The sequence below is a fragment of the Pseudomonas sp. BF-B-30 genome (genome assembly GCF_019956305.1).
Taxonomy (GTDB): domain Bacteria; phylum Pseudomonadota; class Gammaproteobacteria; order Pseudomonadales; family Pseudomonadaceae; genus Aquipseudomonas; species Aquipseudomonas jessenii.
Window position 1 is genome coordinate 169,744 of sequence record NZ_JAHBDG010000077.1, and the last position, 42,777, is coordinate 212,520.

At 59.8% G+C, this 42,777-nt stretch carries 39 protein-coding genes (1 of these 39 only partly in view); 25 read left to right on the forward strand and 14 right to left on the reverse strand.

Annotated elements, in window-relative coordinates; translation table 11 throughout:
* From KGB29_RS26700 to KGB29_RS26730, 7 genes are all read left to right on the forward strand, one after another.
* Nucleotides 1-695, forward strand: partial view of an amino acid ABC transporter permease gene (locus KGB29_RS26700; protein WP_057713401.1) — the 3' portion only. Its footprint begins 403 nt before the window's first position; only the last 695 of its 1,098 coding nucleotides appear in the window; its start codon lies beyond the left edge, outside the window; the stop codon is at nucleotides 693-695.
* 28 nt (nucleotides 696-723) lie between these two features.
* Nucleotides 724-1,488: an amino acid ABC transporter ATP-binding protein gene (locus tag KGB29_RS26705; RefSeq protein ID WP_007989979.1), complete on the forward strand. Its 765-nt coding sequence runs from the start codon at nucleotides 724-726 to the stop codon at nucleotides 1,486-1,488.
* 255 nt (nucleotides 1,489-1,743) lie between these two features.
* Nucleotides 1,744-2,403: a FadR/GntR family transcriptional regulator gene (locus KGB29_RS26710; protein ID WP_150814307.1), complete on the forward strand. Its 660-nt coding sequence runs from the start codon at nucleotides 1,744-1,746 to the stop codon at nucleotides 2,401-2,403.
* Nucleotides 2,393-3,697 carry a CynX/NimT family MFS transporter gene (locus KGB29_RS26715; RefSeq protein ID WP_150814308.1) on the forward strand — a complete coding sequence of 435 codons (1,305 nt, stop codon included), beginning with the start codon at nucleotides 2,393-2,395 and terminating at the stop codon, nucleotides 3,695-3,697. The genes KGB29_RS26710 and KGB29_RS26715 overlap by 11 nt, the downstream gene beginning before the upstream one ends.
* Before the next feature lie 111 nt (nucleotides 3,698-3,808).
* Nucleotides 3,809-4,279, forward strand: coding sequence for a nuclear transport factor 2 family protein (locus tag KGB29_RS26720; RefSeq protein WP_057713404.1), 471 nt, complete (start codon nucleotides 3,809-3,811; stop codon nucleotides 4,277-4,279).
* 40 nt (nucleotides 4,280-4,319) lie between these two features.
* Nucleotides 4,320-4,631, forward strand: coding sequence for a GIY-YIG nuclease family protein (locus KGB29_RS26725; RefSeq protein WP_150814309.1), 312 nt, complete (start codon nucleotides 4,320-4,322; stop codon nucleotides 4,629-4,631).
* Between the two features lie 88 nt (nucleotides 4,632-4,719).
* Nucleotides 4,720-5,655 carry a glutathione S-transferase family protein gene (locus tag KGB29_RS26730; protein ID WP_150814310.1) on the forward strand — a complete coding sequence of 312 codons (936 nt, stop codon included), beginning with the start codon at nucleotides 4,720-4,722 and terminating at the stop codon, nucleotides 5,653-5,655.
* 99 nt (nucleotides 5,656-5,754) lie between these two features.
* Here KGB29_RS26730 and KGB29_RS26735 read toward each other — a convergent pair whose 3' ends face one another.
* Nucleotides 5,755-6,105 (reverse strand): glutaredoxin family protein, encoded by a 351-nt coding sequence (locus KGB29_RS26735; protein WP_057713407.1) that lies wholly within the window; start codon nucleotides 6,103-6,105, stop codon nucleotides 5,755-5,757.
* On the reverse strand, nucleotides 6,105-7,109 hold the full coding sequence (gene yejK, locus KGB29_RS26740) for a nucleoid-associated protein YejK (protein ID WP_008018580.1): 1,005 nt from the start codon (nucleotides 7,107-7,109) through the stop codon (nucleotides 6,105-6,107). Before yejK ends, KGB29_RS26735 begins: the two co-directional genes overlap by 1 nt.
* Nucleotides 7,110-7,505: 396 nt before the next feature.
* Between yejK and KGB29_RS26745 the strand changes: the two genes are divergently transcribed.
* Together KGB29_RS26745 and KGB29_RS26750 are read left to right on the forward strand one after the other, a co-directional pair.
* On the forward strand, nucleotides 7,506-7,787 hold the full coding sequence (locus KGB29_RS26745) for an HU family DNA-binding protein (protein ID WP_007905514.1): 282 nt from the start codon (nucleotides 7,506-7,508) through the stop codon (nucleotides 7,785-7,787).
* Between the two features lie 303 nt (nucleotides 7,788-8,090).
* Nucleotides 8,091-8,525: a DUF3757 domain-containing protein gene (locus KGB29_RS26750; RefSeq protein WP_150814313.1), complete on the forward strand. Its 435-nt coding sequence runs from the start codon at nucleotides 8,091-8,093 to the stop codon at nucleotides 8,523-8,525.
* 154 nt (nucleotides 8,526-8,679) lie between these two features.
* Here KGB29_RS26750 and rlmF read toward each other — a convergent pair whose 3' ends face one another.
* The 5 genes from rlmF to KGB29_RS26775 all read right to left on the reverse strand — a co-directional run bounded on the left by rlmF (nucleotide 8,680) and on the right by KGB29_RS26775 (nucleotide 16,842).
* Nucleotides 8,680-9,711, reverse strand: a complete 1,032-nt coding sequence (rlmF, locus tag KGB29_RS26755) for a 23S rRNA (adenine(1618)-N(6))-methyltransferase RlmF (protein ID WP_150814311.1) — start codon at nucleotides 9,709-9,711, stop codon at nucleotides 8,680-8,682.
* A 246-nt stretch (nucleotides 9,712-9,957) separates the two neighbouring features.
* Nucleotides 9,958-12,804 (reverse strand): valine--tRNA ligase, encoded by a 2,847-nt coding sequence (locus tag KGB29_RS26760; protein WP_150814312.1) that lies wholly within the window; start codon nucleotides 12,802-12,804, stop codon nucleotides 9,958-9,960.
* Nucleotides 12,805-13,058: 254 nt separating this feature from the next.
* Nucleotides 13,059-14,375, reverse strand: coding sequence for an MFS transporter (locus tag KGB29_RS26765; RefSeq protein WP_150814687.1), 1,317 nt, complete (start codon nucleotides 14,373-14,375; stop codon nucleotides 13,059-13,061).
* A 409-nt stretch (nucleotides 14,376-14,784) separates the two neighbouring features.
* Nucleotides 14,785-16,017: a transporter associated domain-containing protein gene (locus KGB29_RS26770; protein ID WP_150814686.1), complete on the reverse strand. Its 1,233-nt coding sequence runs from the start codon at nucleotides 16,015-16,017 to the stop codon at nucleotides 14,785-14,787.
* Between the two features lie 12 nt (nucleotides 16,018-16,029).
* On the reverse strand, nucleotides 16,030-16,842 hold the full coding sequence (locus tag KGB29_RS26775) for an inner membrane protein YpjD (protein WP_090457561.1): 813 nt from the start codon (nucleotides 16,840-16,842) through the stop codon (nucleotides 16,030-16,032).
* 210 nt (nucleotides 16,843-17,052) lie between these two features.
* On the opposite strand from KGB29_RS26775, the gene ffh reads away from it, so the two are divergent.
* From ffh to rplS, 5 genes are all read left to right on the forward strand, one after another.
* Nucleotides 17,053-18,429 (forward strand): signal recognition particle protein, encoded by a 1,377-nt coding sequence (gene ffh / locus KGB29_RS26780; RefSeq protein WP_046041990.1) that lies wholly within the window; start codon nucleotides 17,053-17,055, stop codon nucleotides 18,427-18,429.
* 409 nt (nucleotides 18,430-18,838) lie between these two features.
* Nucleotides 18,839-19,090: a 30S ribosomal protein S16 gene (rpsP, locus tag KGB29_RS26785; protein ID WP_007972721.1), complete on the forward strand. Its 252-nt coding sequence runs from the start codon at nucleotides 18,839-18,841 to the stop codon at nucleotides 19,088-19,090.
* Between the two features lie 5 nt (nucleotides 19,091-19,095).
* Nucleotides 19,096-19,632, forward strand: a complete 537-nt coding sequence (gene rimM, locus KGB29_RS26790; RefSeq protein ID WP_057713414.1) for a ribosome maturation factor RimM — start codon at nucleotides 19,096-19,098, stop codon at nucleotides 19,630-19,632.
* A 2-nt stretch (nucleotides 19,633-19,634) separates the two neighbouring features.
* Nucleotides 19,635-20,387, forward strand: coding sequence for a tRNA (guanosine(37)-N1)-methyltransferase TrmD (trmD, locus tag KGB29_RS26795; RefSeq protein WP_007897583.1), 753 nt, complete (start codon nucleotides 19,635-19,637; stop codon nucleotides 20,385-20,387).
* 45 nt (nucleotides 20,388-20,432) lie between these two features.
* Nucleotides 20,433-20,783, forward strand: coding sequence for a 50S ribosomal protein L19 (rplS, locus tag KGB29_RS26800; RefSeq protein WP_003175895.1), 351 nt, complete (start codon nucleotides 20,433-20,435; stop codon nucleotides 20,781-20,783).
* A gap of 203 nt (nucleotides 20,784-20,986) precedes the next feature.
* On the opposite strand, the gene KGB29_RS26805 is transcribed toward rplS, so the two are convergent.
* A complete protein-coding gene (locus tag KGB29_RS26805; RefSeq protein ID WP_150814685.1) occupies nucleotides 20,987-22,798 on the reverse strand; it encodes a cation:proton antiporter in 1,812 nt (603 codons plus the stop codon).
* A gap of 107 nt (nucleotides 22,799-22,905) precedes the next feature.
* Here KGB29_RS26805 and xerD point away from each other — a divergent pair, with 107 nt between their 5' ends.
* From xerD to KGB29_RS26835, 6 genes are all read left to right on the forward strand, one after another.
* Nucleotides 22,906-23,802 carry a site-specific tyrosine recombinase XerD gene (xerD, locus tag KGB29_RS26810; RefSeq protein ID WP_056853624.1) on the forward strand — a complete coding sequence of 299 codons (897 nt, stop codon included), beginning with the start codon at nucleotides 22,906-22,908 and terminating at the stop codon, nucleotides 23,800-23,802.
* A gap of 266 nt (nucleotides 23,803-24,068) precedes the next feature.
* Nucleotides 24,069-24,800 carry a bifunctional protein-disulfide isomerase/oxidoreductase DsbC gene (gene dsbC / locus KGB29_RS26815; protein WP_057713416.1) on the forward strand — a complete coding sequence of 244 codons (732 nt, stop codon included), beginning with the start codon at nucleotides 24,069-24,071 and terminating at the stop codon, nucleotides 24,798-24,800.
* Between the two features lie 133 nt (nucleotides 24,801-24,933).
* On the forward strand, nucleotides 24,934-26,238 hold the full coding sequence (locus tag KGB29_RS26820) for a homoserine dehydrogenase (protein ID WP_057713417.1): 1,305 nt from the start codon (nucleotides 24,934-24,936) through the stop codon (nucleotides 26,236-26,238).
* A gap of 66 nt (nucleotides 26,239-26,304) precedes the next feature.
* Entirely contained in the window at nucleotides 26,305-27,714 is a 1,410-nt protein-coding gene (gene thrC, locus KGB29_RS26825; protein WP_150814684.1) for a threonine synthase, read from the forward strand.
* A 119-nt stretch (nucleotides 27,715-27,833) separates the two neighbouring features.
* Nucleotides 27,834-29,189, forward strand: coding sequence for a transporter substrate-binding domain-containing protein (locus KGB29_RS26830; protein ID WP_150814683.1), 1,356 nt, complete (start codon nucleotides 27,834-27,836; stop codon nucleotides 29,187-29,189).
* 161 nt (nucleotides 29,190-29,350) lie between these two features.
* The gene (locus tag KGB29_RS26835) at nucleotides 29,351-29,638 is read left to right on the forward strand and encodes a DUF3509 domain-containing protein (RefSeq protein ID WP_150814682.1); all 288 of its coding nucleotides are present in this window, start codon (nucleotides 29,351-29,353) and stop codon (nucleotides 29,636-29,638) included.
* A gap of 169 nt (nucleotides 29,639-29,807) precedes the next feature.
* Here KGB29_RS26835 and KGB29_RS26840 read toward each other — a convergent pair whose 3' ends face one another.
* Nucleotides 29,808-30,776 (reverse strand): TIGR02285 family protein, encoded by a 969-nt coding sequence (locus KGB29_RS26840; protein WP_150814681.1) that lies wholly within the window; start codon nucleotides 30,774-30,776, stop codon nucleotides 29,808-29,810.
* Nucleotides 30,730-31,929 carry a CaiB/BaiF CoA transferase family protein gene (locus KGB29_RS26845; RefSeq protein WP_150814680.1) on the reverse strand — a complete coding sequence of 400 codons (1,200 nt, stop codon included), beginning with the start codon at nucleotides 31,927-31,929 and terminating at the stop codon, nucleotides 30,730-30,732. The genes KGB29_RS26840 and KGB29_RS26845 overlap by 47 nt, the downstream gene beginning before the upstream one ends.
* Nucleotides 31,930-32,076: 147 nt before the next feature.
* Here KGB29_RS26845 and KGB29_RS26850 point away from each other — a divergent pair, with 147 nt between their 5' ends.
* From KGB29_RS26850 to KGB29_RS26860, 3 genes are all read left to right on the forward strand, one after another.
* Entirely contained in the window at nucleotides 32,077-32,619 is a 543-nt protein-coding gene (locus KGB29_RS26850) for a YaeQ family protein (RefSeq protein WP_007971297.1), read from the forward strand.
* A 66-nt stretch (nucleotides 32,620-32,685) separates the two neighbouring features.
* The gene (recJ, locus tag KGB29_RS26855) at nucleotides 32,686-34,395 is read left to right on the forward strand and encodes a single-stranded-DNA-specific exonuclease RecJ (protein WP_090457550.1); all 1,710 of its coding nucleotides are present in this window, start codon (nucleotides 32,686-32,688) and stop codon (nucleotides 34,393-34,395) included.
* Between the two features lie 280 nt (nucleotides 34,396-34,675).
* Complete coding sequence (locus tag KGB29_RS26860) at nucleotides 34,676-35,782, forward strand: NADH:flavin oxidoreductase/NADH oxidase (protein ID WP_150814679.1); 1,107 nt, start codon at nucleotides 34,676-34,678, stop codon at nucleotides 35,780-35,782.
* A 66-nt stretch (nucleotides 35,783-35,848) separates the two neighbouring features.
* Here the strand turns inward: KGB29_RS26860 and glpD are convergent, their stop codons facing one another.
* From glpD to KGB29_RS26880, 4 genes are all read right to left on the reverse strand, one after another.
* Complete coding sequence (gene glpD / locus KGB29_RS26865) at nucleotides 35,849-37,387, reverse strand: glycerol-3-phosphate dehydrogenase (protein WP_150814688.1); 1,539 nt, start codon at nucleotides 37,385-37,387, stop codon at nucleotides 35,849-35,851.
* 320 nt (nucleotides 37,388-37,707) lie between these two features.
* Complete coding sequence (locus KGB29_RS26870) at nucleotides 37,708-38,463, reverse strand: DeoR/GlpR family transcriptional regulator (protein WP_007971301.1); 756 nt, start codon at nucleotides 38,461-38,463, stop codon at nucleotides 37,708-37,710.
* 95 nt (nucleotides 38,464-38,558) lie between these two features.
* Nucleotides 38,559-40,064 carry a glycerol kinase GlpK gene (gene glpK / locus KGB29_RS26875; protein WP_150814678.1) on the reverse strand — a complete coding sequence of 502 codons (1,506 nt, stop codon included), beginning with the start codon at nucleotides 40,062-40,064 and terminating at the stop codon, nucleotides 38,559-38,561.
* Nucleotides 40,065-40,138: 74 nt separating this feature from the next.
* A complete protein-coding gene (locus tag KGB29_RS26880; protein ID WP_090457548.1) occupies nucleotides 40,139-40,990 on the reverse strand; it encodes an MIP/aquaporin family protein in 852 nt (283 codons plus the stop codon).
* A 347-nt stretch (nucleotides 40,991-41,337) separates the two neighbouring features.
* On the opposite strand from KGB29_RS26880, the gene ybaK reads away from it, so the two are divergent.
* Both ybaK and KGB29_RS26890 read left to right on the forward strand, forming a co-directional pair.
* Nucleotides 41,338-41,808 (forward strand): Cys-tRNA(Pro) deacylase, encoded by a 471-nt coding sequence (gene ybaK, locus KGB29_RS26885; RefSeq protein WP_057713427.1) that lies wholly within the window; start codon nucleotides 41,338-41,340, stop codon nucleotides 41,806-41,808.
* Between the two features lie 109 nt (nucleotides 41,809-41,917).
* Nucleotides 41,918-42,700: a PhzF family phenazine biosynthesis protein gene (locus KGB29_RS26890; RefSeq protein WP_150814677.1), complete on the forward strand. Its 783-nt coding sequence runs from the start codon at nucleotides 41,918-41,920 to the stop codon at nucleotides 42,698-42,700.
* Nucleotides 42,701-42,777 lie beyond the last annotated feature (77 nt).

Sequence of the window (42,777 nt, forward strand, 5' to 3'; positions counted from 1 at the left end):
TTGCCTGGTGTCTGCTGCATGGCGGCGTATTGGGTCTGGACGCCGTGGCGACCAGCCAGTGGGGCGGCCTGATGCTGACCCTGGTGATTGCCACCGTCGGCATCGCCGGTGCGTTGCCGCTGGGGATCGTCCTGGCGCTGGGCCGTCGTTCGAACATGCCGGCGATTCGCGTGGTCTGCGTGACCTTCATCGAGTTCTGGCGCGGCGTGCCGTTGATCACGGTGCTTTTCATGTCCTCGGTGATGCTGCCGTTGTTCCTGCCGGAAGGCATGAACTTCGACAAGCTGCTGCGGGCGCTGATCGGCGTGATCCTGTTCCAGTCGGCCTACGTGGCCGAAGTGGTGCGCGGTGGTCTGCAAGCAATTCCCAAGGGACAGTACGAAGCGGCGGCGGCGATGGGCCTGGGTTACTGGCGCAGCATGGGGCTGGTGATTCTGCCGCAGGCCCTGAAACTGGTGATCCCCGGCATCGTCAACACCTTCATTGCGCTGTTCAAGGATACGAGCCTGGTGATCATCATCGGCCTGTTCGACCTGCTCAACAGCGTCAAGCAAGCCGCCGCCGACCCGAAATGGCTGGGCATGGCCACCGAAGGCTATGTGTTCGCCGCCCTGGTGTTCTGGATTTTCTGTTTTGGTATGTCGCGCTATTCCATGCATCTGGAACGCAAGCTCGACACTGGCCACAAGCGCTAAGTCGCTACCTAATTTAGGAAGTTTTGTGATGAGCGAAGCAATCAAACAGCCTGTGAGCCCTGAAGGCATTATTCAGATGCAGGGCGTGAACAAGTGGTACGGTCAGTTTCACGTACTCAAGGACATCAACCTCAACGTCAAGCAGGGCGAGCGTATCGTGCTGTGCGGCCCGTCGGGTTCCGGAAAGTCCACCACCATTCGCTGCCTCAACCGTCTGGAAGAGCACCAGCAGGGCCGCATCGTGGTCGATGGCGTGGAGCTGACCAACGACCTCAAGCAGATCGAAGCGATCCGCCGTGAAGTCGGCATGGTGTTCCAGCACTTCAACCTGTTCCCGCACCTGACCATCTTGCAGAACTGCACCCTGGCGCCGATGTGGGTGCGCAAGATGCCCAAGCGCAAGGCCGAGGAAATTGCCATGCACTACCTGGAACGCGTACGCATTCCGGAGCAGGCGCACAAGTACCCGGGGCAACTGTCCGGCGGTCAGCAACAGCGTGTGGCGATCGCTCGCGCGCTGTGCATGAAGCCGAAGATCATGCTGTTCGACGAACCGACCTCGGCACTCGACCCGGAGATGGTGAAAGAGGTACTGGACACAATGATCGGCCTGGCCGAAGACGGCATGACCATGCTCTGCGTGACCCATGAAATGGGCTTCGCGCGTACCGTGGCCAACCGCGTGATCTTCATGGACAAGGGCGAAATCGTCGAACAGGCAGCGCCGAACGACTTCTTCGACAAGCCGCAGAACGAGCGCACCAAGCTGTTCCTGAGCCAGATCCTGCATTGATCAACCCCAGGCACTGAAATAAACCCGGACTGAGTTCCGGGTTTATTTTTGCCTGCGGAAAACTCATACCCCTGTAGGAGCGAGCTTGCTCGCGATGGACTGGAGCGCGCCGCGGGGTGCCTGCCAACCAGCGTTATCGTTGACGACCATCGCGAGCAAGCTCGCTCCTACAGGGGGAGGGCTGTTGCCGTTCTGGGATATGTTGACTAACATGTCAGAAAATTCATCCTATGATTGGATGAAAGGGCGAATTCCATGTCAGAAATTTCTCCATTAGTGAAACGATCCCTGGTCGATCAGGCCCTGGATCAGTTGCGCCTGCGCATCAACCAGGGCAACTGGGTCGTGGGCCAGCGCTTGCCCACCGAGCCTGAGTTGTCCGCCGAGCTGGGCATCAGTCGCAACACCGTGCGCGAAGCCATGCGCGTGTTGGCGTTTTCCGGGTTGATCGAAATCCGTCAGGGCGATGGCAGTTACCTGCGGGCGGTGGTCGATCCGCTCGATACTTTGAAGGCGCTGTCCCGTTGTTCTCTTGATCAGGCCCGGGAAACCCGGCACATCCTCGAAGTCGAGGCCATTGGCCTGGCGGCAGTGCGCCGAACCGATGAAGACCTGGTGGCATTGCGCGAGGCCCTGAGTGTCAGCGGCAGCCACTATCACGGCGATCTCGACACCTACATCGCCTGCGACCTGGTATTTCACCGCCGTCTGGTGGACGCCGCACACAACCCGACCCTCAGCGAGTTGTATCGCTATTTCTCCAGCGTCGTCGGCGCCCAATTGCGCCAGATCCTGAACATCGTCCCGCGCCGTCAGGAAGTGTTCGACCTGCATATCGCGTTGCTCGATGCCGTCGAGCAACGCGACCCGGAACGAGCCAAAGCCCTGTCGAGGCAGTTGATCAATGAACCTTGAAACCGAGAAGTCCATGCACCGCAGTGAGTTATCCACAGCCCCCAAACGTTCGGCCGAGCTGGAAGAGTTGCTGATCGATGCCGAGGCCGATGACGAACAGGTCCAGCAAGCTCACCCGGTTCTGCACCGGCCCTGGCTGTTGCTACTGGGCCTGATTCTGGTGGCGCTGAACCTGCGTCCGGCGCTGTCGAGCATGGCGCCGATGCTCAGCGAGGTCTCGAAGTCCCTTGGCTTGTCGGCGTCCGCGGCGGGGTTGCTGACCACGTTGCCGGTGCTTTGCCTTGGCCTGTTTGCGCCGTTGGCACCCGTGCTGGCGCGGCGATTTGGTGCGGAGCGGGTGGTGCTGGGCATTCTTCTGACCCTGGCGGGCGGGATCATCCTGCGCAGTTCGTTCGGTGAAATCGGTCTGTTTGCCGGCAGTGTGCTGGCCGGTGCCAGCATCGGCGTGATTGGCGTGTTGCTGCCGGGCATCGTCAAGCGCGACTTCCCGAAACAGGCCGGGACCATGACCGGTGTCTACACCATGGCCCTGTGCCTGGGCGCGGCGATGGCGGCGGGTGCGACCGTGCCGTTGAGTGAACACTTCGATAAGAATTGGGCGATGGGTCTCGGCTTCTGGGTTATTCCGGCATTAGCGGCGGCGCTGTTCTGGTTGCCGCAAGTCGGCCAGAAACACGGCGCGCACAACGTCGCCTACCGGGTTCGCGGATTGCTGCGCGATCCGCTGGCCTGGCAAGTGACCTTGTACATGGGCCTGCAATCGTCCCTGGCCTACATCGTGTTCGGCTGGTTGCCGTCGATCCTGATCGGGCGCGGCCTGACTCCGACCCAGGCCGGTCTGGTGCTGTCGGGTTCGGTGATCGTTCAACTGGTCAGCTCCCTCGCCGCGCCATGGCTGGCGACGCGCGGCAAGGATCAGCGCCTGGCGATTGTGATCGTGATGGCCCTGACCCTCGGCGGTCTGTTCGGTTGCCTGTACGCCCCGATTGAAGGTCTGTGGGGCTGGGCGATCGTGCTGGGGTTAGGGCAGGGCGCCACGTTCAGCCTGGCATTGACCCTGATCGTGCTGCGCTCGCGGGACTCCCACGTTGCGGCGAACCTGTCGAGCATGGCCCAGGGCTTCGGTTACACCCTGGCGTCCATGGGGCCGTTCGCGGTCGGCATCGTGCATGACTGGACCGGCGGCTGGACGGCCGTGGGCTGGATCTTCGGTGTCATCGGCCTTGGTGCGATCCTCGCCGGCCTGGGGGCCGGACGTGCGTTGTACGTGCAGGTCGAAAGCGAAAAGGTCTGATTCCCGCACACTGTCGGTATTCGTCTTGCGAATGCCGATAGTGTTCGACCCGTTTGCAGACTATCGTGCAGGCAATCTTTCGATACCCATTGCACAACAGGGAGTCTGCCCATGAGTGAAGTCCACAGCGCCTTGATCACCCGTTTCTACCAGGCCTTCCAGCGTCTCGACGGTGAGGCGATGGCTGCCTGCTACACCGATGACGTGGTGTTCAGTGACCCGGCGTTCGGCGAGCTTCGTGGTCGTGATGCTGGCGATATGTGGTGCATGCTCACCACTCGCGCCAAGGATTTCTCCCTGACCTTCGATCATGTCCGTGCCGATGATCGTATCGGTAGCGCCCATTGGGTCGCGACCTATCTGTTCAGCCAGACTGGCAATACCGTGGTCAATGACATCCAGGCACGCTTTGTCTTTCGCGATGGCAAGATCTGCGAGCATCACGACAGTTTCGACCTGTGGACATGGTCACGCCAGGCCCTGGGTTTCAAAGGTCTGCTGCTGGGCTGGACGCCACTTGTTCGCAACGCCGTTCGCTCACAGGCCCTGAAGGGGCTGAAGGCATTCCAGGCCAGTCGCTGATAAGATCGCGGCTTGTTTTCCTTCAAGCCCTGATCGTTACGTGACCACCCTCAGCGAAAGCCCTGTCGACGCCGACACCCCCGCGAGCAAAACCTGGTTCGTCTACCTCGTTCGCGCGGCCAACGGGTCGCTCTATTGTGGGATCAGCGATGATCCCGTGCGTCGCTTCGCCAAGCATCAAAGCGGCAAGGGCGCGCGATTCTTTCTTTCCAGCCCGGCCATGGCCCTGGTCTACACCGAACGCTGTCGCGACAAAAGCGATGCATTGCGTCAGGAGCGGCTGATCAAGAAACTCAAGAAGAGCGCCAAGGAATGCCTGGTGGCGAGCGCCGCCCCTGGCTTATCACTCTGACTGATCGGTTCCCATCAGGCAGATCTGTAGGCTGCCAGGTGATTGCGCGCTAAGCTGCGGACTCCTGATCCTTGCGGCGGAGCCGAGCATGTCCGAGTTGATTCTGCATCATTACCCGACGTCCCCCTTTGCCGAGAAGGCCCGCCTGTTGCTGGGCTTCAAGGGCTTGTCCTGGCGCTCGGTGAAGATCTCGCCAGTGATGCCAAAACCGGATCTCACGGCGTTGACCGGTGGCTACCGCAAGACACCGGTGTTGCAGGTCGGTGCCGATATCTATTGCGACACGGCATTGATTGCCCGGCGACTGGAGCAGGAAAAGGCCTTGCCGGCGTTCTTCCCGGAAGGTCAGGAAATGATCGTCGCGTCCTTTGCCGCCTGGGCTGATTCGGTGGTGTTCCAGCATGCGGTGAGCCTGGTGTTCCAGCCGGAATCGATTGCCGTGCGTTTCGGTAATTTACCGCAGGAAGCGATCAAGGCGTTCCTGGCCGACCGCGCCGGTTTGTTCAGTGGTGGTAGCGCGACAAAACTGTCTACCGAACAGGCGAAGCACCAGTGGCCGACGATCATGTCGCGTCTGGAGCTGCAGTTGCAGCGCGAGGAGGGTGACTACCTGTTTGGCGAGCCGTCGATTGCCGACTTCGCCCTGGCTCATTGCCTCTGGTTCCTCAAGGCCACGCCGGTGACGGCTCCGCTGGTCGAAGCTTATCCGGCAGTCAATGCATGGCATACGCGGGTGTTGGGCTTCGGTCATGGCGCATCCAGCGAGATGAGTTCCGAGGAGGCTTTGGCAGTGGCGCGCACGTCCACGCCAGCGGCTTTGCCGGATGAGCAATTCGTCGATCCCAACGGGTTCACGGTGGGTCAGCAGGTGGTCATCGCGGCCACGGACTATGGTGTTGATCCGGTCGCGGGAGAGCTGCTGTTTGCCGGCCGCGAAGAACTGATTGTACGGCGCGAGGACGAGCGCGGCGGTGTGGTGCATGTGCACTTCCCGCGGTTCGGTTTCCGGATAGAAGCCTGCTGAAAAAACTTTGTGGGAGCGAGCTTGCTCGCGATGGCGGACTGACATTCGACAAAATTGTTGGCTGTGTTGGCCTCATCGCGAGCAAGCTCGCTCCCACAGTTACTTCAACGCTGCCAGAATCGCATCCGGGTCATACCCGCGAATCAGCGTCCCGTTCACATCGATGATCGGAATGCCCCCACCGCCCAGCGCCTGATAGTCCTCGCGCGCGGCAGCATCCTTCTCGATGTCGAACTCCTTGTACGCAATGCCTTTCTGATCGAGGAAGCGTCGGGTCAGCTTGCAGTAACCACACCATTCGGTGGCGTAGAGCACAACGTTGGCCTTGGCCTGCGTCTGCGCCGACACCACTTGCGATGGATTGAACACCCGCTCGATCTTGCCCCAGTTCTGATAGGCCACGACCACCAGCAGGATCAGCAGGAATTTCTTCAGCACGCCGCCGAGCATCAGTTGCGACGCTTCAGCTGATCGGTGAGCGAAGTGGGCAGGCCCTTGATGATCAACGTGCCGGCTTCTTCGTCGTACTCGATCTTCGAGCCCAGCAGGTGTGCTTCGAAACTGATCGACAGGCCTTCGGCGCGACCAGTGAATCGGCGGAACTGGTTCAGGGTGCGTTTATCGGCCGGGATTTCCGGCGAGAGGCCGTAATCCTTGTTGCGGATGTGATCGTAGAAAGCCTTCGGGCGTTCTTCGTCGATCAGCCCCGACAACTCTTCCAGGCCCATCGGCTCACCGAGCTTGGCCTGGCTACTGGCGTAATCCACCAGGGTCTTGGTCTTCTCGCGGGCGTCGTCTTCCGGCAGGTCTTCGCTTTCGACGAAATCACTGAAGGCCTTGAGCAGGGTGCGGGTTTCACCCGGACCGTCGACGCCTTCCTGGCAGCCAATGAAGTCGCGGAAGTACTCCGAAACCTTTTTGCCGTTCTTGCCTTTGATGAACGAAATGTACTGCTTGGACTGTTTGTTGTTCTGCCACTCGGAAACGTTGATCCGCGCCGCCAGATGCAACTGGCCAAGGTCGAGGTGGCGGGATGGGGTCACGTCCAGTTCGTCGGTTACGGCCACGCCTTCACTGTGGTGCAGCAGGGCAATGGCCAGGTAGTCGGTCATGCCTTGCTGATAGTGTGCGAACAGCACGTGGCCGCCGACCGACAGGTTCGATTCCTCCATCAGTTTCTGCAGATGCTCGACCGCCACGCGGCTGAACGCAGTGAAATCCTGACCGCCCTCGAGGTACTCCTTCAGCCAGCCGCTGAACGGGAACGCGCCGGATTCCGGATGGAACAGGCCCCAGGCTTTACCCTGTTTGGCGTTATAGCTTTCGTTGAGGTCGGCGAGCATGTTCTCGATGGCCGCAGACTCAGCCAGTTCAGAGTCGCGGGCGTGGAGAACTGCAGGTGTGCCGTCGGGTTTTTTGTCGATCAGGTGGACGATGCAATGACGGATCGGCATGGGCTTCTCGGCTGAATGAAGAGAGGAGGGCGCGCTCCCCCGAAAAAGCGCCCAGTGTACCGCAACCACTGGTTTTGGCGCGGTGCGAAGGCCAATTCCCGGGCGACCGGCGGCGCTTATGCGATTTTTTCCCGATTTAGAGCAATAAAGCTGACCAAATGGGTAGCTGGAGGCGGATATTTCCCCGTCTCTGTGCTAGTTTTGCCCGGTCTTGCGCGAAGTCACTGCGTTAAGCCTGCAGTCAGCTTTTGTCAGGTCGAACCAAACCCTGATTTCGGTATCTATAACCCCGATCCCGAGGTTATTTCGCCGAGGGTGCCAGATCCAGAAGATCGGGCTCGATGGCTGACATTGCACTCTGCAATCCATATGAATTTGATAGGGAAGGAACACTACATGGCTCTTACTAAAGACCAACTGATCGCCGACATCGCTGAAGCTATCGACGCGCCGAAAACCACCGCGCGTAACGCTCTGGACCAACTGGGCCAAATCGTTGCCGATCAGCTGGAAAACGGCGGCGAAATCACTCTGCCGGGTATCGGCAAGCTGAAAGTGACTGAGCGCCCTGCCCGTACTGGCCGTAACCCTTCGACTGGCGCTGCCATCGAAATCGCTGCCAAGAAAGTGATCAAGCTGGTTGTGGCCAAAGGCCTGACCGACGCTGTTAACAAGTAAGACTTGTTAAAAAAAACCGTGCACCGGAGCGATCCGGGCACGGTTTTTTTGTGGGCGCTGTAACGGTTTACGCAAAGTAAATTATTGGAATAATCCCTTTGTTTGAAAGCAGTTGTTACCCGTGCACCTGATAGGGATAGTCGTTTTCGCTAAATAGCACATTTCTCTCTGTATAAAACGAACGTTCCTACAGAACTGATAGTTGAGTGTGCGCCTTGGGTCGGTAGTATCAATAAGGCGTAGCGCTTGGCTTTGCGTAATAAGCTAAACCAAATTTCAGTTGTTGGTTACAGGGACGTTTTTATGAAAGTTAAACAGTTGTTGATGTGCGTATCGTTTCTGGTGTCCGGCCAGGCTTTGGCAAATGTTACCGAGTACTGCCCGAGTCCTTCTGACATCAAGGAGTTGGCAGCCGGTATCTATAAAGCCCCGACAGCAAGTGGCGACGGAGAATGGTACGGCGTTTCGCAAACCGGGCGTGGGCCAATAGGCGAGTTTGAGTTGGCGATATTCGCGCCTCGCGTAGCAGCCGAGAGAGGCACTGTTGCCGGTGAGATTCTGCGTTGTGGTTACAAACTGCAAAATGGAGGCGATCTGGATATGAGGTACAAGCGAGAGGGAACTATTGTAAGTATTGATACCAGTGGACCATGGGAGCAATGGTATGGTCAGTATTACTGCGAAAGCAAAGAGGCGCGAGCTTGTGCGTTCACAGAGAATGTTCGTACAAAACGTTAAAGCGAAGATATCTAAACTTTCCTGTTATCGAAGTTGCAGGAAAGTTGTCAGGCAGTTGGTGGTTACAGATCTGAGCGTCACTGTTAATCGCTAGGTCTGTTAAAAGCCGTGTACAGGAGTCATCCGGGCACGGCTTTTTTGTGCGTCTGGCTTTTTACTCGGCTGTAGCTTTCGACCATCGTGCCTGACGCCAGGCCTGTTGCTGCGCTTTGGTCTGGAAGGTCCAGGCGACGAAGCGGCTCTGCTTTTGGCCTTGGCCCATTTCGACCACTTGGCTGTCCAAAGCACCGACCTTTTTCAAGGCGGTCTGGATCGCCGGCAGGTTCGACGCCTTCGACACCAGTGTGCTGAACCACAGCACTTGTTGCGCCACTTGTACGCTCTCGCTGACCAGTTGCGTGACGAAGCGCACCTCCCCACCTTCACACCATAATTCCGCTGCTTGCCCGCCGAAGTTTAACACCGGCAGCTTGCGCTTCGGATCGGCTTTGCCCAGGGCGCGCCATTTGCGTGTGCTGCCCCGTGTGGCCTCGTCCAGAGAGGCATGGAACGGCGGATTGCACATCGTCAGGTCAAAGCGCTCTGCGCTCTCCAGCAGGCCAGTGAGGATCTGCTTGGAGTTGTTCTGCTGACGTACCTGGATCGCTTTGTTCAGGCCATTGGATTGAATGATGGCCTTCGCCGCGGCGATGGCGGTCGCATCGATATCGGAACCGAGGAACTGCCAGCGATAGTCGCTGTAACCGATCAGCGGATACACGCAGTTGGCGCCCATGCCGATGTCCAGCACCTTCACGGCGGCGCCACGGGGGATCACACCGTCATTGCCACTGGCCAGCAGGTCGGCGAGGAAGTGCACGTAATCGGCGCGGCCGGGCACCGGTGGGCACAGGTAGTCGGCCGGAATGTCCCAGTGAGCGATGCCATAGAACGATTTGAGCAGCGCCCGGTTGAACACCCGCACGGCTTCAGGGCTGGCGAAGTCGATGCTTTCCTTGCCGTACGGATTGATGATCACGAATTTCTTCAATTCCGGAGCGCTTTTGATCAGCGTCGGAAAGTCGTAGCGACCCTGATGGCGATTGCGCGGGTGCAGGCTGGCCTTTTCCTTCGGGGCGACGGCCGTGGCCGGAGTCTTCGGGGCAGGCTTTTTGCGCGCAGGCTTGGGGGAGCGGGGGGCGGTCATGGCGGTGGTCGATTCGGGTATGGCTAAAAGTGGCGGGCATTGTCCCACATCTGTGGGGCAACACCGATCAAATGTGGGAGCGGGCTTGCTCGCGAAAGCGGACTTTCAGTCGATATTTATATCGAGTGTTATGGCCTCTTCGCGAGCAAGCCCGCTCCCACAGGGGATCTTCATTGGATGTAAGAAAGTGACAGGCATGAAAAAGGGAGGCCATTAGCGGCCTCCCTCTTTCATTGCGATCTGCCGTTACAAACTGGCAATCCGCGCATGCTGCTCGGCCAGCTTGCCCAGGGCCTGTTCGGCCTCGGCCAGTTTGGCGCGTTCTTTCTCGATGACTTCAGCCGGTGCCTTGTCAACGAAACCGGCGTTGGACAGCTTGCCGCCGACTCGTTGCACTTCACCTTGCAGACGCTGGATTTCCTTGTCCAGACGCGCCAGTTCCGCACCTTTGTCGATCAAGCCGGCCATTGGCACCAGCACTTCCATCTCGCCGACCAGCGCGGTGGCGGACAGCGGTGCTTCTTCGCCAGCAGCCAGTACGGTGATCGATTCCAGGCGCGCCAGCTTCTTCAGCAGGGCTTCGTTCTCGGTCAGGCGACGCTGATCCTCGGCGCTGACGTTCTTCAGGAACAGCGGCAGCGGTTTGCCCGGGCCGATGTTCATTTCGCCGCGGATGTTACGGGTGCCGAGCATCAGGCCCTTGAGCCATTCGATGTCATCTTCGGCCGCCTGATCGATGCGTGTTTCGTTGGCTACTGGCCAAGGTTGCAGCATGATCGTCTTGCCTTCGATGCCGGCCAGCGGCGCGATGCGCTGCCAGATTTCTTCGGTGATGAACGGCATGAACGGGTGCGCCAGACGCAGGGCGACTTCCAGCACGCGCACCAGGGTGCGACGGGTGCCGCGCTGGCGTTCGACCGGTGCGTTTTCGTCCCACAGCACAGGCTTGGAGAGTTCCAGGTACCAGTCGCAATACTGGTTCCAGATGAACTCGTACAAGGCTTGTGCTGCCAGGTCGAAACGGAACTGGTCAAGCTGGCGGGTCACTTCGGCTTCGGTGCGCTGCAGCTGCGAAATGATCCAGCGGTCAGCCAGGGACAGCTCAAAGGCTTCGCCGTTCTGGCCGCAGTCTTCGCCCTTGTCCAGTACGTAGCGCGCCGCGTTCCAGATCTTGTTGCAGAAGTTGCGATAGCCTTCGACGCGGCCCATGTCGAACTTGATGTCACGACCGGTGGACGCCAGCGAGCAGAAGGTGAAGCGCAGGGCGTCGGTGCCGTAGCTGGCGATGCCTTCGGCGAACTCGTCGCGGGTCTGCTTCTCGATCTTCTTCGCCAGTTTCGGCTGCATCATGCCGGAGGTGCGCTTCTGCACCAGGGCTTCGAGTTCGATGCCGTCGATGATGTCCAGCGGGTCCAGGACGTTGCCCTTGGACTTGGACATCTTCTGGCCCTGGCCATCGCGCACCAGGCCGTGGACGTAGACGGTCTTGAACGGAACCTGCGGAGTGCCGTCTTCGTTTTTCACCAAATGCATGGTGAGCATGATCATCCGGGCTACCCAGAAGAAAATGATGTCGAAGCCGGTTACCAAGACGTCGGTGGAGTGGAATTTCTTCAGGAACTCGGTTTTTTCCGGCCAGCCGAGGGTGGAGAACGTCCACAGGCCCGAGCTGAACCAGGTGTCGAGAACGTCATTGTCCTGTTGCAGCGCAACGTCCGGGCCGATGCTGTGCTTGGCCCGCACTTCGGCTTCGTCGCGACCGACGTAGACCTTGCCCGACTCGTCGTACCAGGCCGGAATCCGGTGGCCCCACCACAGCTGACGGCTGATGCACCAGTCCTGGATGTCGCGCATCCACGAGAAATACATGTTTTCGTACTGTTTCGGCACGAACTGGATACGGCCGTCTTCAACGGCGGCAATCGCAGGTTCGGCCAACGGCTTGGTGGACACGTACCACTGGTCGGTCAGCCAAGGCTCGATGACGGTGCCGGAGCGGTCGCCTTTCGGCACCTTCAGGGCGTGATCGTCAACGCTGACCAACAGGCCGGCGGTGTCGAACGCGGCCACGATCTGCTTGCGCGCTTCGAAGCGGTCGAGACCGGCGTATTCGGGCGGGATCTTGCCGTCGATGGTTTCGTTCAGCGTGCCGTCGAGGTTGAACACCTGGCAAGCCGGCAGGACCGATGCGTTTTTGTCGAAGATGTTCAGCAGCGGCAGGTTGTGACGCTTGCCGACTTCATAGTCGTTGAAGTCGTGGGCCGGGGTGATTTTCACGCAGCCGGTGCCGAATTCAGGGTCGCAATAATCGTCGGCGATGATCGGGATGCGGCGGCCAACCAGTGGCAGCTCGACAAATTTGCCGATCAGGGCTTTGTAGCGTTCATCGTTCGGGTTAACGGCCACGGCGGAGTCGCCGAGCATGGTTTCCGGGCGAGTGGTCGCGACGATCAGGAAGTCGTTGCCTTCAGCGGTCTTGGCGCCGTCGGCCAGCGGGTATTTCAGGTTCCACAGGAAACCTTTCTCGTCGTGGTTCTCCACTTCGAGGTCGGAAATCGCCGTGTGCAGCTTGGTGTCCCAGTTGACCAGGCGCTTGCCGCGGTAGATCAGGCCGTCTTCGTGCAGGCGGACGAAAGCCTCTTTAACGGCCTCCGAGAGGCCGTCGTCCATGGTGAAGCGCTCGCGGCTCCAATCTACGGACGAACCGAGACGACGGATCTGACGGCTGATGTTGCCACCGGACTCATCTTTCCACTCCCAGACTTTCTCGAGGAATTTCTCGCGGCCCAGGTCATGGCGGCTCTGGCCCTTGGCTTCGAGCTGACGCTCCACCAACATCTGCGTGGCGATACCGGCGTGGTCGGTGCCCGGCTGCCACAGGGTGTTGCGACCCTGCATGCGGCGGAAACGGATCAGGGCGTCCATGATCGCGTTGTTGAAGCCGTGCCCCATGTGCAGGCTGCCGGTGACGTTCGGCGGCGGGATCATGATGGTGTAGGACTCGCCCGCGCCTTGCGGGGCGAAGTAATTCTCTGACTCCCAGGTGTTGTACCAGGAAGTTTCAATGGCGTGCGGCTGGTAGGTCTTATCCATGCGCGGCGGGACCCTATTGGCATTTATTCAGGAAAAGCCGGGAAGTATAGCGGGGATGAGCCCATGCGCGTAGAGCGAGGTGACAATGGGTGGGGGAAAAGTTGTGGTTATTCGGGGAGTATTTTGTCTGCAATGACGCCATCGCGGGCAAGCCACGCTCCCACAGGATCAGTGTCGATCACAAAATAGTGGTTCGACAAAAAACCTGTGGGAGCGGCGGTGCGGCGATCCGACTTGCTCGCGAAAGCAATCTGTCAGGCGACCTGATTCAAATCGTTATGTCGCGTTTCCTTCAGGCACAGCACCGCGATCAAACTCAGCACCGCCGCCGCGGACACATAACCGCCGACATAACTCAATCCGCCCATCGCCACCAGTTTCTGGGCGAAGAACGGCGCCGCGGAAGCGCCGACGATACCGCCCAGGTTGTAGGCCGCCGAGGCGCCGGTGTAGCGCACGTGGGTGGGGAACAGCTCCGGCAGCAACGCCCCCATAGGCGCAAATGTCACACCCATCAAAAACAGTTCGATGCACAGGAACAACGCCACGCCCCAGGTCGAGCCTTGGGTCAGCAGGGGCTCCATGAGGAAGCCGGACAGGATCGCCAGCACACCGCCGATGATCAGCACCGGTTTGCGCCCATAACGGTCGCTGGCCCAGGCCGACAGCGGGGTGGCGGCAGCCATGAACAGCACCGCGAAGCACAATAGGCCGAGGAAGGTTTCGCGGCTGTAGCCGAGCGTTGCCACGCCGTAACTCAGGGAAAACACGGTGGAGATGTAAAACAGCGCGTAGCACACGACCATTGCGCCGGCTCCCAGCAATACGGGCGCCCAGTATTGGCCGAACAGCTCGAACAGCGGGATCTTCACTCGTTCCTGGCGCGCCATGGCGTTGGCGAACACCGGGGTCTCATGCAGCTTGAGACGAACGTACAGGCCGACCATCACCAGTGCGGCGCTGAGCAGGAACGGAATACGCCAGCCCCATGAGCGGAACTGTTCGTCATCCAGCACCACGGCCAGGGTCAGGAACAGGCCGTTGGCCGCCAGAAAGCCGATGGATGGACCCAGCTGCGGGAACATGCCGAACCACGCGCGCTTGCCTTTCGGCGCGTTCTCCGTGGCCAGCAATGCCGCGCCACCCCATTCGCCGCCCAATCCAAGGCCTTGGCCGAAGCGCAGGACGCAAAGCAGGATCGGTGCCCAGGCGCCAATGCTGTCGTATCCCGGCAGCACGCCGATCAGCGTGGTACACACGCCCATCAGCAGCAGCGAGGCGACCAGGGTCGATTTGCGGCCGATACGGTCGCCGAAGTGACCGAAAAGGGCCGAACCCAAGGGGCGTGCAAGGAAGGCGATGCCGAACGTGAGAAAAGCCGAAAGCATCTGGGCGGTGCCGGATGTCTGCGGAAAGAACACCGGGCCGATCACCAGCGCGGCGGCGGTGGCATAGACGTAGAAGTCGTAGAACTCGATGGCGGTACCGATGAAGCTTGCGGTGGCCACGCGGGTGGCGGAGTTCGTCGGTTGCGCAGGTGTGGAGTCGCTGTAAGTCGTGCTGGTCGTCATGCGGTTATCCCTGACAGTCATGTGCTCCAGTGGAGCGAATTATTATGGTCGAGAACCCAGGGATGTGGGCGGAGGCACGGTCGCTGTTCAAGGTAGGAACAGTCGTCGGTTTGTTGCGGACTTTGCTGGTGGACAGGCCGGATGCTGCGACGTGCGGGGTAAGCACGGGGCCGGCGAGGCTTGGGTAAGCGTTTCGATTATAGGAAGGTGGCTAACGATCGAACAAGAGGGCTTGCGAGGACATTGTGGCGAGGGGGCTTGTCGGAACGCCGCACCGCCCCGTTCGGCTGCGAAGCAGTCGTAAAGTCGGCAGCCACGGTGTACCAGATGAAAAGTAGTTGCATGGTTTAGCACTGCTTCGCAGCGCAACGGGGGCAAGCCCCCTCGCCACAAGGATTTGTGTCGGGTTTTAGATAACCACAGGCATCGAGCTGGTCTGCCAGATCAGCACCCGCGTGACACGGTTGTCCTCGGTCTCGAGAATTTCCAGGCGATACCGGCCGATCTTCAGGCACACCGCGCTATCGGGAATAGTCTCCAGGGCCTCGGTCACCAGGCCGTTCAGGGTTTTCGGGCCATCGCTGGGCAGGTGCCAGCCGAGGCTCTTGTTCAGCTCGCGAATGGACGCGGCACCGTCGACCACCAAGCGTCCGTCGGCTTGCGGATGAATGTGCGGATTGTCCAGGCTCTGCTGGCTTTCGAACTCGCCGACGATTTCTTCGAGAATGTCTTCCAGGGTGACGATGCCCAGCACTTCGCCGTATTCGTCGACCACCATGCCCAGGCGTCGCTGCTGCTTGTGAAAGTTGAGCAGTTGCAGTTGCAACGGGGTACTTTCCGGCACGAAGTACGGCTCGTGGCTGGCCGCCAGCAACGCTTCCCTGGTCAGGCTCGCATCGGGCAGCAAATGAAGGATGTGTCGGGTGTTGAGGACGGCTTCGACCTGGTTGATATCGCTGTGGAACACCGGCAGGCGCGTGCGTTTGTTGTGGCGCAATTGTTCGATGATTTCTTCGATGGAGTCATCGAGATTGATGCCGTCCACGTCGCTGCGCGGTACCAGGATGTCATTGACGGTAATGTTGTCCAGCGCGTGGATGCCTGGCAGCGGGTGAGGGCGGCTTGCGGTTTCGGAGGGCGCATGCCGCTCCGTCAGCGCTTCGTCCTCGCTTTGTTGCACCACTTTGGCTTTACGGGCGAATGGGCGCGTCAGCAACTGACTGATGCTGTTGAGCAGCCATGCCGCGGGATAGATGATTTTCAGCGGTAACCGCAGCAGGTTGTTGCCCTGGGCCAGGATCGCATCCGGATAGCGGGTGGCGAGGGCGCGTGGCAAATAGTCGGAAAACACCAGCAACATGGCGCCCGCTCCGAGGCAGGCGACCCACGGGCCGTTCTCGGCCCAGGTGAACATGGCCAGCAAGGTGCTGATGACCACCACGAGTGCACGGCACAGAGTGTTGCAAAAAATCAGGCTGGCCAGTGGGAAGCTGAGTTTCGCTACCGGTTTGTCGCTGGAACGCGTTGCGGTGCGCTGGGCCAGCAAATGCTGGTGCGCCGCTTCGATGGCGGTAAACAGCCCTGACCATAAAACCAGCAGGGTCACTACCGCGAGCATCGGCCCTATGGGCAAGTCGTCCATTAATGCCGCCCGTCAGATATGCAGGATGTATTCACGAACCAGCTTGCTGCCGAAATACGCCAGCATCAACAGGCAAAAACCGGCCAGGGTCCAGCGAATGGCTTTGTGCCCGCGCCAGCCAAGGCGATTGCGTCCCCACAGCAGCACGCTGAAAACGACCCAGGCCAGGCAGGCCAGCAGTGTTTTGTGCACCAGATGCTGGGCGAACAGGTTCTCTACGAACAGCCAGCCGGAAATCAGCGATAGCGACAACAGCGTCCAGCCGGCCCAGAGGAAACCGAACAGCAGGCTTTCCATGGTTTGCAGTGGCGGGAAGTTCTTGATCAGCCCGGATGGGTGCTTGTGCTTGAGCTGATGGTCTTGAATCAGCAGCAACAAAGACTGGAACACCGCGATGGTGAACATGCCGTAGGCCAGGATCGAAAGCAGGATGTGGGCGAGGATGCCCGGCTCCTCAACGATGACCTGTACCGTGCCGGCGGGAGCAAAATGCGCCAGCAACACGGTCAAGGCCCCAAGCGGGAGCAGCAGGACCAGCAGGTTCTCCACCGGAATCCGCGAGCAGGCCAGCAGGGTCAGTGCGATGACCGCCACGGCTATCAGGCTGGCGGCACTGAAGAAGTCCAGGGCCAGGCCGGTCGGGGTCAGCAGGTGGGTGAGCAGGCTGACGCTGTGGGCCAATACGGCGAGCACGCCGAGCATGACCAGCAGGCGTTTGTTGACCTTGGCGCCGGACGCCAGGCGAGTGCCCTGGTAAATGGTCGCAGCGGCGTACAAGCAGGCGGCGGCGAGAGTAGTTAGCAAGCTGGGTGACAAGGGGAGCATAAATCCTGTTAGGCAAGCCCGAAAGTCGCTGAGTTTGGCATAGAACCCCCGCCACACGAAAGACCGCGCAACCCGACGGCGAGGTGTCCGCCGGCCGCAGTCTTCGCTATAATCCGCGACCTGCCCACGCCGCAGGCTCGCCGAGCACACGTTTAGTCCGGTCCGGGCCGCCATTATCCCGGTCTACACAGGGCCTGAAAGGATCGCGCAATGTTTGAAAACTTAACCGACCGTCTCTCGCAGACGCTGCGCCATGTCACCGGCAAGGCCAAGCTGACTGAAGACAACATCAAAGACACCCTGCGCGAAGTGCGCATGGCGTTGCTCGAAGCCGACGTCGCCCTGCCGGTGGTCAAGGACTTCGTCAATTCGGTCAAGGAACGCGCCGTCGGCACCGAGGTGTCACGCAGCCTGACGCCGGGCCAGGCCTTCGTGAAGATCGTCCAGGCCGAACTCGAAAGCCTGATGGGCGCGGCCAACGAAGATTTGAACCTGAGCGCAGTGCCGCCAGCGGTCATCCTCATGGCAGGTTTGCAGGGCGCTGGTAAAACCACCACCGCCGGCAAGCTCGCGCGCTTCCTTAAAGAGCGCAAGAAGAAGTCGGTCATGGTCGTGTCCGCCGACGTTTATCGTCCAGCGGCGATCAAGCAGCTGGAAATGCTCGCCGGTGAAGTCGGCGTTACCTTCTTCCCGTCCGACCTGAGCCAGAAGCCGGTCGAGATCGCGCAAGCGGCTATCAAGGAAGCCAAACTCAAATTCATCGACGTGGTCATCGTCGATACCGCCGGTCGCCTGCACATCGATGAAGAGATGATGGGCGAGATCAAGGCCCTGCACGCCGCGATCAACCCGGTCGAAACCCTGTTCGTGGTCGACGCCATGACCGGCCAGGACGCCGCCAACACGGCCAAGGCCTTCGGCGATGCATTGCCGCTGACCGGTGTGATCCTGACCAAGGTCGACGGCGACGCCCGTGGCGGTGCCGCACTGTCGGTGCGCGCCATCACCGGCAAGCCGATCAAGTTCATCGGTATGGGCGAGAAGAGCGAAGCGCTCGATCCGTTCCATCCTGAGCGTATCGCCTCGCGCATCCTCGGCATGGGCGACGTGCTCAGCCTGATCGAGCAGGCGGAAGCGACCCTCGACAAGGACAAGGCCGACAAGCTGGCCAAGAAACTGAAGAAGGGCAAGGGCTTCGACCTCGAAGACTTCCGCGATCAGCTGCAACAGATGAAGAACATGGGCGGCCTCGGCGGGCTCATGGACAAGCTGCCGAACATGGGTGGCGTGAACCTGGCGCAAATGGGCAACGCCCAGGGTGCGGCAGAGAAGCAATTCAAGCAGATGGAAGCCATCATCAACTCCATGACCCCGGCCGAGCGCCGCGACCCTGAGATGATCAGTGGTTCGCGCAAGCGCCGGATCGCCATGGGTTCCGGCACCCAGGTGCAGGACATCGGCCGCTTGATCAAGCAGCACAAGCAGATGCAGAAGATGATGAAGAAGTTCTCTGCAAAAGGCGGAATGGCCAAGATGATGCGCGGCATGGGCGGAATGTTGCCCGGCGGCGGCATGCCAAAGATTTAGTGTCCAGTCACGCCAATACTGCTCAATTTTGGCGGCGCCTGTGGACCTCATGCTGCGTTGCCGCTCCTCGCCATAGCCAGCTATGACTCGTCGCGGCGCATTGCCTGAGGTCCACAGTCACTCGCCAAAATATGAGCATTATTGGCGAGACTGGACAGAAGAATCCGCGCCGGTCATCGCACCGGCGCAGACCCGCAAGGAAGCGGGATCTCCAGCAAACCCGCACTTGGCGGGAGCTGACCGGCCGTTTTCAACGACGGCTCTATAGCAAATCTGCATGGCGGCCGATAGACCGCCGGAAAAAGTCATTTGCAAAAGTCCGGATATTCCTTAGAATATGCGGCCTTTCGGGCACCCATGCCCGCTGTGCCTTTAGATTTGCAGCACCGACTACAGGAACGATGTTCACATGCTAACAATCCGTCTTGCCCTTGGCGGCTCCAAAAAGCGCCCGTTTTACCACTTGACCGTAACCGACAGCCGCAACCCGCGCGACGGTTCGCACAAGGAACAGGTTGGCTACTTCAACCCTGTTGCCCGTGGTCAGGAAGTTCGTCTGTCCGTGAACCAAGAGCGCGTAGCCTACTGGCTGAGCGTTGGTGCACAACCTTCTGAGCGCGTTGCTCAGTTGTTGAAGGAATCTGCTAAGGCTGCGGCCTGAGCAATATGAACGCGACGCCAGCCATTGCTGATGATTTGATCGTTATCGGCAAGATTTATTCTGTTCACGGCGTTCGCGGCGAAGTGAAGGTGTACTCCTTTACTGATCCGATTAAAAACCTGCTGGACTACAAAACCTGGACGCTCAAGCGTGACGGTAATGTAAAGCAGGTAGAGCTGGTCAGCGGACGCGGGAATGACAAGTTCCTGGTCGCAAAGCTCAAGGGTCTCGATGATCGCGAAGAAGCTCGTCTTCTGGCCGGTTATGAGATCTGCGTGCCGCGCAACCTGTTCCCTGAACTGACCGACGGCGAGTACTACTGGTACCAGCTGGAAGGTCTCAAGGTCATCGATACGCACGGACAACTGTTCGGAAAAATCGATCACCTGCTGGAGACCGGCTCGAACGATGTCATGGTGGTCAAGCCTTGCGCTGGCAGCCTGGATGATCGCGAACGCCTGTTGCCCTATACGGAGCAATGCGTGTTGGCCGTCGACCTGGCCGCGGGCGAGATGAAGGTGGATTGGGACGCGGATTTCTAAGCGTGGCTAACTTGCGCGTAGAAGTGATCAGTCTGTTTCCCGAGATGTTTTCCGCCATCAGCGAGTACGGCATCACCAGTCGGGCGGTGAAACAGGGGCTCTTGCAGCTCACCTGTTGGAATCCGCGAGACTACACGACGGATCGACATCACACTGTGGACGATCGCCCGTTTGGCGGTGGTCCGGGCATGGTGATGAAGATCAAGCCCCTGGAAGATGCTCTGGTTCAGGCCAAGGCAGCAGCCGGGGAGGCGGCGAAGGTGATTTACCTGTCCCCCCAAGGCCGTCAACTGACTCAGTCGGCGGTACGCGAGTTGGCGAATCTGGATGCATTGATCCTGATTGCCGGCCGCTATGAAGGCATTGACGAGCGTTTTATTGATGCTCATGTCGATGAAGAGTGGTCGATTGGCGACTATGTACTGTCTGGCGGCGAGCTGCCGGCGATGGTCCTGATCGATGCGGTTACACGACTGCTGCCTGGAGCTTTAGGGCATGCGGACTCCGCAGAGGAAGATTCCTTTACGGATGGTTTGCTGGATTGCCCGCACTACACCCGACCGGAGGTGTATGCGGATCAGCGTGTTCCCGACGTATTGCTAAGTGGCAATCACGCGCACATCCGGCGTTGGCGTTTACAGCAGTCCCTTGGTCGGACCTTTGAACGACGCGCCGATCTTCTGGAAAGCCGCTCGCTTTCTGGAGAAGAGAAGAAGCTGCTCGAGGAATACATCCGCGAGCGGGACGATAGTTAACAACGTATCGATGGTAGATCCGACGATTTACCTTAGGAGCACAGCATGACTAACAAAATCATCCTTGCACTCGAAGCAGAGCAGATGACCAAAGAGATCCCTACCTTTGCCCCGGGCGACACCATTGTCGTTCAGGTGAAAGTGAAGGAAGGCGACCGTTCGCGTCTGCAAGCGTTCGAAGGTGTTGTTATCGCCAAGCGTAACCGCGGCGTAAACAGTGCATTCACCGTTCGTAAAATCTCCAACGGTGTTGGCGTAGAGCGTACTTTCCAGACCTACTCCCCGCAAATCGACAGCATGGCTGTCAAGCGTCGCGGTGACGTACGTAAAGCCAAGCTGTACTACCTGCGCGACCTGTCGGGCAAAGCAGCTCGCATCAAGGAAAAACTGGCTTAAGTCCAGCTTCCGATGCAAAAAAAGCAGCCTGCGGGCTGCTTTTTTGTTGCCTGCGGTTTAACGAATTCTCCGGATCGCGGCCTGACGCGAGACCGGGTTGCGGCCATCGCGAGCAAGCTCGCTCCCACAGTAGATCTTCTGCGACCACAATGCCTGTGAACGCCATAGATCCCCTGTGGGAGCGAGCTTGCTCGCGATGCGATTTACGTAGCGTCGCTGGTTTCAGGCTGAATCAACGCCAACAACGTCCACCCTGCTGAAGGCTTGACCGCACTGTCCGGCGTCACCACATGCACCCAGCCACTGTCATCACGAGCAAACAGCAGAGTCGCACGCTCGCCATGCAACGCCTGATAATCCTCCCAGCCAAAGCCCTCGGTCAGGTTCGTGCTGTACAACTCAGCCCCCTGATGCAGCTGATTGGCCAGCTTGATGTAGGTTAACTCCTCATTGCCTAGCAAACGCCCGCGATGTTCATGGCTGGCGCGATGTTTGTCGGTGCGTCGGCTCTCCTGGCCGCTGGCCAGTCCGAACAGCCGTTGATGGCCGAAATCATGGCGAAAACGCATTGCGGCGAGGGTGTTCAACTCCCCGGACGGTGACAACGCCAGCAAATGCCCGAGGCCGACCAGATCCAGATGCGCATCGGCATGTTGCGAGGCCGGGTTGCCAAAATAGGTCGGCAAGCCTTCCATCCGGGCTGCGCGAATGTTTTCCCAGCTCGAATCCGTCAACAGTACGCGACTGCCCAGTTGCTGCAGGGCCTTGCCCAGCGTGCGCGCAGGTCCGTTGGCGCCGATGATCAGAAAGCCGCTCGGTGCCGGTTCCGCCACCTTCAGCAGGCGCGCCAGCGGTCGTGCCGTGGCGCTTTGCAACACCACCGTGCCGATGATCACCGCAAAGGTGAGCGGCACCAGCAGCAACGCTCCCTGGTGACCGGCCTCATGCAGGCGAATGGCGAAGATTGCCGACACCGCCGCTGCCACGATGCCCCGTGGGGCAATCCACGCCAGCAGCGCCCGTTCGCGCCAACCCAGGCTGGAGCCCGCCGTGCTCAGCAGCACATTCAAAGGGCGGGCGATGAACTGAATGACCAGCAGCAAAATCAGCACCAGAGGCCCGAGGCCGATCATGGCGTTCAGGTCCAGCCGTGCCGCCAGCAGAATGAACAGGCCGGAGATCAGCAACACGCTGAGGTTTTCCTTGAAATGCAGGATGTGCCGTACATCCACGCCTTTCATGTTGGCCAGCCACATGCCCATCAGTGTCACGGCCAGCAACCCGGATTCATGGGTGACCTCGTTGGAGGCAATGAAAATACCCAGGACTGCCGCGAGCGCCGCCAGGTTGTGCAGGTATTCCGGCAGCCACTGGCGGCGAATCAGGGTGCCGAGCAACCAGCCACCCAAAATACCGAACAGGCTCCCGCACAAAATCACGCCGCCGAAGGTCAGCAGGCTTTCCTTGAGGCCGTTACCTTCGGCACTGGCAATGATGAAGCTATAGACGACTACCGCCAGCAGGGCGCCGATGGGGTCGATGACAATGCCTTCCCAGCGCAGGATATTGGCAATCGACGCTTTCGGGCGCACGACGCGCAGCATCGGTACGATCACGGTCGGCCCTGTCACCAGGGTCAGGCTGCCGAACAGGATGGCCAGCAACCAGTCGAACCCCAGCAGCCAGTGAGTGGCGACAGCAATGACCACCCAGGTGGAGAGGGCACCAATCGTGACCAGGCGATGGACGACGCTGCCGATTTCGCGCCACTCGGACAGATGCAGGGTCAGGCTGCCTTCGAACAGGATCAGCGCCACCGCCAAGGACACCAGCGGCATCAGCAATGGCCCGAACATTTCTTGCGGGTCGAGCAAGTGCAGCACGGGGCCAGCCAGGATGCCGGTCAGCAGCAGAAAAAGAATCGCCGGCAATTTCAAGCGCCAGGCCAGCCATTGGCAAAGCAGCGCCGCCGCGCCTATCCCGCCAAATGCCAATAAAATCTGCTGCTCGCTCATTGCTGCTCCCTGTTCCTTGAAATGGCGGCCTATGAAAGACTAGCGGCCGTTTTCATGTCCAATCTTAATTTTGCGTGCAGCCTCAAGGCTGCATGATTCGAGTACCCATGCCTGCCATCGATCACCCGCTGATAGACCAATTCCTCGATGCCCTGTGGTTGGAGAAAGGTCTTTCCGACAACACCCGCGATGCCTATCGCAGTGACCTGGCGCTGTTCAACGGCTGGTTGCAGGAAAAAGGGCTGGAGCTGATCAACGCTGGCCGCGAACTGATCCTTGATCACCTGGCTTGGCGTCTGGAACAAAACTACAAGCCTCGTTCCACTGCGCGATTTCTCTCCGGTGTGCGTGGGTTCTATCGCTACTTGCTGCGGGAAAAACTCATCGCCGTCGATCCGACCCTTCGCATCGACATGCCGCAGCTGGGTAGGCCGCTGCCGAAATCCTTGTCGGAAGCCGACGTGGAGGCGCTGTTGAAAGCGCCGGACCTGAGTGAAGCCATTGGCCAGCGTGACCGGGCCATGCTTGAAGTCCTGTACGCCTGCGGCCTGCGAGTGACGGAGCTGATCAGCCTGACGCTGGAGCAGGTCAATCTACGTCAGGGCGTGCTGCGCGTGATGGGCAAGGGTAGCAAGGAGCGTCTGGTGCCGATGGGTGAAGAGGCAATTGTCTGGGTCGAGCGCTACATGCGCGATGGCCGTGGCGAACTGCTCGGCGGGCGTCCCAGCGATGTGTTGTTCCCGAGTCAGCGTGGCGAGCAGATGACGCGTCAAACCTTCTGGCACCGGATCAAGCACCAGGCCAAGGTGGCCGGGATCGGCAAGTCGCTGTCGCCGCACACCTTGCGCCATGCCTTCGCCACGCATCTGCTCAATCACGGTGCAGACCTGCGGGTGGTGCAGATGCTGCTGGGGCACAGCGATTTGTCTACGACGCAGATCTACACCCATGTTGCCCGGGCGCGCTTGCAGGATTTGCACGCCAAGCATCATCCACGCGGGTGAATCTCCCGAGATCCGCTTTTCTGTGGGAGCGGGCTTGCCCGCGAAGAGGCCGGCACATACAACATTGATGTCGCCTGATACGACGCTTTCGCGAGCAAGCCCGCTCCCACAGGAGATTGTGTCGCCACAAATGTCTTGCATCAGGTGCATTCGGCCATGTGGGCCTTATGTGATAGGCTGGGCCGGTTTGCACGATGGGCGTTTATGACCCGGTGTTTCGGCACGGGCGTTCTGATCGTCCCATTTGTCCGTCTTCAGGAGTTCTCATGCGTCTGACCCAGATTTTCGCCGCCGCAGCCATTGCGTTGGTCAGCACCTTTGCCGTCGCCGATGACGCGGCCGACAAAGCCATTCGTAAAAGCCTGGAAAACCTCCAGCTCGAAGTGCCGGTAGAGACCATCACCGCCAGCCCGTTGCCAGGCCTGTACGAAGTCAAGCTCAAGGGCAGCCGTGTGCTGTATGCCAGCGCCGACGGCCAGTACGTGGTTCAGGGCTACCTGTTCGATCTCAAGGACGGCAAGCCGGTCAACCTGACCGAGAAGACCGAGCGCCAGGGCATCTCCAAACTGATCAACGCCATTCCGGTTGCCGAAACCGTTGTCTACCCGGCCATTGGCGAAACCAAGTCGCACATCACCGTATTCACCGACACCACCTGCCCGTACTGCCACAAGCTGCACGCCGAAGTGCCTGAGCTGAACAAGCGCGGCATCGAAGTGCGTTACGTTGCGTTCCCGCGTCAGGGCCTGGGCTCGCCGGGTGACGAGCAACTGCAAGCGGTGTGGTGCTCGAAAGACAAGAAAGCGGCCATGGACAAAATGGTCGACGGCAAGGAAATCAAGGCCGCCAAGTGCGATAACCCGGTCTCCAAACAGTTCGCCCTCGGCCAGTCGATCGGCGTGAATGGCACACCGGCCATCGTTTTGGCCGACGGTCAGGTCATTCCGGGCTACCAGCCTGCGCCACAAGTCGCCAAACTGGCGCTGGGCGCGAAGTAAATTCGCATCGTCACGGCAAGCCTTGACGATCATGGTCCGGTAGCGACATTCGCCGGGCCATCAATAGAGAGCCGCGAGTCTGCGGTTGTTTTCACGGCCGGCCTCGAGTCGGCCGTTTTATGGGGAGTTCACAGTGAAACCGGTCAAAGTAGGCATCTGTGGGTTAGGAACCGTCGGTGGCGGTACCTTCAACGTACTTCAGCGCAACGCCGAGGAAATTGCTCGTCGTGCCGGGCGTGGAATCGAAGTGGCACAAATTGCCATGCGCACGCCAAAGCCTCAGTTCCAAACGACCGGTATTGCGATTACCAACGATGTCTTCGAAGTGGCCACGAACCCTGAGATCGACATCGTCATAGAGCTGATGGGCGGCTACACCGTTGCCCGCGAGCTGGTACTCAAGGCCATCGAGAATGGCAAGCATGTGGTCACCGCGAACAAGGCGCTTATCGCCGTTCACGGTAATGAAATTTTCGCCAAGGCCCGCGAGAAGGGCGTGATCGTTGCGTTCGAAGCGGCGGTGGCCGGTGGCATCCCGGTGATCAAGGCGATCCGCGAAGGCCTGTCCGCCAACCGCATCAACTGGGTAGCCGGCATCATCAACGGCACCGGCAACTTCATCCTGACGGAAATGCGCGAGAAGGGTCGCACCTTCGAAGACGTATTGGCCGAAGCCCAGGCCCTGGGTTACGCCGAAGCCGATCCGACCTTCGACGTCGAGGGTATCGACGCCGCTCACAAGCTGACGATCCTGGCATCCATCGCGTTCGGTATTCCGTTGCAGTTCGACAAGGCTTACACCGAAGGCATCACCAAGCTGACCACCGCCGACGTGAACTACGCCGAAGCGCTGGGCTACCGCATCAAGCACCTGGGCGTGGCGCGCAGCACCGCGGCCGGTATCGAATTGCGCGTGCACCCGACGCTGATCCCGGCCGATCGCCTGATCGCCAACGTCAACGGCGTGATGAACGCGGTGATGGTCAACGGCGATGCTGCCGGTTCGACCCTGTTCTACGGCGCTGGCGCCGGCATGGAGCCGACCGCTTCGTCGGTGATCGCCGACCTGGTGGACGTGGTCCGCGCCATGACTTCCGACCCGGAAAACCGAGTACCGCACCTGGCGTTCCAGCCGGATTCGCTGTCGGCTCACCCGATCCTGCCGATCGAAGCCTGCGAAAGCGCCTACTACCTGCGCATCCAGGCCAAGGACCATCCGGGCGTATTGGCTCAGGTCGCGAGCATCCTTTCGGAGCGCGGCATCAACATCGAGTCGATCATGCAGAAGGAAGCCGAGGAGCACGACGGCCTGGTGCCGATGATCCTGCTGACCCACCGTGTGGTGGAACAGCGCATCAACGACGCCATCGCTGCTTTGGAAGCCTTGGCGGGTGTGGTCGGTCCAGTTGTACGGATCCGTGTCGAGCACCTGAACTAAGCCGATATCGTTGACCGGGCTCGCTTGCGGGCCCGGCACTACGAACACTGTCCATTGGAGTCAGTCATGCGTTACATCAGTACCCGCGGCCAGGCACCGGCCCTGAATTTCGAAGACGTCCTGCTGGCTGGTCTTGCCACCGACGGCGGTCTGTACGTCCCGGAAAACCTGCCACGTTTCACCCAGGAAGAAATCGCTTCCTGGGCCGGCCTGCCGTATCACGAACTGGCCTTCCGCGTCATGCGCCCGTTCGTCACCGGCAGCATTCCGGACGCCGATTTCAAAAAGATTCTTGAAGAAACCTACGGCGTGTTCGCCCACAGTGCCGTTGCGCCGCTGCGTCAGCTGAACGGCAACGAATGGGTGCTGGAGCTGTTCCACGGCCCGACCCTGGCGTTCAAGGATTTCGCCCTGCAACTGCTCGGTCGTCTGCTCGACTACGTGCTGGAAAAGCGCGGCGAGCGCGTAGTGATTGTCGGCGCTACTTCCGGTGATACCGGCTCGGCCGCCATCGAAGGCTGCAAGCACTGCGAAAACGTCGACATCTTCATCCTGCACCCGCACAACCGTGTGTCCGAGGTGCAGCGTCGGCAGATGACCACGATTTTCGGCGAGAACATCCACAACATCGCCATCGAAGGCAACTTCGATGACTGCCAGGAAATGGTCAAGGCGAGCTTCGCCGACCAGGGCTTCCTCAAAGGCACTCGCCTGGTCGCGGTGAACTCGATCAACTGGGCGCGGATCATGGCCCAGATCGTTTACTACTTCCACGCATCCCTGCAGCTGGGCGGCCCGGCGCGTTCGGTGTCGTTCTCGGTGCCGACCGGCAACTTCGGCGACATCTTCGCCGGTTATCTGGCGCGCAACATGGGCCTGCCGATCAATCAGTTGATCGTCGCCACCAACCGCAACGACATCCTGCACCGCTTCATGAGCGGCAATCAGTACGTCAAGGACACCCTGCACGCCACGCTGTCGCCGTCGATGGACATCATGGTCTCGTCGAACTTCGAACGCCTGCTGTTCGACCTGCACGGTCGCAACGGTGCGGCCATCGCCGGGCTGATGGATTCGTTCAAGCAGGGTGGCGGTTTCAGCGTCGAGCAAGAGCGCTGGACCGAAGCCCGCAAGTTGTTCGACTCGCTGGCCGTGGATGACGCGCAAACCTGCGAAACCATTGCCGAAGTCTACGAGCAGACTGGCGAAGTGCTGGATCCACACACGGCCATCGGCGTGAAAGCTGCCCGGGAATGCCGTCGCAGCCTGGATATTCCAATGGTGATCCTGGGCACCGCCCACCCGGTCAAATTCCCGGACGCCGTGGAAAAAGCTGGTGTAGGAAAAGCGCTCGAACTGCCGGTACATCTTTCTGATTTGTTTGAGCGAGACGAACGTTGCACCGTATTGCCAAATGACCTGAAGGCCGTGCAGGCCTTTGTCAGCCAGCATGGCAACCGCGGCAAGCCGCTGTAACCGGTCAGCGCTGTTACATTTTGAAGCCCGTCTCCTGACGGGCTTTTTCATTTATGCATGCACACTTGTCGTGTTATCGCCGCGAAGGGACAGGCGAATGGATCACCAAGGACGTGGGAATGCTGTTTACAAGTGTGTTCAAGCCAGTCGCGCGCTGGCTGTTTTTATTCGGCATGCTGGGAATCGCCGAATGGGGAGGGGCAAGCCCTGCATCGATTCAGGAGCGTGGGAAGTCTGCCGCACGGTCAATGGTCGTGCTGGATGACCAGGAGTTGCAGTGGATGGCCAAGCATCCTCGGGTTGTGGTCTCGGCGCTGGAATACCCGTTGTACCTGTTCAAGGATGAACATGGCCAATGGACGGGCTTGAACAGTGACCTGCTCAAACGCATCAGTGACATGACGGGGTTGCAGTTCGTTTACCAAGAGTCTTTTTCCACCGATCAGATGCTGGCCCATCTGGAAAGCGGCGCTGCGGATTTGAGTACGACCCTGGCGATGAATGACGAACGCAAGGCGTTTCTCGATTTCAGTCATGCGTTCGGCGGTACAGGATGGGTCTTTCTCGGGCAGGCCGGAGCACCACCGGTGCAGTCGCTGGAGGATCTGGCGAAGCGGGTACTGGTGCTGCCGACCCGGCATGCACTGGAGGCGATGATCCGTCGTAATTATCCGTCCATCGAGTTGCGTTCGGTTAAAACCTACGCCGAAGCCCGTGCCTGGGTGGAAAGCGGCGAAGCCTACGCCACCATCGAAAGCGAAATCGGCGCCCAGCACATTCCGTCAGGCCGGCTTAAGATCGACGCCGTGGTGCCGGGAAAATGGGATGCGGATTATCTGGCGGTGCGTGAAGGCCAGCCGCAGTTGCTGAGTATCCTCAACAAGGCGCTTGAGGCGTTTCCTGAACAGGAGTTGCGCGGCCTTCGCCTGAAGTGGTTCGGCGGCGCTACCGTGCCACAGGCGCCTGGCCTCTGGCAGCGGCTTGACCAGTGGGTTTGCTGGGGCGTGTTGGTGGTCAGCCTGTTCGGCCTGTTGTCCCTGCTCTGGAATCGGCGGTTGGCGGTGGTGGTCAGGCAACGGATCGAGGCCCAAAGCACTCTGCGCGATCAGCTCGCCTTCCAGCATGCCCTGATGGATGCCATGCCTGACCCGATGTTTGTCCGTGATCTGCAAGGGCGCTTGATCATGTGCAACAAAAGTTATGAGGACGCCTTGTCGACGCGTTTTGACCGGATGCAGGGGCGGCAGTTGATCGAGGTCGATGCCATGCCCAGACAAACCGCGGAATTGCTGCATGCCGAGTTCATGGCGCAATTGAGTACGCGCAGGACGCGCTTTTTCGAGCGTCAATTGATGTTCAAGGACGGTGTCAGGGATATCTACCAGTGGACAGTGCCGTTTTACACGGCGGATGGCCAGCTACGGGGATTGTTGGGGGGCTGGGCCGACATCGCCCGGCGCACCCGACAGACGTGATGGTTGGGTTTTTTCCCTGTCATGTTCGCCGTGCATGCTCTCTTGACTGGGCTGCAGGTTCGCCTGCGGTCAGTACCCAGAACCTTCTTCTCGGGCCAGCGGTCATTTGTAGTAGGCATGCCCCAGGCACGTTGTTTTCGGACTATTGAGTGGTGATCGGGATGGAAAGTATCAGTCTGTTGCTCGGTGAGGCGCTAAGCCCGTATCAGGTTACGTTGACCCCGTCAGGCATTCGTGGCGAATGCCGGGTGACCCTGACGAATGCTATCGGCGCGACCGTGGTCGAGCGCGAGTTCAATCAGGCCCAGTTGAATGACAAGCGCTTGCTGACGGATGTGGTCGACGGTTTGCATCGCGACGTGCTGATCGCTGAAGGACGCCTTGAGCCTTGTGTGATCGCGGCATTACGTAATGCGGCGCAGGACAAGCTGCTGGCCAGCCGCAATTGAACGGTTTTTTGTAGGAACCTTTCCATACCCAGGTCAGTCAGACTTTGTAACAGCAGGATCAAGCATTGTGCTCCGGTGCTTGTAGCTTGCTGCTACTGGTCTCCAAGCAGGCCACGTTTGACCCCGAGTCGTCTCCCCACTTCTCGGGGTTTCTTTTGCCCGGGATTTGTCAGGGGTGCGCCAGATTGTCGAAAAACGCCTTGGTGTCTTTCAGGTAATCGCTGCGGCTTTGGGGATCCAGCCAGGCGGCGTAGGCCTCATCGAGGCGTTCACGGGGAAGGGTGCGCAACACCTGGTTGATCTCGACAATGGCCTGTCGGCCCTTTGGCGTGTCGGTGCAACCGATGTAACCGGACAGGTATTTGCCCGTGCCACGGATCGGATAGAACTGCAGCTCATCCTCGGCAATGCCTTGCAGCGAGGCCTGGTAGCGTATTTCCGGGCGATAACCCAACAGCAGGTGCAAGCGTCCCAGGCGCTGCATCTGCAGCAGGCTGCCCAAGGCGTCGTTACCGTAATGAGGGGCCAGCGCGTCGGCTGGCGCTTGTTTGAGCAGTCCGTCGAGGTATTCGCCGTAATTGCGCTCGGCAATAATTCCCAGTTTTTCGCTACCGCTGGCGAGCAGCGCTGCCAGGTCCACTTCGTCGTCCTTGATAAAGGGTGTCAGCATTTTCTGGTCGACGCGCCGCACGGCCAGGCCATTGCTCATGGCGCGGAAGACCGGAATGGAAAAGGCGATCCACTTTTCCCGTTCCTTGCTCCAGTTCAGCGCCGCGTCGCAGACGAGGGCGGGTTCGTGGAGCATTTGCAGTCCACGCGCGCGATTGACCCTCATCACGCTGTGCTGGTATTGCGGCATGCCGGCAATCAACAGTGGAAGTAATTGATCGATAACGCCCAGACCCTTTTTCGGCCCGTCGAAAATCGTCAGCGGCGGCAGGTCGCGCTTGAGCCAGATCAGGGGTTCCCCGGTTTGCGCCAGGGCTGACGGGATCGGTCCAGGGAGCAGGAACAAGATCGCCAGCATGCACAGCAGCCGCCCGCCGCGTGGCGGGCAGTGTCGAATGGGCCATGCGGGCAGGTGCCTCAGCCTAGATGGCTCCGTCTTTGCGCAACTGTGTAATCTGCGTCGCGTCATAGCCAAGTTCCTGGAGTACCTGTGCGTTGTGCTCACCCAGTTGTGGCCCGACCCATTCACATTCCCCGGGTGTCTCTGAGAGTTTCGGCACAATGCCCGGCATCTTGAAGTCTTTGCCGTCCGGCAGCTTGGCTTGCAGGAACATTTCCCGCGCCAGGTACTGGGGGTCATTGAACATGTCTTCGGCGCTGAAGATCCGGCTGGCCGGCACCTCGGCCTGATTGAGCTGCGCCAGCACCCTGTCCAGCGGCAACGAGTTGACCCAGCGATCGATGACGCCATAAATCTCGTCGCGTCGGGCATCGCGGCCATCGTTGCTGGCAAGCTGGGGGTCGTTGGCCAAGTCTTCCCGGCCAATGATCAGCATGAAGCGTTTGAAAATCGCGTCGCCATTGGCGCCGATCTGCACGTGCTTGCCATCGGCACTGGTGTGGATCGAGGACGGGGTGATGCCGGGCATGATATTGCCCGTGCGTTCGCGGATGAAACCGAACACGTCGAACTCCGGAACCATGCTTTCCATCATCGCGAAGATGGCTTCGTACAGCGCCACGTCCACCACTTGCCCCTGGCCGCCGTTGACCTCGCGATGACGCAGGGCCATCAACGCGCCAATCACGCCCCAGAGCGCGGCAATCGAGTCGCCGATGGAAATGCCGGTGCGCACCGGTGGGCGGTCTTCGAAGCCGGTGATGTAGCGCAGGCCGCCCATCGACTCACCGACTGCGCCAAAGCCGGGCTGATCCTTCATCGGGCCGGTCTGGCCGAAACCCGACAGCCGCACCATGACCAGTTTCGGGTTCAAGGCGTGCAGGACGTCCCAGCCCAGGCCGAGTTTTTCCAGGACGCCGGGACGAAAGTTTTCGATCAGTATGTCTGCCTCGCCCAGCAGCTGTTTCAGGATGGCCTGACCGTCGGGGTGCTTGAGGTTGAGGGTCAGGGACTTTTTGTTGCGGGCCTGGACGAACCACCACAACGAAGTGCCTTCATACAACTTGCGCCATTTGCGCAATGGATCACCGCCGTCCGGGGATTCGATCTTGATTACGTCGGCTCCGAATTCCGCGCAAATACGCGAGGCAAACGGGCCGGCAATCAAGGTGCCCAATTCGATGACTTTCAGACCGGAAAGCGGTTTGGCGGTGAACGGCATGCTGGATCCTGTGGGGCAAAGGTTGAGCGGATAGAGCGTTTTAACATAGCCGACTGTCAGACGCTCCAGCTTGATTGTGTTCAATTCGTGGATTGCCCGTCGCATCGGTTAGACTTGCCGACTTTCCTCGTATCAAGAAGCCCGTACATGGCCCAGCCGTCCACGACCTACAAGTTTGAACTGAACCTCACCGACCTCGACCGCAGCGTCTATGAGAGCGTGAAGCAGACCATCGCCCGTCACCCTTCGGAAACCGAAGAGCGCATGACCGTGCGCCTGCTGGCCTACGCCCTCTGGTACAACGAGCAGCTGTCTTTTGGCCGTGGTCTGTCGGAAGTGGATGAACCGGCCTTGTGGGAAAAAAGCCTGGATGACCGCGTCCTGCACTGGATCGAAGTCGGCCAGCCGGATGCCGAGCGCCTGACCTGGTGCTCGCGCCGCACTGAACGTACCAGCCTGTTGGCCTACGGCAGCCTGCGCGTGTGGGAGGGCAAAGTGGTGCCGGCGGTGAAAAACCTGAAGAACGTCAACATCGCTGCCGTGCCTCAGGAAGTCCTGGAAACCCTGGCCAAAGACATGCCCCGCGTCATCAAGTGGGACGTGATGATCAGCGAAGGGACGATCTTCGTCACCGACGACCGTGGTCAGCACGAAGTCCAGTTGCAGTGGCTGGCCGGTGAGCGCGGCTGATTTTTCGCAACTGTCCCGCGTCACCCGGTTTTATCCTACGTATTGAAGAGAAGCATCTTTCACCCCATGCGCATCGAACCTCGCCTGCTGCCCGACACCCTGCCATTCCTCGGTGATATTCCGCCGCTGTTGACCCGCCTGTACGCGGCTCGGGGCGTGCTGTCCGAGGCGGAACTGGACAAGAGCCTGGCGCGGTTGATTCCGTTCCAGCAACTCAAGGGCATCGATGCCGCGGTGGATCTGCTGGTGACTGCGCTCGAACAGCGTCAGCGCATTCTGATCGTCGGCGACTTTGATGCCGACGGCGCGACGGCGAGCACCGTGGGCACCTTGGGGTTGCGTCTGTTGGGGGCGGCACATGTCGACTACCTGGTACCCAACCGATTCGACTACGGCTATGGCCTGACACCGGAAATCGTCGCGGTGGCGCTTGAGCGTCAGCCGCATTTGCTGATCACCGTCGACAACGGCATCTCCAGCGTCGAAGGCGTGGCAGCGGCGAAAAAGGCCGGGCTCAAGGTACTCGTCACCGACCACCACTTGCCCGGTGACGAGCTGCCGTTGGCCGATGCCATAGTCAATCCGAACCAGCCCGGTTGCGAGTTTCCGAGCAAGGCGCTGGCCGGTGTCGGGGTGATTTTCTATGTGTTGATGGCCCTGCGTGCGCGGTTGCGCGAGCTGGGCTGGTACACAAGCAGGCCGCAGCCGAATATCGGCGAACTGCTCGATCTGGTGGCTCTTGGCAGCGTGGCCGACGTGGTGCCGCTGGATGCCAACAACCGGATTCTGGTTCATCAGGGCCTGGAGCGGATTCGCGCTGGACGTGCCCGGCCGGGGATCAAGGCGATCCTCGAAGTGGCCAAGCGCGATCATGCGCGTATCACCTCCACCGATCTGGGCTTCATTGTCGGCCCGCGCCTGAACGCAGCAGGGCGCCTGGACGACATGAGCCTGGGCATCGAATGTCTGCTGACCGAAGACGCAGGTCTGGCCCGTGAGATGGCGGCGCAACTGGACGGCATGAACCAGGATCGCAAATCCATCGAGCAGGGCATGCAGCGTGAAGCGCTGGCGCAGCTCAAGGATTTGCCGGTGGAGTCGATGCCGTTCGGCTTGTGCCTGTTCGATCCCGAGTGGCACCAAGGCGTCATCGGTATCCTCGCGTCACGGATGAAAGAGCGCTATTTCCGCCCGACCATCGCCTTTGCCGATGCCGGAGATGGCCTGCTCAAGGGCTCGGGGCGTTCGGTCCAGGGCTTTCACATCCGCGACGCCTTGAGTGTGGTGGCGGCGCAGCATCCGAATCTGATCACCAAATACGGTGGCCACGCGATGGCGGCCGGCCTGACGCTGCCGGAAGCGAATTTCCCCTTGTTCGCCGAAGCCTTTGACGCTGAAGTGCGCCGGCAGCTACGCGAAGAAGATCTGACTGGCCGCCTGTTGTCGGACGGCACCCTGGCGGTGGAAGAGTTCCACCTGGAGCTGGCTCGTGCCTTGCGGCATGCCGGTCCTTGGGGACAACACTTCCCGGAACCGTTGTTTCATGGGGTGTTCCAGTTGGTCGAGCAGCGCGTCGTTGGCGAGCGGCATCTTAAAGTCGTGCTCAAAAGTGAATGTGGTTCGGTGAAACTCGACGGCATTGCCTTCGGGATCGACCGCGACATCTGGCCGAATCCGACCATCAAGTGGGTGGAGCTGGCCTACAAGCTCGACCTCAACGAGTTTCGCGGGAACGAGACGGTTCAATTGATGATTGCCCACATCGAACCGCGTTGACCCGACCCTTGTAGGAGCGAGCTCGCTCGCGATGGTCGTGAACGATGGCGCTGGGGGCCTGATACCCCGCGGTGTCCTGTCGTCCATCGCGAGCGAGCTCGCTCCTACAAGGGGGCAACATCCCTCGATGTCGACTAGGCTCTAAGCACTGCTTGATTTTGGCCTTGTGACGTCTTGTCGAATTTTTTGCCCGCGGGGGCGGGTGTTGTACCTTTTTCCTGTCACTCGTCGACTATTCAAACAGAACCTGGAGCCTGCCCACTGATTCGAGAGGTGCCCCATGAGTCTGCTGCTTGAACCCTTTACCCTTCGCCAATTAACCCTGCCCAACCGCATCGCGGTATCGCCGATGTGCCAGTATTCCAGTGCCGATGGCCTGGCCAATGACTGGCATCTGGTCCACCTCGGCAGCCGTGCTATCGGCGGGGCCGGGCTGGTGTTTACCGAAGCCACGGCGGTCACCGCCGACGGGCGCATCACGGCCGAGGATCTCGGTCTGTGGAATGATGAACAGATCGAACCCCTGCAACGCATCACCCGCTTCATCAACGCCCAGGGCGCCGTTGCCGGTATTCAGCTGGCCCATGCCGGGCGCAAGGCCAGCACCCACCGGCCGTGGCTCGGCAAGCATGGCAGCGTCAAACCCGACGAGGGCGGCTGGGTGCCGGTCGGACCTTCGCCGATTGCGTTCGACCCGCAGCACACCCAACCCAAACAACTGGATGACGACGAGATCGCCAAGGTGATCCAGGCCTTTGTCGATGCGGCAAAGCGCTCACTGACGGCCGGTTTCAAAGTGGTCGAAGTGCACGCGGCCCATGGTTACCTGCTGCATCAATTTCTGTCGCCGTTGAGCAATCAGCGTCGCGATCAATATGGCGGTTCGTTCGAAAATCGTATTCGGCTGGTGCTGCAGGTCACCGAAGCGGTGCGTGCGGTGTGGCCTGAAGAGTTGCCGGTGTTTGTCCGGGTCTCGGCCACCGACTGGGTGGAAGACGGCTGGAACCCCGATGAAACCGTGGAGCTGGCCCGCCGCCTCAAAGCCTTGGGGGTCGACCTGATCGACGTCTCGTCGGGCGGGACGGCAGTCAATGCTGAAATTCCCACAGGGCCCGGTTACCAGACCCGCTTCGCCGAGCGGGTGCGCAAGGAGTCGGGCATGGCCACCGGCACAGTCGGCATGATCACCGAGCCGGCCCAGGCCGAGCACATCCTGCGCACCTGTCAGGCGGACATCATCTTCCTGGCCCGTGAGTTGTTGCGCGATCCGTACTGGGCGCTGCACGCGGACGACGACCTGGGCGGGCACAAGGCCGTGTGGCCGGCGCAATATCAGCGGGCGACTCACCGTGAGCAGCCCATTCATGAATCGGATTTGCGCGACTGAAATCCATCGATACGAAAAAGCCCCTGAATCGTGAGATTCAGGGGCTTTCGTTTATCCGGATCGTGATCAGGCCGCTTCGATCTTGTTGCGGTTTTGCTCGACCTTGTTCAGGTATTCCTTGAGTTTTTCCTGCTCCGCGGCTGTGGTGAACAAGCCGAGCTTGCTGCGCCGCCAAAGAATATCGTGTGCGGTAGTGGCCCATTCTTCACTGCACAGGTAATCGACCTCGCGGGTGTAGAGACCGCCGCCGATGTGCTCGCCCATATCGCTGATGTCCTGTACGCCTTCGAGCATGCGCCAGGTACGGCTGCCGTAGGAGGTGGCCCAACGGCGAGCGATCTCGCTTGGTAGCCAGTCGAATTTGTCGCGGATACGTGAGCTCAAGGCCTGCGGGGTGGTCATGTCTTCACCGCCCGGCAGCGTGGCGCTTGCGGTCCAGCTTGGCTGGATGTGCTTGAAGTAGGGTGCCAGTTGCGCCAGCGCCGACTCGGCCAGTTTGCGATAGGTGGTGAGCTTGCCGCCGAACACCGACAGCAACGGAGCCTCTTCGCCAGTGCCAGACAGCGCCAGGGTGTAATCGCGGGTCACGGCCGACGGGTTGTCGGATTCGTCGTTGCACAGCGGGCGCACACCGGAATAGCTGTGCAGGATGTCGTCGCGGCTGATTTGTTTTTTGAAATGGGCGTTGACCACATTCAACAGGTAATCGGTTTCGCCGTCGGTAATTGCCACCTTCGCCGGATCGCCGGTGTACTCGCGGTCGGTGGTGCCGATCAGGGTGAAGTGATTCAGGTACGGAATGGTGAACACGATACGCTGATCTTCGTTTTGCAGGATGTGCGCGTGTTCGCCTTCGTACAGTTTCGGCACGATCAGGTGGCTGCCCTGGATCAGGCGGATGCCGTAAGGCGATTCCATCTTCAGGTCATCGCGAATGAACCTGGCGACCCATGGCCCGGCCGCATTGACCAATGCCTTGGCGCGGATCGAAAACAGGCTGCCGTCGGCGCGCTCCAGGTGCAGGTGCCACAGGCCCTTGGTACGGCGCGCGCTGACGCAGCGGGTCTGGGTGTGAACGTGGGCGCCTTTTTCCCGGGCGGCCATGGCGTTCAACACCACCAGGCGGGCGTCGTCGACCCAGCAGTCGGAGTATTCGAAGCCCTTGGTGATTTCGCTTTTGAGCGCGCTGTCGGGGCCGAACTTCAGGCTTTTCGAACCTTGCAGTTGCTCGCGCTTGCCCAGGTTGTCATAGAGGAACAGACCGGCGCGAATCATCCATGCCGGGCGCAGGTGTGGGCGGTGCGGCAACACGAATCGCATTTGCTTGACGATGTGCGGCGCCTTGGCCAACAACACTTCGCGTTCAGCCAGGGCCTCACGCACCAGGCGGAACTCGTAATGTTCGAGGTAGCGCAGGCCACCGTGAATCAGCTTGCTGCTGGCCGACGATGTATGGCTGGCCAGGTCATCCTTTTCACAAAGGAACACCGAGAGACCGCGTCCGGCGGCGTCCGCTGCGATCCCCACGCCATTGATCCCGCCACCGATGACGGCGATATCGTAGACCTCGGCGAGAGGGGGCGTAGGCAAGGTGGAAGTGGGCATCGGCTCGGCCTCGGAATTCTTTGATGTTTTGTATTTGAATTCGAACATTAATGTTCATTTGCGAAAATACTAGCCCATAAAGACGCCCACAGCCAGTCAGCTTCGATTGAAAATACTCATCGAAGGGCCATTAAAGGAAAATTTACGAACATTGAAAGGTGCAGGCTGCTTTTGTGGCGAGGGGGCTTGCCCCCGTTCGACGGCGAAGCCGTCGCAGGTTGGGGCTATGAATGTGCCTGTCTGAACTCGGCTGAATGGTTTTAGGGCCGCTTCGCAGCCCAACGGGGGCAAGCCCCCTCGCCACAGGGGAAGGAGGGGGGTTAAACCACTTCCAGGCGAACCTTGTGCTGGTTCAACAACTGCGCCAGCGCCGGGGAGGGTTGCTGATCGGTGACCAGGCAATCGACCAGGCTAATCGGCCCCAGGCGAATCATGGCGTTGCGCCCGAACTTGCTGGAGTCGGCCGCGAGGATCACTTGCCTGGCATTGGCGATGATCGCCTGGGATACCCGCACTTCCTGATAGTCGAAGTCCAGCAGGCTGCCGTCTTCATCGATGCCGCTGATGCCGACCAGGGCGAAATCGACCTTGAACTGATTGATGAAGTCGACACTGGCCTGACCCACCACGCCACCATCGCGCCGCACGTTGCCGCCAGTGAGCAGGACATCGAAATCGTCCTTGGCGCTGAGCATGGAGGCGACGTGCAGGTTGTTGGTGATGATCTTCAGGTGACTGTGGTTGAGCAGTGCCCGGGCAATGGATTCGGTGGTCGTGCCGATGTTGATGAACAACGAGGCATGGTCGGGAATCTGCGCGGCAATGGCTTCGCCGATACGCTGTTTTTCATCGCGCATCTGATCGGCGCGCATGGCGTAGGCGGTGTTTTCAACGCTGGAGTCGTAAGCCGCGCCGCCGTGGTAGCGACGCAACAAATTGGCTTCCGCGAGCTGATTGATGTCGCGGCGAATGGTCTGCGGGGTAACTACGAACAGCGTGGCCATTTCCTCGATGCTGACATAGCCGCGTTCGCGGACCAGTTCGAGGATTTGCTGCTGACGGGGAGGCAGATTCATGGGGCGTCCTTTGGGCTGCCGTGCAAAATTTGCCCATGATGCCGCAGGAATCTGCTCCCGACCAGTTACATACAGATACGAGCCTGCGTCTTGGCTTATTCAGTCTCGTCTTCAGCCGCCCAATCGCGGGTACGGCTGACCGCTTTTTTCCACCCCGCGTAGAGTTTTTCCTTCGCCGTTTCATCCAGCGTCGGCTCGAACTTGCGTTCGATCACTGCCTTGCCACGCAACTCTTCCAGGCTGCCCCAGAAGCCGCAGGCTAGGCCTGCCAGGTAAGCCGCACCCAGAGCCGTGGTTTCGCGCATTTGCGGACGCTCGACCTGCGTGCCGAGGATGTCGGCCTGGAACTGCATCAGGAAATTGTTCGCCACCGCGCCGCCGTCCACGCGCAGGGCCTTGAGGCGTTCGCCGGAGTCCTGTTGCATGGCGTCGAGCACGTCGCGAGTCTGGTAGGCAATCGATTCCAGCGCTGCGCGAATGATGTGATCTACGCGTACGCCGCGGGTCAGGCCGAACAAGGCGCCACGGGCGTACGGGTCCCAGTAGGGAGCACCAAGACCGGTGAAGGCCGGCACCAGGTACACACCGTTGCTGTCTTTGACCTTGTTGGCGAAGTATTCGGTGTCGTGGGCGTCGTTGATGATCTTCAGTTCGTCACGCAGCCATTGCACGGTAGAGCCGCCGTTGAACACCGCGCCTTCCAGCGCGTAGGCCACTTCGCCACGTGGGCCGCAGGCGATGGTGGTGAGCATGCCGTGTTGGGACTTGACGGCTTTGTCGCCGGTGTTCATCAACAGGAAGCAGCCAGTGCCGTAGGTGTTTTTCGCCTGGCCTGGCTCGACGCACATCTGGCCGAACAGGGCAGCTTGTTGGTCGCCAGCGATGCCGCCGATGGCGATACCGCTTTTGGTGTGACCGTAGATTTCGGACGACGATTTGACTTCCGGGAGCATCTCACGAGGGATGTCGAGGACCTCCAGCATCTTCGCGTCCCACTCCAGCGTGTGGATGTTGAAGAGCATGGTGCGCGAAGCGTTGGTGTAGTCGGTGACATGCACCTTGCCACCGGTGAATTTCCAGATCAGCCAGCTGTCGACGGTGCCGAACAACAGCTCACCGTTGCGCGCGCGCTCGCGGCTGCCTTCGACGTTGTCGAGGATCCACTTGAGCTTGGTGCCGGAGAAGTACGGGTCGGTGACCAGGCCGGTGGTGTCGCTGATGTATTGCTCGTGGCCATCGCGCTTGAGCTGCTGGCAGATCTCGGTGCTGCGTCGGCACTGCCAGACGATGGCGTTGTAGATCGGGCGGCCGGTGTTCTTGTCCCAGACCACGGTGGTTTCGCGCTGGTTGGTGATACCGATGGCCGCCACCTGGTCGTGGTGCAGGCCGGCTTGTGCCAGGGCCTCGACCATCACGGCGCTTTGGGTCGCGAAGATTTCCATCGGATCGTGTTCGACCCAGCCGGCTTGCGGGTAATGCTGTGCGAACTCCCGTTGGGCGGTGCAGACCACGTTCGCGTCGCGGTCGAAAATGATCGCGCGGGAGCTGGTCGTACCCTGATCGAGGGCAATGATGTAGCTCTTATTCTGTGTGTCGGTCATGTCGATTGCCTTGGACGAAATAAGGGAGTGAGGTCTGGCGCGCGATCAAGGGGCAGGGGCACGCGCCAACGGTATCAAGAAGTTCTGGGTTTGCCGTCAATGGCAGCTGTTGCATCCTTTGTAGCAGGTACGGCGCTGGGCAGATGGCGGGCAATCAGCCCGCGATAGGCGGCAGCACCGAGGCAGGCACCGACAATCGGTGCAAAAACAGGAATCAGGAAATACGGGATATCGCGTCCGCCAGTGAAGGAAATTTCACCCCAGCCAGCGAAGAAAGTCATCAGTTTAGGGCCGAAGTCCCGCGCAGGGTTCATGGCAAAGCCGGTCAGTGGTCCCATCGAGCTACCGATCACCGCAATCAACAGGCCGATCAGCAGCGGTGCCAGCGGGCCTTTGGGCAGGCCATTGTTGTCATCGGTCAGGGACATGATCACGCCCATCAGGATGGCCGTGATAATCACCTCGACCAGAAATGCCTGGGCGGTGGTCAGCACCGGGTTCGGGAAGGTGGAGAACACGGAGGCCAATTCGAGGCTGGCTTGAGTGCCGCGAACCATATGGTGCGTTTGTTCGAATTCGAAGAATAGATTGCTGTAGAGCGTGTAAACCAACAGCGCTCCACAGAAGGCACCCGCCACTTGGGCGAGTATGTAGAAAGGCAATTTACGTTTTTCGAAGTCCGCGAAAATGCTCAGGGCAATGCTGACGGCAGGGTTCAGATGAGCCCCGGAAACCCCAGCGGTAAGGTAGATCGCCATGCTGACGCCGACGCCCCAGATAATGCTGATTTCCCACAAGCCAAAACTGGCACCCGCGACCTTGAGCGCGGCAACGCAACCTGTACCAAAAAAGATCAGCAGCGCCGTACCCAGAAACTCGGCCATGCATTGGCTCGAGAGCGACGGTTGTTGTAAAGCAGTTGTCATTGAAACCTCATTTTTTTTGTTGTCTGGCGCTTTTTCCATCATGGTCGGAGCGCGGTTTTCGCCGAGGCAGGATCCCCATCCTGGTCGCGGTTTACTGCTGGGTGCAGCGGTAGGACGTTTCGTACAGTTTCATAAACGAAAAAATATAGACAAGAAACGCTGCTGTCAAAGGTCGAAAGTGAACCATTGGTCACAAAGAAACTATTCGCTGTATGAATGACCGGGTTGTTGAGGAATGGGGTTGCCAGGCAATGGCGTCATGAATGCGCCGCTGTAGAGCCTTTTAATGATCAATGTCCTAGAATCGGGCGCAGTATTTTTCTTCTGCCGCCCAGTCTGGAGCTGTCATGACCCCCGCATTGGATTTGTTGAAAAAGGTTCGGGCCGAACATCGCGTACACAGTTACGAACATGACCCCAAGGCCGCCTCCTACGGGTTGGAAGCGGCGGAAAAACTCGGGCTCGATCCGGCGCAGGTGTTCAAGACCTTGCTGGCGGCCAGTGAAAAGGGCGAGTTGCTGGTGGCCGTGGTGCCGGTTGTCGGCAGCCTGGACTTGAAAGGGCTGGCCCACGCCGCGGGCGTGAAGAAGGTCGAAATGGCCGACCCGGCGGCAGCGCAGCGCTCTACCGGCTATCTGTTGGGCGGGATCAGTCCGCTGGGGCAGAAAAAGCGCTTGCGTACCTTCATTGATAATTCGGCCCAGCCCTTCGCCAGCATTTTTGTCAGTGCGGGGCGGCGTGGACTGGAAGTCGAACTGGCACCGGCGGTGCTGGCCGAGCACACCCAGGCCAGATTTGCCGATATCGGCCGTGCGTGAACATCATCGGAGTCCGCGCAGCGCTGTATGGTGAAAATCAGCCTGCTCTGTCACTGGTGCCGGCTGAGCCAGCGCGGCATGCTTTGTGGTCTGACAAAGGGAGAAGGTTATGCAACTGGAGTTTCATCAGGTCGACGCGTTCAGCAATCAGCCATTTAGCGGCAATCCGGCGATGGTCTATCGGCTCGACACCTGGCTCGCCGATGAGTTGATGCAAAAGATTGCCGCCGAACACAACCTCGCCGAAACGGCGTTTGTCGTGCGTGAAGGGCAGGGCTGGCACATCCGTTGGTTTACGCCGACCACTGAGGTGCCATTGTGCGGTCACGCGACGCTGGCTAGCGCTCATGTGCTGTTCGAGATTTATAAGGAGCCCGTCGAGCGACTGGACTTCACCTGCAAATCCGGCCCGTTGGGCGTGACCCGTGAAGGTGGGCGGCTGTGGCTGGATTTCCCGGCGATCACTGCATCGCCGGTGAACGTGATCTCGGACATCGAGCGTGCACTGGGCGTGAAGGCTGTTGAGGTACTGGCTTCAAATGAGCTGTTCGTGGTGCTGGAGTCGGAGCAAGCCGTGCTCGACTGCAAGCCGGACATGGTGGCCCTGGCGAAACTGCCATGGCTGGGTGCCATCGTGACGGCGCGGGGCGAGCAGCACGATTTCGTTTCCCGCTACTTCGCCCCGGCAATCGGCATCAATGAAGACCCGGTGACCGGGTCGACCCATTGCCTTCTGATTCCGTACTGGTCAAAGCGTTTGGCCAAGTCGAGATTGACGGCTTTTCAGTGTTCGGCGCGGGGCGGGGAATTGTTCTGCCAACTGGAAGGCGATCGGGTGAGGATCGGCGGCAATGCGACCCTGGTTGCCAGTGGCATGCTGATGCTGGGATAACGCAAGCCCATTGTGGGAGCGGGCTTGCTCGCGAAGGCGGACAGTCAGTTAACATCATCATCGACTGACACTCCGCC

Bases quoted from the DNA above. Each gene is read 5' to 3' on its own strand.
- KGB29_RS26705 (WP_007989979.1), top strand. From the start codon at position 724: ATGAGCGAAGCAATCAAACAGCCTGTGAGCCCTGAAGGCATTATTCAG.
- KGB29_RS26710 (WP_150814307.1), top strand. From the start codon at position 1,744: ATGTCAGAAATTTCTCCATTAGTGAAACGATCCCTGGTCGATCAGGCC.
- KGB29_RS26715 (WP_150814308.1), top strand. From the start codon at position 2,393: ATGAACCTTGAAACCGAGAAGTCCATGCACCGCAGTGAGTTATCCACA.
- KGB29_RS26720 (WP_057713404.1), top strand. From the start codon at position 3,809: ATGAGTGAAGTCCACAGCGCCTTGATCACCCGTTTCTACCAGGCCTTC.
- KGB29_RS26730 (WP_150814310.1), top strand. From the start codon at position 4,720: ATGTCCGAGTTGATTCTGCATCATTACCCGACGTCCCCCTTTGCCGAG.
- KGB29_RS26735 (WP_057713407.1), bottom strand. From the start codon at position 6,105: ATGCTCGGCGGCGTGCTGAAGAAATTCCTGCTGATCCTGCTGGTGGTC.
- yejK (WP_008018580.1), bottom strand. From the start codon at position 7,109: ATGCCGATCCGTCATTGCATCGTCCACCTGATCGACAAAAAACCCGAC.
- KGB29_RS26745 (WP_007905514.1), top strand. From the start codon at position 7,506: ATGGCTCTTACTAAAGACCAACTGATCGCCGACATCGCTGAAGCTATC.
- KGB29_RS26750 (WP_150814313.1), top strand. From the start codon at position 8,091: ATGAAAGTTAAACAGTTGTTGATGTGCGTATCGTTTCTGGTGTCCGGC.
- rlmF (WP_150814311.1), bottom strand. From the start codon at position 9,711: ATGACCGCCCCCCGCTCCCCCAAGCCTGCGCGCAAAAAGCCTGCCCCG.
- KGB29_RS26760 (WP_150814312.1), bottom strand. From the start codon at position 12,804: ATGGATAAGACCTACCAGCCGCACGCCATTGAAACTTCCTGGTACAAC.
- KGB29_RS26765 (WP_150814687.1), bottom strand. From the start codon at position 14,375: ATGACGACCAGCACGACTTACAGCGACTCCACACCTGCGCAACCGACG.
- KGB29_RS26770 (WP_150814686.1), bottom strand. From the start codon at position 16,017: ATGGACGACTTGCCCATAGGGCCGATGCTCGCGGTAGTGACCCTGCTG.
- KGB29_RS26775 (WP_090457561.1), bottom strand. From the start codon at position 16,842: ATGCTCCCCTTGTCACCCAGCTTGCTAACTACTCTCGCCGCCGCCTGC.
- ffh (WP_046041990.1), top strand. From the start codon at position 17,053: ATGTTTGAAAACTTAACCGACCGTCTCTCGCAGACGCTGCGCCATGTC.
- rpsP (WP_007972721.1), top strand. From the start codon at position 18,839: ATGCTAACAATCCGTCTTGCCCTTGGCGGCTCCAAAAAGCGCCCGTTT.
- rimM (WP_057713414.1), top strand. From the start codon at position 19,096: ATGAACGCGACGCCAGCCATTGCTGATGATTTGATCGTTATCGGCAAG.
- rplS (WP_003175895.1), top strand. From the start codon at position 20,433: ATGACTAACAAAATCATCCTTGCACTCGAAGCAGAGCAGATGACCAAA.
- KGB29_RS26805 (WP_150814685.1), bottom strand. From the start codon at position 22,798: ATGAGCGAGCAGCAGATTTTATTGGCATTTGGCGGGATAGGCGCGGCG.
- xerD (WP_056853624.1), top strand. From the start codon at position 22,906: ATGCCTGCCATCGATCACCCGCTGATAGACCAATTCCTCGATGCCCTG.
- dsbC (WP_057713416.1), top strand. From the start codon at position 24,069: ATGCGTCTGACCCAGATTTTCGCCGCCGCAGCCATTGCGTTGGTCAGC.
- thrC (WP_150814684.1), top strand. From the start codon at position 26,305: ATGCGTTACATCAGTACCCGCGGCCAGGCACCGGCCCTGAATTTCGAA.
- KGB29_RS26830 (WP_150814683.1), top strand. From the start codon at position 27,834: ATGCTGTTTACAAGTGTGTTCAAGCCAGTCGCGCGCTGGCTGTTTTTA.
- KGB29_RS26835 (WP_150814682.1), top strand. From the start codon at position 29,351: ATGGAAAGTATCAGTCTGTTGCTCGGTGAGGCGCTAAGCCCGTATCAG.
- KGB29_RS26840 (WP_150814681.1), bottom strand. From the start codon at position 30,776: ATGACGCGACGCAGATTACACAGTTGCGCAAAGACGGAGCCATCTAGG.
- KGB29_RS26845 (WP_150814680.1), bottom strand. From the start codon at position 31,929: ATGCCGTTCACCGCCAAACCGCTTTCCGGTCTGAAAGTCATCGAATTG.
- KGB29_RS26850 (WP_007971297.1), top strand. From the start codon at position 32,077: ATGGCCCAGCCGTCCACGACCTACAAGTTTGAACTGAACCTCACCGAC.
- recJ (WP_090457550.1), top strand. From the start codon at position 32,686: ATGCGCATCGAACCTCGCCTGCTGCCCGACACCCTGCCATTCCTCGGT.
- KGB29_RS26860 (WP_150814679.1), top strand. From the start codon at position 34,676: ATGAGTCTGCTGCTTGAACCCTTTACCCTTCGCCAATTAACCCTGCCC.
- glpD (WP_150814688.1), bottom strand. From the start codon at position 37,387: ATGCCCACTTCCACCTTGCCTACGCCCCCTCTCGCCGAGGTCTACGAT.
- KGB29_RS26870 (WP_007971301.1), bottom strand. From the start codon at position 38,463: ATGAATCTGCCTCCCCGTCAGCAGCAAATCCTCGAACTGGTCCGCGAA.
- glpK (WP_150814678.1), bottom strand. From the start codon at position 40,064: ATGACCGACACACAGAATAAGAGCTACATCATTGCCCTCGATCAGGGT.
- KGB29_RS26880 (WP_090457548.1), bottom strand. From the start codon at position 40,990: ATGACAACTGCTTTACAACAACCGTCGCTCTCGAGCCAATGCATGGCC.
- ybaK (WP_057713427.1), top strand. From the start codon at position 41,338: ATGACCCCCGCATTGGATTTGTTGAAAAAGGTTCGGGCCGAACATCGC.
- KGB29_RS26890 (WP_150814677.1), top strand. From the start codon at position 41,918: ATGCAACTGGAGTTTCATCAGGTCGACGCGTTCAGCAATCAGCCATTT.